This is a genomic window from Pseudaminobacter sp. Soil_N_29, from assembly GCF_057656055.1.
In genome coordinates, this window is record NZ_JBDGLC010000008.1 from 223,515 (window position 1) to 278,343 (window position 54,829).

Consider the following 54,829-nt stretch of genomic DNA (forward strand, 5'->3'; position numbering starts at 1 on the left):
TGCCGTTCATCGTGGCCTTCCTCGTCTATCTTTCCAGCCCCGCCTACATCATGCCGCTGTTCACCACCAGCACCGGGCACCTCATTCTGGGCATCTCCGGCGTGTGGATGTCGATCGGCATTTTCGTGATGCGCAAGATGATGAATTTCGAGGTCTAGGCCATGACTGATCATGTAGCCAAAGCCGTCACCGACCCGTCCTTCCTGATTGCGCTGTTGGTCGGCATCGCCGTCTTCGCCACCGTTTTCACGGTGTTGCCGGCGCTGGGGGGCAATTCGCTGAAGTCGCGCATGAAGGCGGTGGCGCTGGAGCGGGACGAACTGCGCGCCAGGCAGCGCGCTCGCCTTGCCGCGGAGGCAGACCGCCGCCGCGGCCTGCGCGAAGAACATTCCGTTGGCATGCGCAAGATCGTCGAGCGCCTCGACCTGAAACGCGCCCTGGTGGACGAGGGGACGCTGAACCAGCTGAAGATTGCCGGCTTTCGTGGCCAGAACCCGCTGACGAGGTTCCTGTTCTTCCGCCTCGTGCTGCCGTTCGTGGGCTTTGCGCTGGCGGGGTTCTATGTTCTCTTTCTCGGCGGGCTGGCCGAGCAGCCGGGCTTCGTGAAGCTGTTCGTCTGCATCCTTGCGGGCTATGCCGGTTTCTACGCGCCGGTACTCTATGTCAGCAACCGCGCAACCAAGCGCAAACAGTCCATACAATTGGCCTGGCCCGATGCGCTCGACCTGATGCTGATCTGCGTCGAGTCGGGCATGTCGATCGAAGCGGCGGTGCGCAGGGTGGCCGACGAGATCGGCTCGCAATCGGTCGAGCTTGCCGAGGAACTCATCCTGACCAACGCCGAACTGTCCTACCTGCAGGAGCGCCGGCAGGCCTATGAGAACCTGGCGAACCGCACCGGGCTCGAAGCGGTCAAGTCGGTGGCGCAGGCGCTGATCCAGGCCGAACGCTACGGCACGCCGGTGGCCAGCGCGCTGCGGGTGCTGGCCAATGAAAGCCGCGAGATGCGCATGAACGCTGCCGAGAAAAAGGCCGCGGCGCTGCCGCCCAAGCTCACCGTGCCGATGATCCTGTTCTTCCTGCCCGTCCTGTTCGCCGTCATTCTCGGGCCGGCCGGCATCCAGGTCAGCGAGCGCGGGATTTTCTGACAACGGCGCTTAAGAAAAAACCGCACGGATGGCTCCGCGCGGCTTGCACGTCGAACTGTGTTGTCGGCGCGTCCGGCGTCAGTTCACGCTGGTCGCGGCCGCCTTCTTGTCCTGGCCCTTGAGCTGGCTCCAGGCGTTCTGCTGGGCAAGCATGCCGCGCAGATAGGCGACGTTTGCCTGCGCCTGTTCGGGCGAAAGCTCGCGAGTGGCGATTTGCTCGGCCTCGTCGAAGCGGCCCTGCAGGCCCACCACCAGCGCCAGGTTCTGGCGCACGCGGCTGTCGGCACCCGGCGCGCCTGCCGCCGAGCGCATATAGGTCTCGGCGCTCCTCAGGTCGCCTTCCAGCAGGTAGGACATGCCCAGATTGGACAGGACCGAGGGCTCGTTCGGCTTTATGTCCAGCGCCTTGCGATAGAGCTGCCGCGCCTCCTGCGTCTGGCCGAGCTGGTCGAGGATCGCGCCTTCGGCGGAAGCGAGCTTCCAGTCGGGATACTCCGGGGTCTGCGCGCGCCGCACGGCGTCCAGCGCCGGCTCGAACTGGCCCGCGGCCGCAAGCGATTTGCCATAGGCGGCCAACACCTCGCGGTCCTTTGGCAGGGCAATGGCCAGCTTGCGCATGACCGCCAGCGCCTGGTCGGTCTGGCCGTTCATCTGCAGCACGCTGGCGTAGCGCAGCGCCGTCGGCTTGTCGTTGGGGTTTCGCGCATAGACCTTGCCGAGTGAAGCCGCCGCGCTGTTGAGCTCGCCGGCCGACATGGCATCCACCGGCTTGCTGGACGCGGCCGAGATCGAGCCGGTCGTGGTCTTGTCGGTAGCGCAGCCAGAGACGCCCGCCGCGAGCGCCAGCATCAAGGCTGCCATCACAGTTCGTTTCCCGGTTGCGTTCCCCATGCGTTTGGTCAACATCGACGCCAGCTCTCCAGATGCCACAGCCCTTGCCGGCTGCTTTTGTCTTGGAGAAATATTCTGTTAACCCTAACGGAAGGTTAAGGCGCCCGCTGGCGCCGCAGCATTCCAAACCACCCGAGGAAACCAGCATGCCGCTCGTCGTCACCGATCAGAAGCCGAAACAGTCCCGACCGGTTCATCTCATCGCCAAGGACGGTCTCGACGGCGCCGGGCTCGATGCCGCGGCGGTTGCCTGGGCAAAGCAGAACGGCTTTTCGGGCGAGGCCGGGCGCACGCTGGTGCTGCCGGGCGCCGACGGCTCGGTTGCCGGCGCGTTGTTCGGCCTCGGCAATGGCAGGGAGGGCAACGGAGCGCTGGCGCTCGGCGCCCTGGCTCGCAGCCTTCCCGAAGGCGACTGGCATTTCGCCGACGCACCGGCCAAGCCGGCGCTCGCCTCACTCGGCCTGATGCTGGGCGGCTACGTCTTCACCCGCTACGGCAAGAAGCCCGGCAAGGACCTGTTCTTCTCGCTGCCCGCCGGCGTCGACCGCGCCGAGGTCGAGCGTGTCGCCGATGCCGTCTTCATGGTGCGCGATCTCGTCAACACGCCCACCAGCGACATGGGCCCCGATGCGCTCGAGGCGGCGGTGCGCAAGCTCGCCGAGCAGCACAAGGCCGAGGTCGAGGTGACGGAGGGCGACGACCTGCTCAAGCGGAACTTCCCGATGATCCATGCCGTGGGCCGCGCCTCGGCGACTGCGCCGCGCCTGATCGACATGGTCTGGGGCAGGAAGGACGCGCCCAAGGTGACGCTGGTGGGCAAGGGCGTGTGCTTCGACACTGGCGGGCTCGACATCAAGCCCGCCAGCGGCATGCTGCTCATGAAGAAGGACATGGGCGGTGCGGCCAATGTGCTTGGGCTCGCCTCCATGATCATGGCAGCCAACCTGCCGGTGCGCCTGCGCGTGCTGATCCCGGCGGTGGAAAATTCCATCTCCGCCAACGCCTTCCGCCCCGGCGACGTGCTGCAGAGCCGCAAGGGACTGACAGTCGAGATCGGCAATACCGATGCCGAAGGCCGGCTGATCCTCGCCGATGCGATGGCTTTGGCCGACGAGGAGGCGCCGGAACTGCTCATCGACATGGCGACACTGACGGGTGCCGCCCGCGTGGCTCTCGGCCCCGACCTGCCGCCCTTCTACACCGGCGACGACGTGCTTGCCTCCGAGCTTGCGACCGCGGCGGTCGAGGTCGAGGACCCGATCTGGCGCATGCCGCTGTGGAAGCCCTACGACGCCAAGCTCGCCTCCAAGGTGGCCGACGTCAACAACGTCACCACCGACGGCTTTGCGGGCTCCATCACCGCGGCACTTTTCCTGCGGCGCTTCGTCGAAAGGGCAAAGAGCTGGGCGCATTTCGACATCTTTGCCTGGAACCCCGCCGAGCGTCCGCATGGCCCCGTAGGCGGCGAGGCGCAGGCGATCCGCGCGCTGGCACAGGTGATTTCGGCTCGCTTCGGCTGACGTCGCGTCTGCAGGGACTGAAACGGAACCGAAACGTTTTCGGCGTATTGTAGGGCGCATGGCAGTCCATTTGCGTCCCAGTCAGGCCCTGCGACTTTGGCAACAGGTCAACCTGTCCGAAGTTCGCGACAACGCGCCCGACCTGAGCACGCGGCAGATGGCGATCCTCCTCACCATCTATCTCGACCCGCCTCCGCACACGGTGCGGGGGCTGGCGGCCAAGCTCAAGGTCACAAAGCCGGTGATCACCCGCGCGCTCGACACGATGGGCGCGCTGAAGCTCGTGTCGCGCCACCGCGACGAGCTCGACAAGCGCAACGTGCTCATCAAGCGCACCGTGGAAGGGGCGCTCTATGTCGAGCGCTTTGGCGATGCTATCATCGCCAAAGCCACGGAGTTGCCGATTTGACCGCCCACGACGCCCGCCTGCATGCCTTCCGTCCCGATCTTGCCGACGCCCGGCTGAAGGGTGAGGTTTCCGCCGACCGTTTCGTCACCGGTCGCCCGGCGCGCATCACCGCCCCGGTGGCCGACGTGAAGAAGGCGCCGCGCGTCGATTCCGGCATCGACACGCAACTGATCCATGGCGACGACGTGCTGGTGTTCGACGAGACGCCGGGCTGGGCCTGGGTGCAGTGCGAGCGCGACGGTTATGTCGGCTATGTCGCGCAAGCGCATATCGGCCAGCGCGAGCATGCGCCGACGCATCGGGTGGTTGCGCCGCGCAGCTTCGTCTATCCGGGCGCGGACTTGCGCTTAGCCCGCGCCGGCGAGCTTTCCATGGGTTCGTTGGTAACCGTGGTGGGCAACGCCGAGACGCGCGGCACGGCCTATGCGCTGCTGCCTTCGGGCCAAGCCGTGATCGCCGGGCATCTGGCGCCATTGGAGACGGTGGCCGACGATTTCGTCACGGTGGCCGAGACGCTCATCAACACGCCCTATCTATGGGGCGGGGTGTCGGGCTTCGGCATCGACTGCTCGGGCCTGGTGCAGCTTTCCATGCTGATGGCCGGGCGGAACGTGCTGCGCGATTCCGACATGCAGGAGGCGGGGCTCGGCGAAAGGATCGTTCCGGGCCCGGAGTTTTCCGGCCTCAGGCGCGGCGATCTGGTGTTCTGGAAAGGCCACGTCGCCATCATGACCGACGCCGACAACATGATCCACGCCAACGGGCACACCATGATGGTTTCGCGCGAGGGCCTTCGCGACGCGATCGACCGCATCGGCTATCTTTATGGGGGGCCGACGACGTTCCGGCGGCCGTGAGGCGCGGGCGCGCTTCATCCCTCGCTTCTTGTCCATGGGACTTGGTAACGGCGCCTTCGCACTGTTCGTGCGACCTATTCCTCAAAGCGGCTCGTGGCGTCACGATCGCGCTCGTATCGCCTGGTGAGCGGGAACGGCGGCAACCAGGATTCGCGACGGACGGTCCAGAGTTCGTAGGTCGGCGTCAGTTGGTCGGGGGCATCGAGCGATCCCAGGTTCACTTCGATTTCGTCTGCCGTGCGCGCGAAAACGGACGAGCCGCAGCGGGGACAGAAATGCCGGCCAGCGTAGTCGCTTGTTTCGCCTTCGATCGTCACCGCATCCTGCGGGAATATCGCGGAAGCGTGAAACAAGGCCCCATGATGCTTGCGGCAGTCTAGGCAGTGACAAAGGCCGACCCGGTATGGGAGACCCGACGTCACAAATCGGACATTGCCGCAAAGGCAACCGCCGGTGAAACGGTCCATGCTGCGTATCCTCCGTAATCAGGCGGTCGGCCTCGCCACCTGCAATGCGGCAGCGAGGAACCTCACTCCTGCGATGCAGCCGTCAATACCCTGCCGCGCGGTCCACCACATATTGCAGCTTCTCGCCGCGCTCGAAGGCGTCCATCTGCTGGAGCATCGGCGGCACGAGGTGCTCGGGATCGGAGGTGGCCGCCGCATGCGGCGTGACGAACACCTTCGGGTGCGACCACATCGGGCTGGTGCGCGGCAGCGGCTCGATCTCGAACACGTCGAGGCTGGCTTCCTTCAGCGTGCCGTCGTCCAGCGCGCGCAAGATGTCGGCGTCCTTCTGCAGCTTGCCGCGCCCGGCATTGATCAGCACCGCGCCGCCAAGGGCGTTGCGGCGGCGCAGGTGGCGCAGCAGGTCATAGTTGACGATGCCTTCCGTTGCCGGTGTATACGGCAGCAGCACCACCAGAATGTCGGTGGCGTTGAGGAAGGGGATCAGGCCCTGGTCGCCGTGGAAGGTCGTCACGCCCTCCATGGGCCGGTCGGTGCGGCCCCAGCCATTGACCCGAAAGCCGAGCCCCAGCAGCGCCTTGGCCGCCGCCCGACCGAGCTGGCCAAGGCCCATGATGCCGACGGAAACGTCCTCGGCCGGCCGCTGCGGCGGCTCGTGCCAGAGCCTGTTCTGCTGCTGGGCGCGGTAGAGCGCGCCCTGGCGGTGATGGTCGAGCACGCGCCAGACGACATATTCGGTCATGTGGCGGGTGAGGTTTTCGGCCACCACGCGCACGATCGGCACATCGGGCAGGCCGGGGTCGTTGAAGAGGTGGTCGACGCCGGCGCCTATGGAGAAGATGGCGCGCAGGTTGGGCAGTTTTGCGAGGATGTTGGGCGGCTGCTTCCACACCACCGCATAGGTGATGCTCGGATCCTCTGCGCTGTCGGGCCTCAGCACCACCTCGCGGTTTGCCGACAGAAGCTCCTGCCAGCGTTGCGGGTTGAACCCGGTGACAGATAGCAAGATACGGCCCTTCTCCATGCCGCGCCTCCCTTTTTTGCTTGCTCTATTCGCTGACGACGCCCGCCGGCGCCGTTTCGATGCGGAACGCGGCCGATATCAGCGCGCGCGTGTAATCCGTCTGCGGATTCTCGAAAATCTGCCGCGAGGGGCCCGCCTCCACCACCTTGCCGTTGCGCATGACGATGACGTCGTTTGCGAGCGCGCGGACTACCTTGAGGTCGTGGCTGATGAACAGATAGGCGAGCTCGTGCCGGGCCTGCAGGTTGCGCAGCAGGTCGACCACCTGCGCCTGCACACTCATGTCGAGCGCCGAGGTGGGTTCGTCGAGCATGACGAAGCGAGGTTTCAGCACCATGGCGCGGGCAATCGCGATGCGCTGGCGCTGGCCGCCGGAGAATTCGTGCGGGTAGCGGAAGCGCGTCGACGGATCGAGCCCGACCTCGTTGAGCACTGCCACGACCTCGGCATCGCGCTCGGCTTCCGAGAGTTTCGGCGCATGGATCTTCAGCCCTTCCTCGATGATCTCGGCCACCGACATGCGGGGGCTGAGCGAGCCGAACGGGTCCTGGAACACGATCTGCAAATGGCTGCGCAGCGGCCGCATGTCCTTGAAGGACAGGGTGTTGATGTCGCGGCCTTCGAACTGGATCTGCCCGGTGGAGGAGATCATGCGCGAAAGCGCCAGCCCAAGCGTGGTCTTGCCCGAGCCCGATTCGCCCACCACGCCCACGGTCTGGCCGGCGCGCACGGTAAGATCGATGCCGTCCACGGCCTTCACATGGTCCACCGTCTTGCGGAAGAAGCCCTGCTTGATCGGAAACCAGACCTTGACGTCCTTGCCGGAGATGACGGTGCGGGCCGCGGCATCAGCGGCCGGCGGCTTGCCCTTGGGCTCGGCCGCGAGCAGGTGACGGGTGTATTCGTGCTGCGGGTTGGTGAAGATTTCCTCAGTCGGCCCGGCCTCGACGATCTTGCCTTTGGTCATGACGCAGACGCGGTCGGCGATGCGCCGCACGATGCCGAGGTCATGGGTGATGAACAGCATCGACATGCCGGTGCGCTGCTTGAGCGTGTCGAGCAGTTCCAGGATCTGCGCCTGCACGGTGACGTCGAGCGCCGTGGTGGGCTCGTCGGCGATCAGGAGTTCGGGCTGGTTGGCGAGCGCCATGGCGATCATGACGCGCTGGCGCTGGCCGCCGGAAAGCTGGTGCGGATAGGCATCGAGCCGCTTTTGCGGGTCGCGGATGCCGACCTCGGTGAGAAGCTCAAGCGTGCGCTCCTGCGCCTGTTTCAGGCTTACCGGCTGGTGCAGCCGCAGCACCTCGATGATCTGCTGCGAGATTGTGTGGAGCGGGTTGAGCGAGGTCATCGGCTCCTGGAAGATCATGGTGATCTTGCCGCCGCGCACCCGGCGCAGTTCCTTTTCGCTGAGTGCGAGCAGGTTCTGGCCATGGAACTGGATCTCGCCGGACGGATGGCTGGCGGCGGGGTAGGGCAGGAGCTTCAGCACCGACAGCGCCGACACCGACTTGCCCGAGCCCGATTCGCCGACGAGCGCCACGGTCTCGCCCTTGCCGATGTCGAAGGAGATGCGGTCGACGGAGGACTGCACCTTGCCGCCGTTGGAAAAGGCGACCGAGAGATCGCGGACGGAAAGCAGCGTGCTCAAAGGGCGGCCTCAATGTCGGTCAGGCGGAAGTCGTCGCCCTTGAAGAGGAGCGGCTCCCCCTTTGCTTTCGCGAGGGCGTAAGCGAAACAATCTCCGAGGTTCAGCCTTGCCGGATGGTTGCCCTTGCCGAATCGTTGATATGCTTCGCGCGCGAGATATGCCTGCTCCGCTGTCACTTCGAGGATCGTCACGTTCATGCGTGATAGTATCTCATTGAGTTTCCGCGAGGTGTCGGGCATGTCGCCACGGTCCGTCCTCAAGGCGACTTCGAGATAATTGACCGGGGACATGGCGGAACTCCCCTTTGCTTCCGCCAGCAAGTCGGCGAACCGGTATTCTTCAGGTTCCTTCAGCAAAATGGCGAGGATCGCCGAGGCGTCGACGATCATTTGGGCAGACCCCATTCGTCGTAAAGATCCGAATGATCGCTGGTGACGCCGGGCGGAGGGGGAGGAAGCGAATCGAGAATCTCCCTTATTCGCCGCTTGCGCTCGGCCACGTCGCGTTCCCAGTGCAGCCGGGCGAGCTCGGCTTCCAGCGCCTGCTCCACGACCGCCGTCATGCTTTGCCCGGTCTCGTCGGCAAGCTGTCGGGCGAGCCGTTGTGCCTTCTCGCTCTTGATGTTCATGCCCATGCCGGCCTCCATGGTAGAAATCCGGCGAGATTATACCATTTCCGGCCCCTCATCGGAACGTCTTCCGCGGATCGAAGGCGTCGCGGGTGGCCTCGCCGATGAAGATCAGCAGCGACAGCATGATCGAGATGACCAGGAAGCCGGAGAAGCCGAGCCAGGGGGCGTTCAGGTTGCGCTGGCCCTGCTTCAAGAGTTCGCCGAGCGAGGCCGAGCCCGGCGGCAGGCCGAAGCCGAGGAAGTCGAGCGAGGTCAGCGTGCCGATCGAGCCGTTGAGGATGAAGGGCAGGAACGTCAGCGTCGCCACCATTGCGTTGGGCAGGAGGTGGCGGATCATGATGGTGCGGTTGGGCACGCCGAGCGCGCGCGCGGCATTGACGTATTCGAAGTTGCGCGCGCGCAAGAACTCGGCGCGCACCACGCCGACGAAGGCCACCCAGGAGAACAGGAGCATGATGCCGAGCAGAATGAAGAAGCCCGGCGGCAGGATGGCCGAGATGATGAGCAGCAGGTAGAGGACGGGGATGGCCGACCAGATCTCGATGAAGCGCTGGAACAGAAGGTCTGTCCAGCCGCCGAAATAGCCCTGGATGGCGCCGGCGCTGACGCCGATGAGAGCCGACCCTGCGGTGAGGATCAGGCCGAACAGCACCGAGACGCGGAAGCCGTAGATGACGCGCGCCAGCACGTCGCGGGCCTGGTCGTCGGTGCCGAGCCAGTTCCAGTTGCCGATGGTGCAGTTCTCGTCATTCACCCCTTGCGGATAACGCTGGCAGCGCACCTCCTTGGGATACATCCAGGAGGGCTTTGCGGGGGCTGCTTCCGGAATCTCGTTGTTGACCGTGCGGTAGCTGTAGCGGATCGGCGGCCAGATCAGCCAGCCATGGGCCTTGATCTCGTCGCTGATCACCGGGTCGCGATAGTCGGTGACGGCATAGAAGCCGCCGAACTTCTCTTCCGGATAGTCGACCAGAACCGGAAACAGGATCTCGCCCTTGTAGGAGGCGATGAGCGGCCGGTCGTTGGCGATGAACTCGGAAAACAGCGATAGCACGAACAGGACCAGGAAGATCCAGAGCGACCAGTAGCCGCGCCGGTTGGCCTTGAAGCTGGCCCAGCGGCGCTGGTTGAGCGGCGACAGCCAGGGCCGCGGCGCCTGGCGGGGAGGGGCTTCGGCGACGGTTGCCATCACACGTCCCTCCGCTCGAAGTCGATGCGCGGATCGATCCAGGTGTACATGAGGTCGGAGATGAGGCTGACGAACAGACCGATCAGCGAGAAGATATAGAGATTGGCGAACACGACCGGATAGTCGCGGTCGAGGATCGACTTGTAGCCGAGCAGGCCCAGCCCATCGAGCGAGAAGATGTTCTCGATCAGCAGCGAGCCGGTGAAGAAGGCCGAGATGAAGGCGCCGGGGAAGCCGGCGATGACGATGAGCATCGCGTTGCGGAAGACGTGGCCGTAGAGCACCTGTCGCTCCGTCAGGCCCTTGGCGCGGGCGGTGACGACATATTGCTTGCGGATCTCGTCGAGGAAGGAGTTCTTCGTCAAAAGCGTGGTGGTGGCGAAGGCGGAGAGAACCAGTGCCGTCAACGGCAGGGTGATGTGCCAGAAATAGTCGAGGATGCGCGCCGGCCACGACAATTCATGCCAATTGTCGGAGGTGAGCCCGCGCAGCGGGAACCAGTCGAAGAACGAGCCGCCGGCAAACAGCACCATCAGCAGGATGGCGAACAGGAAGCCGGGAATGGCGTAGCCGATGATGACGATGGCGCTGGTCCAGGTGTCGAAGGGCGAGCCGTCCTTCACCGCCTTGCGGATGCCGAGCGGTATCGAGATCAGGTAGGACAGCAGCGTCACCCACAGCCCGATCGAGATCGACACCGGCATCTTCTCGATGATGAGGTCGAGCACGCTGATGTCGCGGAAATAGCTCTGCCCGAAGTCGAAGCGGGCATAGTTCCACAGCATCATGAAGAAGCGCTCGAGCGGCGGCTTGTCGAAGCCGAACTGCTTTTCCAGCTTGGCGATGAATTCCGGGTCCAGCCCCTGGGCGCCGCGATATTTCGACGAGGCCACGCCGCCGGCGTCGAAATTGGTCACGCCCGCCTCGCCACCGCCGCCGCCGGAAATGCGCTCCGTCGAATCGCCGCCCTGTCCGGTCAGCCTGGCGACGACCTGCTCCACCGGGCCGCCCGGCGCAAACTGGACGACGGCGAAGGAGATCGCCATGACACCGAAAAGGGTCGGGATCATCAGGAGAATACGGCGCAGGATATAGGCGCCCATCAGGCAGTTACCTCGATTGCAAATGTGATGCCGCGATCGTCAAGCTTTGCCAATTACCGCCGCCTTGTCCTTGTCGAACCACCATAGCGCTTCGACGGGAAAGCCGAAATCGGGTTTGGGTTCCTTGAAGCCGAACATATCCCAGAACGCCGCCCGGTGATTCGGAAGATACCAGTTTGGAATCCAGTCCTGCCGCGCGCGCAAGACCCGGTCCAGGGCGCGCAGCGCCGTGGTGAGGCTCTCGCGGCTGTCGGCCCGGCCGGCGGCCTCCACCAGCGCGTCCACCGCCGGATCGGCGATGCCGGGGAGGTTCCTGGAGCCCGGCAGCGTGGCCGAGCGCGAATGGAACAGCCCCTCGATCTCGTCGCGCGAGGGCGTGGCGGCAAAGGACAGCGCCATGCTGATGACGTCGAAGTCGAACTCGACCTGGCGGGCGGTGAACTGCGCCGAATCGACCAGGCGGATCGAGGCGTCGATGCCGATTGCCTTCATGTTCTCGACCCAGGGGGAATCGATGCGAACAAAGGCGTCGTCGTTGACGAGAATCTCCAGCGTCAGCGGCTCGCCCTTGTCGTTCTGGACGAACTGGCCGCTGCGCTTCCAGCCCGCCTCGGCAAGCAGCTTTGCGGCCGCGCCCAAAAGCTTGCGGTCGCGCCCTGAACCGTCGGACACCGGCTGCATGACCGCCTCGCCGAAGGCCTCGTCGGGAATCTGGCCGCGCAGCGGCTCCAGCAGAGCGAGTTCCTCGGGCGAGGGCAGGCCCTCGGCCCGGTAGGCCGAGCGCTCGAAGCAGGACTGCGAACGCTCGTAGGAATCGTAGAACAGGTTGTGCCGGGCCCATTCGAAATCGAAGCACATGCCGATGGCCCGGCGCACGCGCGCATCGCGGAAACGCTCGCGCCGCTGGTTGATGGCGGTCGCCTGCATGATCGGCCGCTTCTCGGCCGGGAACTCGCGCTTGACGACCTTGCCCTCCTTGAGGGCTGGAAAGTCGTAGCCGGTCGCCCAGACGCGGGCGGTGAACTCCTGCCGGAACAGCACGTCGCCCTTCTTGAAGGCTTCGAAGCCGGCCTGGCGGTCGCGGTAGAACTCGATGCGGATGCGGTCGAAATTGTAGAGGCCGCGGCTGACGGGCAGGTCGCGTGCCCAGTAGTCCTCGACGCGCTCATATTCGATGGTCTGGCCTGCGACCACGCGGCCGACCTTGTAAGGCCCCGAGCCCAGCGGCGCCTTCATGCCGCCGGTGGTGAAGCCGTTGGCCTCGAAATAGGCCTTCGACACTATCGGGAAACCGGCGACGTCGAGAACGGTGCGCGCCGACTGCTTGCCCGAAAAGGTCAGGCGGCAGATGTGCGCATCCACCGCGACGGCCTCGGTCATCTGTGAGAGTGGCAGGAGCAGGCTGGGGTGGCCGTCCTTTTTGAACTGGCTAAAGGAATAGGCGACGTCCTGCGCCGTCACGGGCGAGCCGTCATGGAAGCGGGCTTCGGGCCGCAGCGAAAACTCGACGGTGTTGCGGTCGTCGGAGATGCTCACGCTTTCGGCCAGCAGCCCGTAAAGCGCGTCCGGCTCGTCGAGCGCGCTGGCCATCAGCGAATCGAAGCACATCTCCATGCGCGGCGGCGCGTCGCCCTTGGCCACGAAAGTGTTTAGCGTGTTGAAGGTGAGCGGGTTCTGGTTGAACACCCAGTTGGGCGGCGAGAAGATGAAGGTCCCGCCCTTGGGCGCCTCGGCATTGACGTAGTCGAACTGCTTGAAATTGGCCGGATATTTCAGGTCGCCGAAGGCAGACAGCCCGTGCAGCCTGGTGCCTGTGGGAGCGGCCGCGAAGGCTGCGCCTGGCAGCAGGGCCGCCGCCGAGCCGAGGGCCAGGAACTCGCGGCGCGAGAGCAGGGGGCCTTGCATCAGTCGGCGCTCTTGTAGTTGGTCGCGAGCGCCTTTTCCTTCTCGGGATCGACCCACCAGGAATCGATGTCGGCGCCGGTATATTCCGGCTGCTTCTCGGGCATGCCGAACTTGTTCCAGTAGGCGATCCACTGCTTGGGCCGGTGCCACTGCGGGATCATGTAGTAGTTCCACAACAGCACGCGGTCGAGCGCGTGGGTGGCGGCAACCAGGTCTTCGCGGTCGGTCGCGAAGATGATGCGCTCGACCAGCGCGTCGACCACGGGGTTCTTGATGCCCATCAGGTTGCGCGAGCCGGGCGTGTCGGCGGCCTTGGAGCTCCAGTAGTCGCGCTGCTCGTTGCCGGGCGAGGTGGACTGGTTGAGGACGGTGGTGTCGGCGTCGAAATCGAAATTGTTGACGCGGTTGATGTACTGGCTGGTGTCGACCATGCGCAGCGAGGCGTCGATGCCGATCTTGCGCAGCGTGTTGATGAAGGACGAGGCGATCACCTCGTCGGTGGGGCCGCTGCCCAGGAACTCGATCTTGAACTGCTCGCCCTTGTCGTTAAGCATCCTGCCGTTGCTGATCTTCCAGCCGGCCTCGGCGAACAGTCCCACGGCCTGGCGAAGATACTGCCGCTCGGACTGCGGCGTATCGTAGACCGGCAGCTTGAACTCCTGCGTGAAAAGCTCTGGCGGCAGCTGGTCCCTGAAGGGCTCGAGTATTTCCAGTTCCTTGCCGCTGGGCAGCCCGCTGGATGCAAGCTCGCTTCCTACGAAGAAGCTGCTGGTGCGGGTGTACTGGCCGAAGAACAGGGTGCGGTTCATCGATTCGAAGTCGAAGGCCAGCGTCAGCGCCTCGCGCACGCGGCGGTCCTGGAACTGCGGGCGGCGCAGGTTGAGCGCGAAGCCCTGCATGAACACGTTGGCAGTGCTGGGAAACTCCTTCTTCAGAACCGCGCCCGACTTGACGGCCGGGAAGTTGTATTCGGTCATCCAGCGCCGCGAACTGTTTTCGGCCCGCACGTCCTGGTAGCCGCCCTTGGTGAAGGCCTGCCAGGCGGCGTTGTCGTCGCGGATATAGGTGTAGCGCTTGCGGTCGACATTGTTGCGGCCGACATTGACGCCGAGATTGGCCGACCAATGGTCGGGCACGCGCGCCCAGACGATTTCCGAGCCGGGCTTGAAGCTCTCTATCTTGTAGGCGCCGGAGCCAAGCGGCGGCTCCAGCGTCGGCCGGGTAACGTCGCGCTTCTTGCCGTTGTTGTCGCTGCCTTCCCACCAGTGCTTGGGAAGCACCACCAGGTCGCCCAGGATCTTGGGCAGCTCGCGATTGCCCTTCTGGTCGAAGCGGAACTCGACCTCGCGGTCGCCCACGGCCACCGCCTCGGTGACGTTGGCGTAGTAGCGGTTGTAGCGCGGGCTGTTATCCTTCAGCGTGTTGAACGACCAGATGACATCGTCCACGGTGATGGGGGTGCCGTCGTGCCATCTGGCGTGCGGGTCGAGGCGGTAGGTGGCCGAGGAGAAATCGTCCGGATACTTGAAGGCTTCCGCGATCATCGGATGGCTGACGCTGGGCTCGTCGAGCGACTGCTCCATCAGCGTCTCGTAGAGCAGGCCACCGCCGAACTCCGAAAAGCCGGCCGCCGGCGCGCCCTGGACAACGTAGGGATTGAAGCTGTCATAGGTGCCGGTGACGACCGAGTTCAGCGTGCCGCCCTTCGGCGCGTTGGGGTTGACATGGTCGTAGCGCGTGAAGGCTTCGCCATATCTGGAAGGGGCGCCGAGGCTTGAAGAAGTGCGCCATTCGTCGGCCGAGGCCGAAAGAAGGCTTGCCGCAAGAAGGGCCGGCACGAGGCCGAATCTACCGATCGTTTGCGCCAGGCCCGCCATCATCGCCAACCTCATCCTCCGTCGCCGGTTCCGTCCGGGTGCCGCGGGCAAGCCGCTCGATCAATATCGGCCAGGACATGCGGAAAGCCTAATAAAAAAGCCGGGCGGAACCCGGCTTTTTCATGATCTAGCGATGATTAATTCGTTACTGCGCCGGCGCCGGCTGGGGTGCGCCGCCTTCGGCGGGAGCTGCGGGAGCCTCCGGGGCAGCGGGAGCAGCACCCTCGGCCGGAGCGGCAGGCGCGGCACCTTCGGCCGGAGCAGCCGGGGCAGCGCCAGCCTCAGGCAGCGGCGCCGGATTGTCCGACAGCGTGCGCAGATAGGCGATCAGGTTGGCGCGCTCGTCGTCCTTCTTGATGCCGGCAAAGCCCATGGCCGTGCCCTTCACATAGCCCTTGGGCGAGGTGAGGAAGTGGTTCAGGTGGTCGTAGTCCCAGTGGACGGTGCCGCCCTGCGCGAAGTCCTTCATGCCGGCCGAATAGGAAAAGCCAGCGTGACCAGCGATCGGACGGTTGACGATGTCCCACAGATCCGGACCGACCTTGTTGGGGCCGCCCTTTTCGCCCGAGTGGCAGGCCGTGCACTTCTTGAACACGGCTTCGCCGGCCTTGGCATCGGCATGCGCCAGCAGTTCGGCGATCGGCTTGGCCTGCTCGGCAGCGCCGCCGCCGGCTGCGGTCGGCTCGGCTTCCGCGGCTTCGATGGCGTAGCCGGGCTTCTCAGGAACGGGCGAAGCGAAGATCGCTTCCGAGGCGATCGAGATGGAGAAAACTACAAAAACGGTGCCCAGAAGGCCGCCGAGAATCTTGTTAAATTCGAATGAGTCCATTCGCCCCTGGCTCCTTGACAGGCCGGAAACGGAAAACCAGGTCTCCGGCCGCCGACGTATTGTCCCCCCACCGACCTCGGCCGGCAGAATTCGGCGGAAACTAGGTCTTTTGCTTGTCGGTTGCAACACCTATAAGGGCGGCTTCAGTGAGACGTTTTGCCACTTTCCACCGTTGCCTTTAGTTGATCGTCTGAAAAATCATGTCGCAACTCATCCTCATTCCCGCGCGCCTTCGCGCCACGCGCCTGCCGGGGAAGCCGCTTGCTGACATTTGCGGCCTGCCCATGATCGTGCATGTCGCAGAGCGTGCGCGACAGAGTGGCCTTGGCCGGGTGGTGGTGGCAACCGACGCGGCGGAAATCGCCGAAGCCGTGCGCGCCCATGGCCACGAGGCAGTGATGACGCGCGCCGACCACGAATCAGGGTCGGACCGCATTTTCGAGGCGCTGACCACGCTTGATCCCGCCGGTTCGGTCGAAACCGTGATCAATGTGCAAGGCGACCTGCCGACCATCGACCCCGAGACGATCCGCGCCGCGCTGCGCCCGTTCAGCGACCCCGCCGTCGACATCGCCACGCTGGGCGTGGAGATCGAGCGCGAGGAGGAAAAGACCAATCCGAACGTGGTGAAGATCGTGGGCTCGCCGCTGTCGGACACCCGGCTGCGCGCGCTCTATTTCACCCGCGCCACCGCGCCGTGGGGCGAGGGGCCTCTCTATCACCATATCGGGCTCTACGCCTATCGCCGCGCCGCGCTGGAGCGCTTCGTGACGCTCAAGCCCTCGGCGCTCGAAAAGCGCGAGCGGCTGGAACAGTTGCGCGCGCTGGAAGCGGGCATGCGCATCGACGCCGAAATCGTGACCACCGTGCCGCTGGGCGTCGACACGCCGGAAGACCTCGAGCGCGCCCGCGAAATTCTAAGCAAGCAAGACAGGGCCTGACCATGGCTGAAAAGACCAACCGCATTTCCTTCCAGGGCGAACCGGGCGCCAATTCCGACACCGCCTGCCGCAACGTCTATCCGAATATGGAGCCGTTGCCGTGTCCGACCTTCGAGGATGCGTTCAATGCGGTGGAGTCCGGCAAGGCAGACCTGGCCATGATCCCGATCGAAAACACGATCGCCGGCCGCGTGGCCGACATCCATCATCTTCTGCCCGAATCGAAACTGCACATCGTGGGCGAATATTTCCTGCCCATCCATTTCCATCTGATGGTGCTTCCGGGCGTGCAGCGCTCGGAAATCAAGACCGTGCACAGCCACATCCACGCGCTGGGCCAGTGCCGCAAATACATTCGCAAGAACGGCTGGAAGCCGATGGTGGCCGGCGACACGGCGGGCGCCGCCAAGCTGGTGGCGGAGACGCAGAACCGGACGATGGCCGCCCTGGCGCCTCGGCTCGCCTCCGACCTCTACGGGCTCGACATACTGGAAGAGAATGTCGAGGACACCGAAAACAACGTCACCCGCTTCGTGGTGCTTTCCAAGACCAAGCAGTGGGCCGAGCGCCAGCCGGATGTGCCGATGGTCACCACCTTCGTCTTCCGCGTGCGCAACGTGCCGGCCGCGCTCTACAAGGCCATGGGCGGCTTCGCCACCAACGGCGTCAACATGACCAAGCTGGAGAGCTATCAGCTCGGCGCCTTCACCGCGACGCAGTTCTATGTCGATATCGAGGGCCATCCGGACGACCGCGTGGTGGCGCTGGCGCTGGAGGAGCTGCGCTTCTTCTCGCGCGAGGTGCGCATTCTCGGCGTCTATCCGGCCAACGAGTTCCGCGCCACGCAGGACGCCGACGCCTGAGACGCCCTAGAGGCGCTTGGAATACCAGTGGTCGGCGTAAGGGTTGTCGTTGAAGCGGGCGACCTCTTCATAGCCTTCGCGTAGGTAGAGCGACTGGGCTTCCTTAAGCGAGCGGTTGGTGTCCAGGCAGACCGTCTGAGCGCCAAGCTCGCGGGCGATTGCCTCGAGCCTGCGCAGCATGCGGCCGGCGACGCCCAGCCCGCGCGCGGCAGGCGAAACCCACATGCGCTTGATTTCCGCCGTGGTCGCATCGAGCATGCGCACCGCGCCGCAGCCGACGGGGTCGCCGTCGAGCCGGGCGATGAGGAAGCTGCCGCGCGGACGGGTGAATTCGTCGCCGGTCGCGGTGCTGCCCTTGCTTGTGTCAAAACCCTCCTCGAAGCGCGCCGCCAGTTCATCGACATAGAGCGCCACGCATTGCCGAGCCTCCGCGCCGTTTGCGTCTTCCTCTTCGATGGTGACGGATGCCGCGGCAAGCAGGCGCTCGACCTCCGCCATCGCGGCGACCAGCCGGTCCCGCGCGGTCTCCGAAAGCGGTTCGAGTACGGACTTGGCCAGCTCGTCCGAGAGGGCGTCGTAGGCGGCGTGTTCCTTAAGGCCTTTGGCGGTCAGCTTTGCGTAGCGGCTGCGGGCGTCGCCGTCGAGTTTCTCGACCGAGACGAGCCCTTGCGCCTCGAGCGAACGCAGGATGCGGCTGAGATAGCCGGAATCGAGGCCGAGCCTGGAGCGGAGCGCGCCAAGTGCCGCGCCTTCCGGCCCGATTTCGAAAAGCACCCGCGCCTCGCCGAGGGGACGCCCGCGGCTGAGATAGCTTTCTTCCAGCGCGCCGACACGCCGGGTGACGGCGCGGTTGAAGCTACGGATTTGGGCTATCTTCGAATTGTCCATTTCCTGACTTTAGTCAGGCAATTGTTGGTGCGCAAGAGCTATCTGACTTTGGTCAGCTAGTCAGCTTTCCGCCCAGGCCCTGATTAGATGATGGGCGATCGCGCCGGAAGGCGGCACGCAAAGACCGCCGGGATGAGCCTCGGCCAGCATCTCGCGAACCTCGGCGCGCGAGAACCAGCGGCAGTCTTCCAGCTCTTTTGTGTCGGGGTGGATATCCTCGTTCAGTGCCTCGCCAAAGCAGCCGATCATCAGCGTGTGCGGGAATGGCCAGGGCTGGCTGGCGTGGTAGACGACCCGGCCGAGCCGGATGCCGGCTTCCTCGAAAGTTTCGCGCCGCACCGCCGCCTCGATGGTCTCGCCGGGCTCGATGAAGCCGGCCAGCGCCGAATACATGCCCGGCGCAAAGTGCCGTCCGCGACCCATCAGGCATTTTTCCTGCGTCACCGTCAGCATGATCGCCACCGGGTCGGTGCGCGGAAAATGCTCGGCGTTGCAGTTGAGGCAGACGCGCTTGTAGCCGCCGTCGCCACTTTCGGTGTTGTGGCCGCAGCGGCCGCAGAAACGGTGGGTGGCGTGCCAGGCCAGCAGGGAGGCCGCCTGCGCCAGCGCGCCGAGGGCGGAAGCGTCGACGAGGCCCTGGGTGTAGATGGAGCGATAGTCGATCGCCTTGATCGATTCGGGCAGCTGCTCGGCCGCAATTCCGGCCGGCGCGGCGAGAATCGGGGCGGCGTCGGAGAAGCCCAACAGCACCACCTGTTCCAGCCGCGCGGCCAGCGTCTCGGCCTCGCCAATGGCGAAATAGGGATCGAACGCGCCATCGACGAGCTTCAGATGCGCGCGCCCGTCGCGCAGGATGAGCAGCCGCGCTGACGGATGGGCCAGCGCCGCGCCGATGGAATTGCCGTCGCGGCTTTCCGCCTGGCGATCGATGCGGTTGCCGGCGAAGCCGACGAACTGGCTCGGCTCGCGCTCGGGAGCGTCGAAGAGGCGAAACATGGACGGAAGGTCCGCTGAACCGTGCATGGCGCTATTGCAGCGCCGCGCGGACTTTTTCGCAGAAGCCGTGCAGGTCGGCCCGCGCATAGGGCTCGCGCATGCCATGGCCCCAGACCGGGCCCGGCCAGCCCGGGTCGCCCTCGTTGCGGGCTATGACATGAACGTGCAGCTGGCGCACGATGTTGCCGAGCGCGCCGGTATTGATCTTCTGGCAGCGGGTGGCGCGCTTGAGCGCCTGCGCCACCATGTTGCATTCGAAGGTGAGCATGGCCTGGTCCAGCGGGGTCATGTCGTGGATTTCTTCCACGCCCTGCCGCTGCGGCACCAGAAGCAGCCAGGGCCAGCGCCTGTCATTCATGATGCGCAGCTCGCATAGGCCAAGCCACATCAGAGGCTCGCTGTCGGCCTCCAGCCTGGCATCCAGTTCGAACCCAGCCTTGAGGCCCGGCACCATCGGCGTTTCCCTTGTTTTTATTGAAGCTAGAGTGATGACCCTCGGCCTGCAAGCATTTCATGCGCAGGAATGTTTGTTGCAGGCACATAATCCATCGCTCTTGCAATTGAGCGCGCAATTGCCGATATGGGGAACGGGAGGTTGGTGGTGGACGATCCACTCGCCAACCGGGTCAGGTCCGGAAGGAAGCAGCCCTAACGAGCCCCGGAACGGGTCACTGTTCCAGCCTCCCACCTCTTCGCCGATTGCCCGCCAGGTCCGCCGCAGATTGACGGCGCACGGTTCGTGCGGGGACTGCAGGAATCGGCCGATTTTCCAGCGGCCAATGGAGCACCTGAAGAGCGGATGAGCGAAGCCGGAAACGACCAGCAGACGAAGGCCGCCGGCGCCTACCGCGTGCTTGCGCGTAAATACCGCCCCACCGATTTCTCCGGCCTGATCGGCCAGGAGCCGATGGTCCGCACCCTGACCAACGCCTTCTCTTCCGGCCGCATCGCGCAGGCCTGGATGCTGACCGGCGTGCGCGGCGTGGGCAAGACCACCACCGCGCGCATCCTGGCGCGCGCGCTGAACTACAAGACCGCAGAGATCGACCAGCCTTCGGTCGACCTGACCATTCCCGGAGAGCATTGCCAGCCGATCATGGAAGGCCGCCATCCCGACGTGATCGAGATGGATGCCGCCTCGCACACCGGCATCGACGACATCCGAGACATCATCGAGCAGGTGCGCTACGCGCCGGTTTCGGCGCGCTACAAGGTCTACATCATCGACGAGGTGCACATGCTGTCCACGCAGGCCTTCAACGGCCTGCTGAAGACGCTGGAAGAGCCGCCGCCGCATGTAAAATTCATCTTCGCCACCACCGAGATCCGGAAAGTCCCAATCACGGTGCTGTCGCGCTGCCAGCGCTTCGACCTGCGCCGCATCGATGCTTCGGTGGTCAAGGCCGACCTCAAGCGAATCGCGGGCCTCGAAGGAATCGAGGCCGAGGATGCCGCGCTTTCGATGATCGCTCGCGCGGCCGAAGGCTCCATGCGCGACGCGCAATCGATCTTCGACCAGGCGATCGCCCATGGCGCCGGCAACGTGACCGCCGAGGCGGTGCGGGCCATGCTTGGCCTGGCCGATCGGGCGCGCATCGTCGACCTGTTCGAGCACGTCATGAAGGGCGATGCCGCCGCCGCGCTGCAGGACCTGCGCGCGCAATATGATGTCGGCGCAGACCCTGTGGCGGTGCTGACCGACCTTGCCGAATTCAACCATTTGGTCACCCGCATGCGCTTCGTACCCTCGGCCGCCGAGGATGCCTCGCTGAGCGAGGACGAGCGCGTGCGCGGGCTGGAATTTTCGCAGAAGCTGTCCGTGCGGGTGCTGTCGCGCTCTTGGCAAATGCTGCTCAAGGGCATTCCCGAGGTGCAGTCGTCCAACCGGCCGATCAGCGCGGCCGAGATGGTGCTGATCCGCCTGGCCCATGCCGCCGACCTGCCGACGCTGGACGAGGCGCTGAAGTCGCTTGGCGACGGCGCGCCGGCCGGTGGCAGCGGGCCGCGCCCGTCGGGCTCTCCGCTGTCTTCCGGCGGCGGTTCGGGCAACGGCGCCAATGCCGTGTCGCAGACCGTGATGCAGCCGAACAATGGCGGCGGCCAGACCATGCGGCTGGTGTCGGGCGATGCGACGCCGGCGCCGATGGCCTATGCGGCGCCAGCGGTGGAAGAACCGCCGGCGGTGGCGATCAAGTCGCTGGCCGACATCGTCAGCCTCGCCGATGCCCATCGCGACATGGCGCTGAAGGTGCTGGTCAAGCGCTGCGTGCGGCTGGTCAGGGTCGAGCCCGGTCGGCTGGACGTGAACCTGACCGACGAAGCGCCCCGGACGCTGCTGAACGACCTGACGGTGAAGCTGAAAGCCTGGACCGGGCGCCACTGGATGGTGGCGCTGTCGCGCGAGGAAGGCGGCCAGACGCTTTCCGAAGTGGAAAACGAGCGGCGCGAGAACGCGTTTCTCGACGCAAAGGCCGATCCGACAGTCGCGGCGATCTTGGCAAAATTCCCGGGCGCCAAGATCATCGACGTGCGTATTCCCGATGCGCCGGAGGCCGAGGCGGCCGATGCCGACATGCCGGCCGAGCCGCCGGTCGAAGACGACGACGACGAGAACTGACCAGAACAAGGACTATCGACCATGAAGGATCTCCTCGGCCTGATGGGCAAGGCGAAGGAAATGCAGGCCAAGTTCCAGGCCATGCAGGAAGAGGTCGCCACGCTGGAAGCCACCGGCCAGGCCGGCGGCGGCCTGGTGCAGGTGACGATCTCGGGCAAGTTCGAGATGAAGGCGCTGAAGATCGACCCGTCGCTGCTGAAGGAAGACGAGGCCGAGATTCTCGAGGACCTGATCATCGCCGCCCACAACGACGCCAAGGCGAAGGTCGAGACGGTGATGCAGGAGAAGACCAAGGCGCTGACCGCCGGCCTGCCCATTCCGCCCGGCATGAAGCTGCCGTTCTGAGGCGGTCCGAACGTTGCACCTGGCCGCCCGCTGATGCGGTTTTGCAGGCTGGCCGGCCTGGCTCAAATCCTGTGTCTGCTGACAAGGCCGCGCGAATTTTCGTGCGGCTTTGCCTGCGCCTGCGCTAAATCATAGACATGTCCAAGCGAATCGCCGGCCCTGAAATCGAACGCCTGATCCAGCTCCTCGCCAAGGTGCCGGGGCTGGGGCCGCGCTCGGCGCGGCGCGCGGCGCTGCACCTGATCAAGAAGAAGGAGCAGCTGATGGCGCCGCTGGCGGCGGCCATGGGCGAGGCGGTGGAGAAGGTGCGCGTCTGCTCCACCTGCGGCAATGTCGACACCGTCGACCCCTGCACGGTCTGCACCGACCCGCGCCGCGACCCCACCACCGTGATCGTGGTCGAGGAAGTGGCGGACCTCTGGGCGCTGGAGCGCGCGGCTGCCATGAACGCGCTCTACCATGTGCTTGGCGGCACGCTGTCGCCTCTCGACGGCATCGGGCCCGATCAGCTGAACATCAGGCAACTGGTGCAGCGTGTGTCCGAAGGCGCGATCAAGGAAGTCATCATCGCCGTCAACGCTACCGTCGAGGGACAGACCACCGCACATTACCTGACCGACCAGCTCGCCGCCTTCGACGTGAAGGTGACACGGCTTGCGCATGGCGTGCCGGTGGGCGGCGAGCTCGACTATCTCGATGAGGGAACGCTTGCCGCGGCACTGAAATCGCGGACCGCTTTCTGACGCATTTTGCCGGCAAGGGGGGACAATGAAGTCAAAAGCCGCGGTTCTCTCTCACACCCGATATTCCAGCCCGACGCGCATGCTGCTCGGCCTGCCGCTGGTCCTGTGCCTTGCTCTCGCGGCCATGCTCGCAGTGCGCCCGGCAGCCGCCGCGCAGATCGACGATCAGTTCCGCGCCTGGCTGCAGAACGACCTCTGGCCGGAGGCCAAGAAGCGCGGCATCTCGCAAAAGACCTTCGATGCCGCCTTTGCCGGCATAAAACCCAATCTGAAGCTGCCGGACCTCGTGCTGCCCGGCACCAAGCCGACGACGCCGCAAAAACAGCATCAGGCCGAGTTCGGCGCGCCGGGCAATTATTTAGGGCCGCTGGGCAACGTCACCGCCGGTGCGCGCACGCGCGCCGCGCAGAATGCCGCCACGCTGGCGGCGATCGAAAAACGCTTCGGTGTGCCGCGCGCGGTGGTGCTGGCGATCTGGGGCCGCGAATCGGGATTCGGAACGGCGAAGATCCCGCACAACGCCTTCGAAGTGCTTGGCACCAAAGCCTTCATGGCCACCCGCAAGGAGATGTTCCGCAACGAGGTGCTGTCCGCCCTTGAGATCGTCGAGCGGGGGCTGGCGGACGTGAAGGCGATGAAATCGTCCTGGGCCGGCGCGCTCGGCCAGCCGCAGTTCATGCCCTCCAAATATCTCCAGCATGCGGTCGACTTCGACGGCAACGGCCACCCCGACATCTGGAACTCGACGCCCGACACACTGGCTTCCATCGCCAATTATCTCGTCCATTACGGCTGGGCGAAGGGCCGCGACTGGGGATTCGAGGTGACCGTGCCGGCAGGCGTGTCCTGCGCGCTCGAAGGGCCGGACCGCGGCAAGAAAATTGCCGAATGGGCGGCGATGGGCATCAAGCGCGTAGGGGGCAAGCCGTTTCCTGCGAGCGAGATGGGGCAGCAGGGCTTCCTGTTGATGCCGGCCGGGCGCAACGGGCCGGCCTTCATCGTCACGCCGAACTTTTATGTGCTCAAGGAGTACAACCAGAGCGACCTCTACGCCCTGTTCATCGGCCACGGCGCCGACCGCATCGCCCATGGCGACAAGCCCTTCGCCGGCGCGTGGGGCGAAGTGGACCAGCTGTTCCGTTCCGACATTGCCGACATGCAGCGCGGGCTGGAACAAGCCGGTTACGACGTCGGCGGCGCCGACGGCCTGCCGGGCTTCAAGACACGCCGCTCGATCGGCGACTGGCAGGCGAAAAACGGCCGCGCCGCCACCTGCTTCCCTGACAAGGGGCTGGTCGAGGCGATGCGGTAGGGGCGGATTTCGCCTTGCCGCGTTGCCCCTCAAGCCGCCTGCGACAATTGCCGGTGCACGTCGGCGAGGATTTCGTAGGAACGCAGGCGAGCCGCGTGGTCGAATATCTGCGACGTGACCATCAGCTCGTCGGCGCCGGTGCGCTCGATGAAAGCTTCGAGGCCTCGGCGCACGGTTTCGGGCGAGCCGACGACGGAGCAGGATAGCGCCTGGGCCAGCATGGCGCGCGCTGCCGGATCGAGATCGGCGTCGTAGTTCTCGACCGGTGGCGGCAGCGGGCCTGCGCGGCCGGTGCGCAGATTGACGAAGGCCTGCTGCTGCGAACTGAAGAGCAGCCTGGCTTCGGCGTCGGTCTCGGCGGCGAAGACGCCCATGCCGAGCATCACATAGGGCTTGTCGAGGCGCTCCGAAGGCTGGAAGCGCGAGCGGTAGATGGCGATGGCGTTTTCCAGTTCGGCCGGCGCGAAATGAGAAGCGAAGGCATAGGGCAGGCCCAGTATCGCGGCAAGCTGCGCGCCATAGAGGCTGGAGCCCAGCACCCACACCTCGACCTCCTGGCCTTCGCCCGGCACGGCGCGCAGGCGCTGGTCGGGTTCGGCTGGGGCGAAGTAGTTGATGAGCTCGACCACGTCCTGCGGGAAACTGTCGGCGCCGGCCTCGAGATTGCGGCGGAGCGCGCGGGCGGTCAGCATGTCGGTTCCGGGAGCGCGGCCGAGGCCGAGGTCGATGCGGCCGGGGTGGAGGGCCGCCAGCGTGCCGAACTGCTCGGCGATCACAAGCGGCGCGTGGTTGGGCAGCATGATGCCGCCGGCGCCGACGCGGATGGTGCTGGTGCCGGCCGCGACATGGGCGATGACCACCGAGGTGGCGGCGCTGGCGATGCCGGGCATGTTGTGGTGCTCGGCCAGCCAGTAGCGCCTGTAGCTGAGGCGTTCGGCGTGGCGGGCAAGATCGAGCGTGTTGGCCAACGATTGGGAGGCGGTGCCGCCCTCAATGATCGGCGACAGGTCGAGAACGGAAAGCGGCGTCATTTCAGTTTCCCCGGGACAGCACGATGCCCGGATATAGGAACTGGAGGCCGGCTTGGCAAAGGCAGTCTCAGGCCGACTTCGGCGCCGCCTCTTCTTCCTCGCCGTTTTCGGCGGTCTGCTCGGCGGCGAGGAAATTGCCGACGTGGCGCAGGCTTTCGAAATGGTCGCAGAAGACCTTGATGACCACCAGGAGCGGCACCGCGATCAACGCGCCGACGAAGCCCCACAGCCATGACCAGAAAGCGACGGCGACGAAGATCGAGACCGCATTGATTTCCAGCCGCCGCCCGACGATGAGCGGGGTGACGAACTGGCCCTCGACAACGTCGCATACGATCACCACCACGGGCGCGAGCAAGGCGTAGTACAGACTGTCGAACGATACGATGGCAATCACCGCCACCAGCAGGATGTTCATCGCCGCGCCGATATAGGGCAGGAAGTTGAGCAACGCTGCCGTCGCGCCCCAGACGAAGGGGGTGGGCATGCCGACGGCCCACAGGCCGAAACCGATGACGACGCCCAGCCCGATATTGATGATCGTGATCGTCAGCAGGTAGTGCGAGATTTCCCGCTCGATGTCGTAGACAATGCGCAGCGCGCGCTTCTTTTCGCTGAGCCGGGCAAAGGACTGCACGATCTTCTGGTAGAACAGCGTGCCCGAGGCGAGCAGGAACAGCGACAGTACGAAGGTGATTGCCGGCGCCGCGCTGGCCGAGAGGATGTTGCTGGCGGCCTGGGAGATGATGCCGGGCTGGGCGATCACCACCCGCTGCACGCCCGGTTCCTGCGGGGTTTCCGCAGCCCGCTCGACCTGATGGGAGATGTTCATCATCTTTTCGAAGGGCTGGCGCAGCTTGGCAAGCCGCTGGTGAAGCTGGACGCCGATCGCCGGGGCGTCGTCGATCAGCTTGGTGACGGGGCCGCTGAGCAGATAGCCGCCGATGCCGATGATGCCGACCGTGATGAGGACCAGGATGGTCGCCGAAACCGGCTCGGGGATTCCGCGCTTGCGCAGAAATCGGACTATGGGGGTCAGGATCAGCGCCAGAAGGCAGGCAAGGATGACCGGCATGAAGAAATCGCGCCCGAAGTAGAGCGCCGAGGTTGCCATCATTGCGAAGATGCCGATCAGCAGAGAGCGTATGTGCCTGACGTCGGATGCGGTTCGTTCGGATTCCGTCGGGCCGGCCTCGGACAATTCGTGCTTCATTTCCGAATCCCCCACGGACCGCGGGCCGCCGCGGCAGGCGGCGGGCGAAAAGTCCCTGTGGGCTGCACAATGCGCCTGGCGGGACTTGGTTCCCGGTCAGCCGGCCGCCCGCGTATGCTGGCCGGCGGCGACCTCGCGGCGCACCAGCGGCGCGACCCTGGTGCCGAACAGTTCTATGGCCTTCATGACCTTGGCATGAGACAGCGTGCCGATCGCCATCTGCAGCAGGAAGCGGTCGTTCCTGAACAGCTTGTGGGTGGCGATCATCTTCTCGGCCACCTGCTCGGGATCGCCCACGAACAGCGCGCCCCGGGGCCCCCGTGCCTGATCGAAGTGGGCCCGGCTGGTGGGGCCCCAGCCGCGCTCGCGGCCAATGCGGTTCATGACCTCGGCCTGGGGGCCGTAGAAGTCGTCGGCCGCCTGTTCGGCGGTTTCGCCGACGAAGCCGTGCACGTTGAGGCTGGTGGCGAGCCCGGCGGGATCGCGGCCCGCGCGGGCGGCTGCCTGCCGGTAGAGGTCGAACAGCGGCGCGAAGCGGGCCGGTTCGCCGCCGATGATGGCGAGCGCCAGCGGCAGGCCGAGCGCGCCGGCGCGGGCGACCGAGGTCGGCGTGCCGCCCACTGCGATCCAGATCGGCAGTTGTTGCTGATAGGGGCGCGGATAGACGCCGCGGTCGTGGATCGAGGGGCGCAACTCGCCCGACCAGGTGACGCGCTCGCTCTCGCGCAGCTTCAGGAGCAGTTCGAGCTTTTCGGCGAAAAGCTCGTCATAATCTTCGAGCCGGTAGCCGAACAGCGGTAAGGATTCGATGAAGGAGCCACGCCCCGCCATGATTTCCGCGCGCCCACCGGAGATGAGGTCGAGCGTGGCGAACTGCTGAAAGACGCGCACCGGATCGTCGGAGGAGAGCACCGTGACGGCGCTGGTGAGCCTTATGCGGCTGGTGCGCTCGGCCGCGGCCGCCAGGGCAACGGCGGGGGCAGAGGCCGCGTAGTCGGGCCGGTGGTGTTCGCCAAGCCCGAACACGTCCAGCCCGACCTGATCGGCAAGCTCGATCTCCTCCATCAGGTCGCGCAGGCGCTGATAGGGCGTGACGGCGCCGGGGCCCGGCACCGGGCTGACATCCGCGAAAGTGTAGAGGCCGATTTGCATGGCTTTTCCCGAAGCGTTTATCAGTAGAGGTAGATATGCGCGGGTCCCGGCACCAGATGCCCGGAAGAGAACCGTGGCGGCCGAATTTGCCGCGACAAAGCGTTCCGCGAGGGCAACAACTGCGCGCTGCATGGCCGAAATGCAGAATTGGCGCTTGAACTCTCGGCTCTGCTGCGTATGTAAACGGCTCGTAATGATAAGAGACGTAAAGGCGAAAATTGGCAATCTATAGGGAAAAGGACTTCAACGAGCGGCGCAACGCCGCAAACGAAGCAAAGAAGGCTCTCCTCGAAAGGTTCAAGGCAAGACCGGCGGACGATGATCCGGAAGTGCTGGCCCGCAGGGCCGAGCGCCAGGCCATCCTTGAAGCCCGCGCGATACGCGAGGCCGAGAAGGCCCGCATCAGGCAGGAAAAGCTTGCCCGCGAAGCCGCCGAGAAGGCTGCACGCGAGGCTGCCGCAGCCGAGGCGCGCAGGATAGCCGAAGAGGCTGCTGCTGCCGAGGCCAAGGCAAAGGAAGCCGAGGAGAACGAGCGCATCGCTCGAGTGCTCTCGGACGAAGCCGAGCGCAAGGCAAAGCGCGACGCGCGCTATGCGGCCCGCAAGGCCCGCAGCGGGCGCATGCCGCCGCCGCCGCGGCCGTAACGCGCAAGGCCGGCTGCCGGCCAGCATTTCCGTTTCGACCAGGAACCCTAAGGCGCCACGCCGCGGGGTTCCTTGTCGTGCGCTATTTCTTGTCCTTCAGTTTGAGCGCATGGACCGGCTGGACCGACTGTGGCGCTGCCGGCGCAACGCCCCGCCTCTTGGCGTCCTTCTTGGGTTTCCGGGGTTCCTTGTTGCTGCGCAATTGACCCTTGGCCATGGCCTGCTCCTCCGAATAGCACAGTGAAGCAACGGATTGCCTTGAGGGCAAGGATAATTGCAACGCCGCGACGCGCCCGTGCGCCGGCTCCCTTCTTGACGCAGAGACGCGGCGCTCGTGGGAGGACCAGCGGCGCAGGATAGCGCCGGAAGGCGCGCCGATGGGCAGGTAGGGCGCCCCTAAGGTCTCAGCCTCGGGAGGAGGTGGCTCTATCCCTCTTCGCCGTCCATCACCATCAGCCGTAATTGCCCGGTCCGGGAATCGGCCATGCGAGGTCCGGCAGCCTCCTTGCGCGAGGGCACGGATGCCTGATCGCCGCCGCCGGCGGCGTCGTCGCCGAGTTCCAGAGTTTCGATTTTCGCGCCGCGCCGGGTGATCTTGCCGGTGGAGATGAGAATGTCGTCGATGTCCTTGGCGGTCTGGCCGAAATGACCCTGCAGCCTGCGCACCCGCTCGTCCAGCCGCGACACGTCCTCCATCAGCCGGATCACCTCGCCCTGGATCAGGTGCGCCTGCTCGCGCATGCGCGCATCCTTCAGGATTGCCTGGATGACCTGGATCGACAGCATCAGCAGCGAGGGCGAAACGATGACCACGCGCGCCTTGTGCGCCCGGTGGACCAGCGCCTCGAAATTCTCGTGGATCTCGCTGAACACGGATTCGGAGGGCACGAACATGAAGGCCGTGTCCTGGGTCTCGCCGGCGATCAGGTATTTTTCGGATATGTCGCGAATGTGGACCTCGACATCGCGGCGGAAGGCCTGGGCGGCGAGCTTTTGCGCGTCAGGGCCTTCGGCGGCGCGGATGGCGTTCCAGGCCTCCAGCGGGAACTTGGCGTCGATGACCAGCGCCGGCGAGCCATTGGGCATCTTGACCACGCAATCGGGCCGGCTGCCATTGGAAAGCGTGGCCTGGAACTGGTAGCCGCCGTGGGGCAGCCCGTCGGCGACGATCGCCTCCATGCGCGACTGGCCGAAGGCGCCGCGCGTCTGCTTGTTGGACAGGATTGCCTGCAATTGCACCACCTGGCCGGCGAGCGACTGGATGTTGTTCTGCGCCGTGTCGATGACGGCGAGGCGCTCCTGCAGCTTCGCCAGGCTCTCATGGGTGGATTTCGTCTGCTCGGTCATGGTCTGACCGAGGCGGCCGGTCATGGCGTCCAGCCGCTGGCTGAGCGACTGGGTGAGCTCGGCCTGCCGTGCGCCGAACAGTTCGGCCATGGCGCCCATGCGGCCCTGCATCTCGGCCTGCGCCCGCAGGATGGCGCCCATGCGCGCCTCGGCCTCGGCGGCTGCGAGCGCCCGCGAGCGGGAAGAGCGCCACAACGCGAGCGCCAGCATGGAAAGCAGGGCGGCCATGAAGACGCCGCCCAGGCCCAAGGCCTGGCCAAGCGTGAATGCGCTGGCGCCAAGCTGAAGGGCCGGCTGCGAAAGAAGGGCGGGCAGATCGCTCATCGGCGCAGGATACGCGATTCGCAAGCCGAGAAAAGATCAAAACAAGAACATTTGTAGGACTGGCAGTTGACGCTTTTTGTGCGAGGTCTTAGGTGAGGCGCATGACGATAAAGCCGCTGATCATCCTTCCCGATCCTGTCCTGCGCCAGGTTTCCAAGCCCGTAGAGCGCGTGGACGAAGAGCTGCGCAAGCTGGCCGACGACATGCTGGAAACCATGTACGAGGCCCCCGGCATCGGCCTAGCGGCGATCCAGATCGGCATTCCGCTGCGCATGCTGGTGATCGACCTGGCCAAGGAAGGCGAGCCGCCGGCGCCGATGGTCGTCGTCAACCCCGAGATCCTGCACGGCTCGGACGAGCGCTCGCTCTACGAGGAAGGCTGCCTGTCGATCCCGGACTATTATGCCGAGGTCGAGCGGCCGGCCACGGTGCGGGCGAGTTTCCTTAATCGCGAGGGCAAGCAGCAGGAGATCGTGGCCGAGGGGCTCTTGGCCACCTGCCTTCAGCACGAGATCGACCACCTGAACGGCGTGCTGTTCATCGACCACATCTCCAAGCTGAAGCGAGACATGGTGATGCGCAAGTTCAAGAAGCTGGCCAAGGACCGCCCGCCGAGCCGCATGGTGGGGTAACACCCCGGATCGTTGAAAATCGCGTCTTCGCCCGCTATGATATCGCTGATATCAGGCGGAGGCGGTTATGGGCGACATGCTGATCCGTGGAATTCCAGAACCGCTGAAACGCGAAATCGCTCGCGCGGCCAAGCAGGACGGGAAGAGCTTGTCCGCCAAGGCGATCGAACTGCTTCACAAGGGCATGGTTGCAAAGGAAGACGTCAAACCTGCCGCTGAACAATCAGCATGGGATGCGTTGCGGGCGGTGTTTGTCGCCGAAGGTGCGATCGATGATGAATATTCCAAGATCATGGAAGAACTCGAATCTGAACGGAAGCGGGACTTCGGCCGGCCAATCGAGGATTTCGAATGATCGTGCTGGATACGAATGTCGTTTCGGAAGCTAGCAAACCTTCACCTTCTCCGGCCGTACTCAACTGGTTTCAAAACCAAAGCCTGCTGGAACTTTATCTTTGCGGACCTGTGGTGATGGAACAAACTTATGGTGCCGAAAAATACCGGATCCGGACTGGATCTGACCGCTATATTCGCGTTCTAGACCAGCTTGTCCTCGACCAGTTCCGCAATCGACTCCTTGAGTTTGATGGCGTCGCGCCTTCCCTTGCAGGCAAGCTGAGGGCTATGAGGGAGAGGAACGGTCGGCCGGTCAGTCTCCCTGACGCCATGATCGCCGCCATCTGCCTTGCTCACGACGCCACCTTGGCCACGCGAAATACACGCGACTTCGACGGGCTTGACCTGAAGCTCGTAAACCCGTTTGAAGCGGGTGAATGACCGGCGCGGCTATCCGCGCCTACGAACAACAGCCGGATCGGGAGTAGAATGCCGCTTCGCGTCATCTTCATGGGTACGCCGGATTTTTCCGTGCCGACGCTGGCCGCCATCGCTGCGGCCGGGCATGAGGTGGTCTGCGTCTACACCCAGCCGCCGCGCCCGGCAGGCCGGCGCGGACTGGAGCTGACGCCGTCGCCGGTGCAGCGCGAGGCCGAAAGGCTGGGCGTCGAGGTGCGCACGCCGCTGTCGCTGAAGGGCGAGGCCGAGCAGGAGGCGTTTCGCGCACTTGGCGCCGATGTCGCCGTGGTGGTGGCCTATGGGCTGCTGCTGCCGAAGGCCATCCTTGAGGGCACGCGGCTCGGCTGCTACAATGGCCACGCCTCGCTGCTGCCGCGCTGGCGGGGGGCCGCCCCCATCCAGCGCGCCATCATGGCCGGAGATGGCGAGACCGGCATGATGGTGATGAAGATGGATGCCGGGCTCGACACCGGCCCGGTGGCGCTCGCGGCAAAGGTTGAGATCGGCCCGGATATGACGGCCGGCGAGTTGCACGACCGGCTGATGGAGCAGGGCGCTGGCCTGATGGTCGAGGCGCTGGCGAAGCTGGAGCAGGGGGACCTGCCGCTGACTGCTCAGCCCGAGGACGGTGTGGTCTATGCCAAGAAGATCGACAAGGCCGAAACGCGCATAGATTGGGCGCGGCCGGGATCGGAAGTGCACAACCACATACGCGGTCTCTCGCCTTTTCCGGGTGCCTGGTGCGAGGTGACGATCGGCGGCAAGACCGAGCGGCTGAAGGTGCTGCGAACCACGCTTGGCGATGGGAGTGGCGCGCCGGGCGAGCTACTGGACGAATCTCTCACTGTTGCCTGCGGCGAAGGTGCCGTGCGGCTGCTGGAAGTGCAGCGCGCCGGCGGTAAAATCATCTCGGCGGAAGAATTTTTGCGCGGGGCCAAGCTCGGCAAGGGAGGAAAGCTCTCATGAGCACGGTAACCGTAAGGCAGGCGACGCCTGAGGACCGGAAGGCGATTTTCGGCGTCGAGGAGCGCGCCTTCGGGCGCAAGCATGAGGCGGATCTTGTCGAGCGCATCGTGGCCGACGGCGAGCAGCTTCTGGAACTGGTTGCCGAGAAGGACGGCCACATCGTCGGTCATGTGCTGTTCTCGCGTCTGCTGGTCGATCCCGACGGCACTCCCTTCGATGCGGTTTCGCTGGCTCCGCTGGGTGTGGACCCCGACTATCAGGGGCAAGGCGTGGGCAGCGCGCTGGTGAGGCGCGGGCACGAGATCTTGCAGGAGCGCGGCGAGAAGCTCTCCATCGTGGTGGGCGATCCGGCCTATTACGGCCGCTTCGGCTATGCCCGCGCGGGCGCCGAAAAATTCACGAGCGACTATCAGGGCGATGCCATGCAGGCACTTTACTGGGGCGAGGCCCCGACCAGCGGCCAGCTGGCCCATCCCCGCGCCTTTGCCGGTTGGTGAGCAGTGCCGCGCTATCGCCTCGACATCGAATATGACGGAACCGCCTATGCCGGCTGGCAGCGCCAGGACGGGCCTGCCACGGTGCAGGGCGCCATCGAACAGGCCATCAAGGGCTTTTCCGGCCAGGAGGTGACGCTGCGCGGCGCCGGCCGCACCGATGCCGGCGTGCATGCAACCGGGCAGGTCGGCCATGTCGACCTCGACAAGAACTGGCGCGACGACACGGTTCGCGATGCGGTGAACGCGCATTTGCAGATGGCCGGCGAGGCGGTGGCCATATTGGCTGCGCGCATGGTGCCGGACGATTTCGACGCGCGCTTTTCCGCCACCGGCCGGCAATATCTCTACCGCATCCTCAACCGCCGCGCGCCGGCCGCATTGGAGGCACACCGCGTCTGGCTGGTGCAGAAGCCGCTGGACGCCGAGGCCATGCAGGCGGCGGCGCAGGTGCTGGTGGGGCGGCACGACTTCACCACCTTCCGCTCGCAGCAGTGCCAGGCGGCCAGCCCCATACGCACGCTCGACCGCTTTGACGTGGTGCGCAATGGCGACCTCATCGAAATCCATGCCGCAGCGCGCTCATTCCTGCACAACCAGGTGCGCTCCATGGTGGGCACCATCAAGCGGGTGGGCGAGGGAGCCTGGACGGCGCAGGACGTGAAGGACGCGCTTGAGGCGAAGGACAGGGCAGCCTGCGGCACGGTGGCGCCGCCGCAAGGGCTTTACCTGACTGGGGTCGACTATCCGGAAGCGTAGATTCCGAAAACGGACTGCAGCACTACCAGAACGGTGATCGAGGCCGCCAGCATGCCGGCAAAGACCGCGCTGCCGAAGGCGGTGCCCTTGGCGATGACGACATTGGTGAGACGCCAGGTGAGCACCATGGACAGGCTGAACAGCGCCAGCGACACCGCCGTGAAGAACCCCGAATTGGCCGGCAGGACGAGCCGCAGCAGGGCGGCAGGCAGCAGCAGCCAGGACAGGATTGCCGTGCCCCAGTTCAGCGCCACGACATATTGCACGAAGCGGTCGCGGATACCGGCCAGCGGCGCGGCGAAGGCGAGCGCCACCAGCGGCAGTATCCAGGTGCCGAGGTCCACCACCGCAAGCCGCAGCAGATAGGAGAAGGGCCCCACCGGCGCGGCCGGATCGGCGCCGAGTTCCTTGGCGGTGCCCACCCAGCCCACGATCAGCGGCGGCAGCGCGATCACGATGGCGAAAAAGGAATTCCAGAAGCCATCGGCCGAGATGTCGAGCAGGCCCAGGCCGTCCCGGCGGCCCGTCATCAGTCGCCAGGCGCCGACCAGATATCGCTCTATGTCGTCGGCGGGCGGCATTGTCAGCCTCGTTCGAACCAGTCCCGGATGAATCGAGCGTAGATATCGGTCAGAGTCTCGAGATCGGCAACCGCCACGCGCTCGTCCACCATGTGCATCGTCTTGCCGACCAGGCCGAATTCGACCACCGGGCAGTGGTCCTTGATGAAGCGTGCGTCCGACGTGCCGCCGGAGGTCGACAGCGCCGGCTTGCGCCCGACGACGGCTTCGACCGAGCCGCTCAGCGTCTCGATCAGCTGCTCGTCGCGAGTGAGAAACACGTGGCTCGGCCCGTCGCGCCAGGCGAGCTCGAACTCGATGGGCTCCTTGCGGCCCTTGCGGTATTTCTTGCGGCCGCTGGCCACGTCGAGCCGGTTGTGGATCTCGGCCTGGATGGTCTCCGCCGTCCAAGTATCGTTGAAACGGATGTTGAAGGTGGCTGTCGCCTTGGCCGGGATGACATTGGTGGCCGGGTTGCCCACGTCGACAGTGGTGATCTCCAGATTTGTCGGCTGGAAATCCTGCGTGCCCTCGTCGAAGTCGGGCACGAGGAGCGCGTCGAGCAGGGTCATCAGCCCACGCACCGGATTGTCGGCGAGGTGCGGGTAGGCTGCGTGGCCCTGGCGGCCGTTGACCGTAACGGTGCCGGACAGCGAGCCGCGCCGGCCGATCTTGATCATGTCGCCGAGAACGTCGGGGTTGGTCGGCTCGCCGACGATCGAGGCGTCCCACGTCTCGCCCTTGGCGGCCGCCCAGTCGAGCAGCTTGGTGGTGCCGTTGATGGCGGGGCCTTCCTCGTCGCCGGTGATCAGCAGCGAAACGGAACCCTTCGGCTTGCCATGCGCCTCGATATGGCGGGCAAGGGCTGCCACGAAGCAGGCGATGCCGCCCTTCATGTCCACGGCGCCGCGGCCATACATCTCGCCATTGTCGATGGTCGCCGAAAAGGGCGGGTGCTTCCACGCCGCCTCGTCGCCAACCGGCACCACGTCGGTGTGGCCGGCAAACATCAGGTGGGGGCCGTTGCCGGAAAGCCGGGCATAGAGGTTTTCAATGTCGGGCGTGCCTTCCTCGGAGAACACCGGCCGCTCGACCGTGAAGCCGAGCGGCTTCAGCATGGCTTCGAGCGCGGTGAGCGCGCCGCCCTCGGCGGGCGTCACGGAGGGGCAGCGGATAAGGGCGGCGAGGTTTTCGGCGGGATCTTTTGGCAGCATCATGGCGATGAGGGATAGTCGAAAGCGGCGCGGCTGTCACGCCCGAGATGGCGACCGCGGAGCCTTGCCTGGCTTGTGGTTTTCGTGCCGTATAGCGCTGCGCCGAAAGAGATTTTTTCCATGGTCGGTACAAATACCCGGATCGTCATTGCGGGCGCCGGCAGCATAGGTTGCTATGCCGGCGGCTGCCTGGCGCTTGCGGGCCGCAGGGTGCGGTTTCTTTGCCGGCCGAGGATCGAAGCGATGTTGCGAACCGGCGGCCTGCGCGTCACCGATCTCGACAGCCGCGACGCGCGGCTCGACGCAGCCGAGCTTTCCGCAACCGCCGACCCGGGCGAGGCGCTGGCCGACGCCGGCGTGATACTGGTCACCGTCAAGAGCGGGGCGACGGATGAGATGGCCAGGCTCATTGCCGTCCACGCGCCGTCCGACGCGGTGGTGGTCAGCCTGCAGAATGGCGTCGACAATGTCGGCAGGCTTCAATCCCTGCTTGGCGGCAGACAAGTGCTGGCCGGCATGGTGCCGTTCAATGTGGTGCAGGCGGGCGAGCCGGACGGCCTGCATGTGCATCGCGCCACTGAGGGAACGGTGCTGATCGAGGATCGTGTGCCCGGGCTTGCCGAACTGCTCGATGTCGAGGGATTTGCGGTCGAAACGCATGCCGACATGCCGGGAGTTCTTTGGGGGGAGCTCCTGCTCAATCTCAACAATGCGCTGGTGGCGCTGTCGGGCCTGCCTCTGGCCGCGCAGCTTGCCGATCGTCGCTGGCGGGTGATTCTGGCGCGCCAGATCGAAGAAGCGCTGGCGGTGCTGAAGGCGGCCTCGATCGTGCCGGGCAGGATCGGCGGGCTGCGCCCCGCCCTGTTGCCCACGGTCCTGCGCCTGCCCGATTGGCTCTTCAGGCTCGTGGCGAGGCGGATGCTAATGGTCGACCCGCAAGCGCGTTCCTCGATGTGGGAGGATCTCGAACGTGGCCGACCGACCGAGATCGAGGAGTTCCAGGGCAAGATCCTGCGCGTGGCGCAGGATACGGGAGCGGCCGCGCCGCTGACCGCTCGCTTGGAGTGGCTGGTGCGGGAAGCCGAGGCCATCGGAGCGGGTTCGCCGCAGCTTTCGCCCGAGGCGGTGCTGGACGAGGAAGCCGCGTGCCGCATATGAAGGGCAAGCGACCGGCACGGTTACCGCGCCGGCCGGCACCAATAGATGGGCCGTTCAAGGCCGGGAACGAAAAGATGCCGTTAGCCCTGTCTTCGCTCACCACAATCGGTTTCGACGCCGACGACACGCTGTGGCAGAACGAGCAGTTCTTCCGCCAGACGGAGAGGCACTTTGCCTCGCTGCTGGCCGAGCACGCCGAGGGCCACGATATCGAGGCGCGGCTTCTGGAGGCCGAGAGGCGCAACCTTGCCCTCTACGGCTTCGGCATCAAGGGCTTCACCCTTTCGATGATCGAGACGGCGCTGGAGATCAGCGGCGGCAAGGTGCCGCCAAAGGTGATTCGCGAAATTCTCGACGCCGGCCGCGATATGCTGAGCCACCCGGTGGAGACGCTGCCGCATGTGCGCGAGACGCTGGAGGAACTAGCGGGCGCCTACAGGCTGGTGCTGATCACCAAGGGCGACCTTTTCGACCAGGAGCGCAAGCTGGCGCAATCGGGGCTGGGCGAACTGTTCGACGCGGTCGAGATCGTCAGCGACAAGAACCCGGCCACCTATCATCGCGTCTTCAACCGCCATGGCGACGGGCCGGGCCGCAGCATGATGGTGGGCAATTCGCTGAAGTCGGACGTGGTGCCGGCAATCGAGGCGGGGAGCTGGGGCGTATATGTCCCGCACGACCTGACCTGGGTGCTGGAACATGCCGAGGAGCCGACGGCAGCGCCGCGATTCTGTCGGCTGCAGCATCTTGGCGAACTGGGCGAGCTGATCGAAAGGCTTGGGCGGGGCTGAGGAGTGCCCGCCGCGCATCGTCCACGGGGGGGGGGATCCATGCCCGCTCGTGTAAGAAGCGCTGCTAGGTAACCGAATTGGTGTAGCGGCCGTAGCGGTTGCGGCCTGTGCTGCCCGGCATGATGCAAAGCACCAGGAAGGCGACGATCGACACCACCGGGATGAACAGCGCGACGGCCATGATGCCGGGCTTGTCCATGTCGTGCAGGCGTTTGACCGCTGCGGCGATATGCGTCCACAGAAACACCACGAAGGTCATGCCGAACACCGCCGACCAGGCCTGCGCGGCCGCGCTGTCAGCTGGAACACGGGTGAACTGATAGAGCGGGAACGACACCACCATCAGCATGAACAGGAACGCCAGCAGGAAGGCCGCCCGCCCGATGCGGCCGGTGAAGCGGAAGAACAGCCAGATGAATTGGTCTTTGTCAGGCAAGTGGGTCCGGTCCGTATTGGTTTGCGCCCCTGGCCATCGCGAGCGCGCTGCTTGCGCGCCCGCGATGGCGGAAAGTGCTTTCGTTTTGCCGAAAGATCAATCTCTCAGCAGCTCGTTGATCGAAGTCTTGGAGCGGGTCTGCGCATCGACGCGCTTGACGATGACGGCGCAGTAGAGGCTGGGGCCCGGCTCGCCGTTGGGCAGCGGCTTGCCCGGCAGCGTGCCCGCCACGACCACGGAATTGGCCGGCACCTCGCCATAGAAGATCTCGCCGGTGGCGCGGTCGACGATCTTGGTCGACTTGCCGATGAACACGCCCATGCCCAGCACCGCGCCCTCACGCACGATGCAGCCCTCGACCACCTCGGAGCGGGCGCCGATGAAGCAATTGTCCTCGATGATGGTCGGGCCGGCCTGCAGCGGCTCCAGCACGCCGCCGATGCCGACGCCGCCCGACAAGTGCACGTTCTTGCCGATCTGGGCACAGGAGCCCACGGTGGCCCAGGTGTCGACCATGGTGCCCTCGCCGACATAGGCGCCGAGATTGACGAAGGACGGCATCAGGATGGCGCCTGGCGCGATATAGGCAGAACGGCGCACCACGCAGGACGGCACGGCGCGGAAACCGGCCTTGTCGAAGTCGACCGCGCCCCAGCCGGCGAACTTCGAGGGCACCTTGTCCCACCAGGCGGAATCGCCCGGACCGCCCTTGACGATCTCCATCGGATTGAGGCGGAAGGACAGCAGCACCGCCTTTTTCAGCCACTGGTTGACCTTCCAGGCGCCGTCGTCCTGGCGCTCGGCGACGCGGACGGCGCCGCGGTCGAGCAGGTCGAGCGCGGCCTCGATCGCCTCGCGCGTCTCGCCACGCGTCGCGGTGGTGATCGACTCGCGTTCGTCGAACGCCTTTTCGATGGTGGCTTCGAGGCTTGCGAGATCGGCTTTCGACATGAAAATGCTCCGTTACACGTGCTGTTAAGGCACGGGCCATAGGCTGTAATTAAGACGCGCGGACCCTATGTCAGGCCTGAAGAGGGGTCAATCACGAGAGCGCCGGAGACGGCGCTGACATCAGAAAATTTGGACAGGAAGAACACATGAATCCGATGGAAAAGGCGGGCTGGACGCCGTTGCCGCATTCGACCGAGGACCTGGCCAGGGCCAAGGCCGTGCCGGACACGCCGCAGACGCGCGCCGCCACCTATCGGCTGGCTTGGGACGACGAGGACTTCATGACGCGGCGCGAACTGCGCGCGGTGCGGCTGCAACTGGAACTCTTGAAGCCCGAGATGATCCTTGCCGAACGCGGCATACGCTCCACGGTGATCCTGTTCGGCGGGGCGCGAATCCCCGAGCCCGGCGGTGAGGCCTGGGCGGCCAAGGACGAGACGCAGAAGCGGAACCTGGAAAAGAACAGCAAATATTACGACGAAGCGCGCAAGTTCGCGCAGCTCTGCTCGCGCTATTCGGCCACGTCGTATTTTCGCGAATATGTCGTGGTGACCGGCGGCGGCCCGGGCGTGATGGAGGCCGGAAACCGTGGCGCGGCCGATGTCGGCGCGCCGTCCATCGGGCTCAACATCGTGCTGCCGCACGAGCAGGCGCCAAACCCCTACATCACGCCGGAGCTTTGCTTCAACTTCCACTATTTCGCGCTGCGCAAGATGCATTTCGTCATGCGCGCCAAGGCCGTGGCGGTGTTTCCGGGCGGCTTCGGCACCATGGACGAGCTGTTCGAGACGCTGACGCTGATCCAGACGGGGCGCATGGAGCGCGTGCCGGTGATCCTGTTCGGCCAGGAGTTCTGGGAACGGGCGCTCGACCTCGACTTTCTGGCCGAGCAGGGCACCATCACGCCCGGCGACCAAGACATCATCGACTTCGCCGAAACCGCCGACGAGGCGTGGGACATCATCCGCCGCTTCTACAAGCTCTGAGTTTTCCGCGCGGGGATGCCGCATCCCACCCCGCTGGAAAGCATCGCGGCGTTCGGCTAGACCTTCTACCCATGGCAAGGTTGAGCAAACGGAATGGCTGGTTTGCCGCGCTTCGGCGTGACCGCCTGCTGTTTGCCATTGCCGCCTCGCTGGTGCTGCTGGCGCATGTGTTCCAGCCGCTGGCCGAGGCCAGGGCCGCAAGCAGGGCCGACGGCTGGGTCATCTGCACCATGTTCGGCATGCAGAAGGCGGAGCCCGACGGCAAGCTGCCGCCGATCGGCGCCGCCGACGACTGCCCAAGCTGCATCATGGGTACCTGCGCCGGCATGGCCGCCCCGCTCAGGGTGGAAGCCCCATTCGACCCGGCCTTTGCCGCACCTGTCGCCTATCGCGACGGGCGGCTCATTTCCATCGAGACCAAAATACCGCCGGAGCGGCTGAACGAACCGCCGCCGGCCATACGCGCACCGCCTTCCGTTCTCGCCTGAAACGAGCCTGCTTCCGCGCCTGCGGAAGAAAGAATCTGTTTTTGGACGCAAGAGGAAAAGACCATGCGCCGAGTTATTCTGCCGCTGACCGCAGCCTGCGCGCTGACGGCCATTTCGAACGTGACCGCCCATGCCCACGCCTCGCTGGAAAAGAGCGAGGCCGCTCCCGGTTCCTACAAGGCCGTGCTGAAGATCCCGCACGGCTGCGACGGCCAGGCCACCCACACGGTGCGCCTCGAAATCCCCGAGGGCTATGTCGGCGTGAAGCCGATGCCGAAGGCCGGCTGGACGCTGGCGGTGGAGAAGGGCGACTACGCCAAGGCCTACAAGCTGCACGGCTCCGAGGTGAAATCGGGCGTGAGGGCGGTGACCTGGAGCGGCGGCAACCTGCCGGACGATTTCTATGACGAGTTCGTCGTCAGCGGCACGCTGGCCGGGGTGGAGGAAGGACGGAAGCTGTTCTTCAAGGCCAGGCAGGTTTGCGACGATGGCGAAGTGTCGTGGCACGAGGAGCCGGCGAAGGGGCAGGACCCGCATTCGCTGGAGCACCCGGCGCCGGCGCTGACCATCCTGGCCGCCAACGGCGGCGGGCATGACCATGCCGCCCATGGCGGGCAGCATGACGTGGTGAAGGCCGGAGAGCTGGAGATCAGCCAAGGCTGGGCCCGCGCCATGCTGCCGGGGCAGAAGGCCGGCGGCGGCTACCTGACCATCGCCAACCACGGCAAGGCGGCCGACAAGCTGGTGGCGGCGTCCTCGCCGGCGGCAGGCAAGGTCGAGATCCACACCATGTCGATGAAGGGCGAGGTGATGGAGATGCGGCCGGTCGAGGGCGGGCTGGGGATCCCGGCCGGCGAGACCGTGGAGCTGAAGCCGGGCGGCCTGCATGTGATGTTCCTGAACGTGAAGGAACCCTTCAGGGAAGGCGCCTCGGTGCCGGTCACGCTGGAATTCGAGCACGCCGGCAAGGTGGAACTATCGTTGCCGGTCAAGACCGCGGCGGGCGGCGGGGACCATTCCCACCACTGACGATGCGACGCGCGGGCATGGGCGCGGCTCCTTGATGGGGCAAAGCGCCCGTGCCCCTTCCTTCTTCCATGCCCGTTCGGCTAGTCAGGCCGAAACCGTTTTGGCAGCGTACGGCGCGTGCAGGCCTTCCATGAAGGTGCGGTTGCGGCCGGCCTTCTTGGCGGCATAGAGATATTCGTCGGCGCGGCGCACCGCCGCCCACAGGTCTCCGTCCTTGCCGAATTCGACGATGCCGAAGCTGCAGGTGACCGACCTGCCGGCCGGCAGGCCGTCAAACCGGGCACGCTGGATGTCGAGGCGCAGCCTTTCGGCGAACTCGTAGGCGGCCGCCAGCGGCGTAGCCCTCAGCACCACGACGAATTCCTCCCCGCCGATGCGGGCAACCGCGTCATCGCTGCGCGCGGCGCTGCGGATGATCCGGGCGAAGCCGGCCAGCACCGCGTCGCCCGTGGCATGGCCATAGGAGTCGTTGACCGCCTTGAAGTTGTCGATGTCGCCAACGACGATGCAGGAAACTTCCTCGACGCCGGCGGCGGCCGGTTCGCGGCAGCGCCATTCCAGTCCGCGGCGGTTGAGCAGGCCAGTCAGCGGATCATTGTCGCGCTCGCCGCGCAGCGCGGTGATGACGTCCACGCTGGTGACGGCAAGCAGGCCGAGCGCCGTGGCGGCACCCAACAGCGACAGCGTGATCTGCACCCAGGTCCAGAAGGTCGAGGCGCCGAAGGCATCAAGGCGCCCGCCCGAAAAGGCGCTGATCGTCAGCATCGTGCGCGGGAAGAAATGCAGCCCTACCGCGACGACGAGCCAGAACATTGCCCGGTCGGTGGCTTGGCCGAAGCGGAGGAACCTGGCCTGCCAGGCGACGATCAGCATGATCGTGCCGAGACCGAAATTGAGGATATAGGCGCGGGCGACGAGGCTGCGGTCGACGTAGAAGAAATAGACGACCCCGACGAAAATCAGCGCCGCGAGCAGCACCGGCAGCGCCCGCGCCATGTTGCGTCCGGAGCGCCGCAGAAAGCCTTCGCCGAGCAACAGGACGCCGAGGCAGTAGAGGAAGGTCGCGAAAATGGTGTTGAGGCCGATGTCGTGCGGCCAGAAGGTGACCTGCCCGAGCGCCGCAAGCCCGACGCAAAGATAGGAGGAAGCGAAGAATAGAAGGTGGCTTCGCGTGCGCTCCAGCAACCATGCGCCGATAAAGCTCAGCGAAAACAGCAGCATAAGTACCGGAGCCACGAACTTCACGATCGAAAACCGCTTTTCAGATGGACGTGGCCCGGGGCCAACCGGGCCTGGAGTGCGAATGTGGGAAACTCATATACGCTTGTGCAAGCGCGGTTTGGCAATCAACTCACAATAGCCCCCGAGGCGGCTGACATGACGGTGCGCCGGCTCAGGACTGCGCCGGCGCAATGGTGCGCAGGAAGCCGGCGAGATCGTCGGTCACGAAGTCGACCGCATCGTCATAGGCCGGGTCGCGCTCCCAGATTTCTGAGAAGGTCGGCTCGAAATTGTTTGGCACCACCAGCACGGTCTGCATGCCCAGCGCCTTGGGCACGATGAGGTTGCGCGCAAGGTCTTCGAACATGGCGGCGTTGGGGCCGGCGATGCGATGCAGCGCCAGGAACTTGTCGTAGGTCTGCTGCGCCGGCTTCGGCATCAACTCGGCGGCGACGATATCGAAGATGTCATCGAAATGGTCGAGGATGCCAAGCTGGCGCGCCGCACGCTCGGCGTGGCCGCGATCGCCATTGGTGAAGATGAACTTGCGGCCCGGAAGCGCCTTGATGGCCTCGCCCAGCGCCGGGTCTGGCGCCAGCCAGGAATAGTCGATGTCGTGGACCTTGTTGAGGAAGTCGTCGGGATCGATGTTGTGGCGGGCCATCAGCCCGGCCAGCGTCGTGCCATATTGCTGGTAAAGCTCCTTCTGCAACTTGCGCGCGTCTTCGCGCGGCAGCTGCAGCAGCTCGGAAACATAGGCCGTCATCCGAACGTCGATCTGCGAAAACAGATTGGTGTGGTGCGGATAGAGCGTGTTGTCGAGGTCGAACACCCAGTCGGTAACGCGGGCGAAGCGGGTGGGATCAGGCAATTCAGTCATGCCGCCCTTATGGCACGGTTCGCGATGCTTGTATCCACAGGGTTGTAAAAAATTCCGGCGGATCGCGTGCCTGAGTTGGTTCAAAATTTACCCAACAATGAAAGGTGACATTCACCGTTGTCTGGCATGCAGGCTGTCGGAAGAGGGGGTTCCATGAAAAGCATTTTTTTAAGAGCGACGCTCGTCGCGGGACTTGCCGTGGCAGGCTCGCTGCTGGTTGCGGTGACGGTCGTGCCCCTTCTGGGTGGCCGCGTCGACGGCAATGCGTGGCTGATGCTGATCCTGTGCCCGCTGCTGACCGCCCTCCCGACCAGTGCCTACACTTTCTGGCAGGGCGACCGGCTGAAGCAGGCGCATCGCGAACTGGCCCGCACCCATGCGCAGCTTGCCGCCGCCCACCGCCGCCTGGCGGAGAAGGCATCGCGCGACGACATGACCGGCATGCTGAACCGCGAGAACTTCTTCGCCATGCTGGATAGCTCGCGGCGCAAGACGGATCGCGGCGCGCTGCTCATCATCGATGCGGACCATTTCAAGAAGATCAACGACAGTTTCGGCCACCTGACCGGAGACGCGGCACTGCTGGAGATCGCCGCTGCCATTTCGCGCGGCGTGCGCAGCGGCGACGTGCTCGGCCGCATCGGCGGCGAGGAGTTCGGTGCCTTCCTGGTGGGCGCCACCGAGGCGGAAGCCAGCGTCGTTGCCGAGCGCATCCGGCGCGAGGTGGAAAAGGTGTGCTTCCAGCCGGCCGGTGCGCCGATCCCGCTCACGGTCAGCATCGGCGGCACAGTATGTGCGCTCGGCGCCACGGTGTCGGAGCTGATGCGCGCCGCCGACCGGCGCCTCTACGAGGCCAAGAACCGCGGCCGCAACCTGGCCATCGTTACCGAGTTGCTGAGCGCCGCCTAATATATCCATATGCATATGTCTTGACGGGTGTGGCCGCTGTTTGCGGCCGCGCCCTTTCTTTTTTGCGGTGCACAATAGCTGTCCGTGCGTGCTTCGTAGCCGTTTGCCCATCTCAGGTAATTGCAAACGCATAGATTTCCTCCTAATGATTCCCTCGGAGGCCGCAGACGGATCGTCTGCTGAAAAAGGGAGAGGAAACTCATGACGTCGAACAACGTACTCGGCCAGCTGGCCGATATGCTCCTGTCTGGGGGCGTTGAGGTTGTGGATCTGGCCGCGGTTCTGGGGCCGGACACGCCGCTTCTGAAGCTGCCGCCGGAACTGGCGGTCGACACGCCGAAGATCGAGATCCACGAGATCTCCGCCTACGACAAGAACGGCCCGTTCTGGGCGTGGAACTGGCTGAAGGTTGGCGAGCATTCGGGCACGCATTTCGATGCGCCCAAGCACTGGATCACCGGCAAGGACTATGCCGACGGCGCGACCGACACCATTCCGGTCAAGAATTTCGTGGCGCCGGTCAATGTCATCGACTGCTCGAAGGAAGCGGCCGAGGATCACGACTTCCTGCTCACCGTCGATCACATCAAGGCCTGGGAAGACAGGCACGGCGCCATCAAGGCGGGCGAGTGGGTGGTGATGCGCACCGACTGGTACAAGCGCAACGGCTCGGAAGCCGCCTTCCTCAATGCCGACGAGACCGGCCCGCACACGCCCGGACCGACGGCGGAAGCCATCGAATACATCATCGAGGCGGGCGCCATCGGCTGGGGCACGGAAGCGATCGGCACCGATGCCGGCCAGGCCGGCGGCATGAACCCGCCATTCCCGGCCCACAACCTGATGCACAAGGCCAACCGCTACGGCCTGGCCAGCCTGTGCAACCTCGACCGCCTGCCGCCGAAGGGTGCTATCCTGATTGCCGCGCCGCTCAAGATCAAGAGCGGCACCGGCAGCCCGACGCGCGTGCTGGCCCTGGTGCCGGCGGCCTGACGGCGCGCGACGGCAAGCGGCCTCTCATCTCGGCACCCGCATATGGATGCCATGATGAACTCGAGCGGGCTCATACCCCCACCCCTTACCCCTCCCCACAAGGGGGAGGGGGACGATCTCTTCGGTGCCGGCCAAAACGGCGCAGGTTTGTGTTGAGGCGGTTGTACCACAAAGTTTCCCTCCCCCTTGTGGGGAGGGGCAGGGTGGGGGTGCTCAAATGAAAGACTCTGGGCAGCGCGGTGGCCTCTAGCCACCCGTCCGCAGGGAGAATGTGATGGACCAGACCGGCTCGGAAAAGCGGCAGCGCATCTCGACCTTGGGCGAGATCGGGCTGCAGCAGTTCGCGCCCTATCTGATGAACCGCATCATGGGGCGCTACAACGCCACCTTGCGCGAGGACCTGCGCAAGCAGGGGCTGACCGTGCCGCAGGTGCGCGCGCTGGCGGTGCTGTCTGTGGCCGATGGCGTCACCATCAACGACCTGTCGGTCTACAGCGTCATCGAGCAATCGACCATGAGCCGCACGCTCGACGCGCTGGAGGCGCAGGGGCTGGTGCGGCGCGAGGCCTGCGACGACGACAGCCGGGTGCGCAAGATCTTCCTGACCGACGAGGGCAGGGCCGAGTTCAACCGTGCCTGGCCGGCCATGCACGATGCGTTCGAAGCGATGTTCGTGGATATCGACGACGGCGAATACGCCGCCTTCGTTACGACCCTGCAGAAGATGCTGCGCAACATCCGCCAGCACGACATCTGAACCGGAATTACCCATGCGTCCGCCACGCGGCGCATCCATGTGAAGGAGGCTTCCAATGGCTGAACGGTCCTTTGTGAAGGAAGTCGAGAAGCTGCGCCTGGGCGCCGGCGAGGAATTTTCCGGCGAAGGCATTCTGGCCATCACCAAGGCGTTGCTGCAATGCGGCGTCGGCTATGTCGGCGGCTATCAGGGCGCGCCGATCAGCCACCTGATGGACGTTCTGGCCGATGCGCAGGACATTCTGGGCGAGCTCGGCGTGCATTTCGAGGCGAGCGCCTCGGAGGCTACCGCGACCGCCATGCTGGCGGCTTCGGTGCACTATCCGATCCGCGGCGCGGCCACCTTCAAGTCCACCGTCGGCACCAATGTCGCCTCCGACGCGCTGGCGAACCTGGCTTCCGGCGGTGTCACCGGCGGCGCGCTGATCATCGTCGGCGAGGACTATGGCGAAGGCTCCTCCATCATGCAGGAGCGCAGCCATGCATTCGCGATGAAGAGCCAGGTGTGGCTGCTCGACCCGCGCCCGAACCTGCCTTCCATCGTCAAGGCGGTGGAGGACGGCTTCGAGCTGTCGGAGGCCTCGAACACGCCGGTCATGCTGCAGGTACGCATTCGCTGCTGCCACGTGCATGGCAGCTTCACCGCCAAGGACAACAAGCGCCCGGCCATGACGGTGGCCGATGCGCTCGAAAACCCGCGCCGCGACACCGCCCGCATCGTGCTGCCGCCCGCCTCCTTCATCCATGAGAAGGAGAAGATCGCCAAGCGCTGGCCGGCGGCGGTGGATTTCATCCGCTCGCGCAAGATCAACGAGTTCTTCGGCCCTGAGGCGGCCAAGGTCGGCATCGTCTGCCAGGGCGGCATGTACAATTCGGTCATGCGCGCGCTGGAACGCATCGGTCTTGCCGACATCTATGGCGAGACGGAAGTGCCGATCTATGTGCTCAACGCCGTCTATCCGCTGATCGACGACGAGTTTCTGGGCTTCTGCGAGGGCAAGGATGCCGTGCTCGTGGTGGAGGAAGGCCAGCCGAACTACATCGAGCAGGCTTTTGGCAACATGCTGCACAAGGCCGGGCGCGACACGCATGTGGTCGGCAAGGAATATCTGCCGGTTGCCGGCGAATATACCGGCCAGGTGATGCTGGACGGCATCAGCGCCTTCCTGCGCGAGAGCGCCCCGCAGATGCTGCCGGTGCAGTTCCGCGCGCCCAACAAGCAGGACGACAGCAACGAGGTCTCAAACCTCGCGGCAATCGTGCCGGGTCGTCCGCCCGGCTTCTGCACGGGCTGCCCGGAGCGCCCGATCTTTGCGGCCACCAAGCTGGTGGAGCAGGAGATGGGGCCGCATCACATCGCCTCCGACATCGGCTGCCATCTGTTCTCGATCATGCCGCCCTTCGAGCTGGGTGCGACGACGATGGGCTATGGCCTGGGGCCGGCTTCCGCCTCGGCCTTCAACTCGCCGGACGCAAAGCGCCGCTCGATCTCCTTCGTCGGCGACGGCGGCTTCTGGCACAACGGCCTGACCTCCTCGATCGGCAACGCGGTGTTCAACAAGAACGACGGCGTCATCGTGATCGTCGACAATTTCTACTCCGCCGCCACCGGCGGCCAGGATATTTTGTCCTCGCGGGCGACCAACCGCACGAAGTCCACAAAGCATCCCATCACCGAGGCGGTGAAGGGCATGGGCGTGAAATGGGTCCGCCACCTCGAGCGCACCTATGACGTCGGCAAGATGCGCGACACGCTGCGCGAGGCGCTGACGACCGAGGAGAGCGGCCCGAAAGTCATCGTCGCCTCGTCCGAATGCATGCTCAACCGCCAGCGCCGCGAAAAGCCGCTGGTGGCCAATGCCATCAAGGGCGGCGAGCGCGTGGTGAAGCCGAAATTCGGCGTGGACGAGGACATCTGCACCGGCGACCACGCCTGCATGCGGCTTTCGGGTTGTCCCTCGCTGTCGGTGAAGTCGCTGGACGATCCGCTGCGCGACGACCCCGTGGCGCATATCGACCAGACCTGCGTGGGCTGCGGCAATTGCGGCGAGGTGGCGGATGCGGCTGTGCTGTGTCCCTCCTTCTACCGCGCCGACGTGGTGCACAATCCCGGCAAGTGGGACCAGTTCCTGGAAAAGATGCGCCGCAAACTCATCGGTTTCATGCAGAGGCGCCGCGAAAGCCGCCGCCTGACTTTCGCGGATGCGTGACATGACGGTTTTGGCTCCGAAGACCCCGAAACTCGCCGCCGATGGCGGCATCATCAAGCTGGCCGCGCTCGCCGTGGGCGGGCAGGGCGGCGGCGTGCTGACCGACTGGATCACCGACGTTGCCGAGCGCAACGGCTATCTGGCGCAGTCGACCTCGGTTGCTGGCGTGGCCCAGCGCACGGGCGCTACGATCTATTACGTCGAGATGTGCCGCGACACCGGCCGCCGGCCGATCTTCGCGCTGTCGCCGGCGCAGGGCGACGTCGATATCCTTATCGCCGCCGAGCTGATGGAAGCCGGCCGCGCCGTCATGCGCGGTTTCGTGACACCCGACCGCACGACGCTGATCGCCTCCTCGCACCGCATTGCCGCGGTGTCGGAGAAGATCGAGCCGGGCGACGGCCGCGCCTCGTCCGAAAAGGTGCGCGCGGCGGCCGAGCAGGCCTCGAAGCGCCTGGTCGCCTTCGACATGGAAAAGGTTGCCGTCGAGGCGGGCTCGGTGATCTCGTCGAGCCTGTTCGGTGCCCTGGCGGGCTCCGGGGCGCTGCCTTTCCCGCGCGAAAGCTATGAGGAGACCATCCGCGCATCCGGTCGCGGCGTGAAGGCCAGCCTTGCAGCTTTTGCCGGCGCCTATGAGCGCACGCGGCGCCTTGTGGAAGAGGGCATCGAGCCCGACGCCGCTCCGGCCCAGGCGGTGAAGATTTCTTCGCACGGCGTGAGCGGTCCGGATAGACTGATTATGGGCTGGCAGGCGCTGCGAGCGCGTGTCGATGCCTATCCCGAAGCGCTGCGCGACATGGCCGGGCGTGGCCTGCAGAAGGTGGTCGACTACCAAGACCTCGCCTATGGCGCGGAATATCTCGACCGCGTCGACCAGGCGCTGAAGCTGGACGATGCAAGCCATGACTATGCGTTGTCGATCGCGGCCGCAAAGCATGTCGCCAACGCCATGTGCTACGACGACATGATCCGCGTGGCTGACCTGAAGACGCGCTCGACCCGCGACCAGCGCGTGCGCAAGGAAGTCGGCGTCAAGGACGGCAACATCCTGCAGGTGACCGAATATTTCCACCCGCGCATCGAGGAATTCTGCGGCACGATGCCGGCGGCGCTGGGCAGCTATGTCGAGAGCCGGCCGAAGCTGGCCGGCTGGCTCGACCGCCGCATCAACCATGGAAGGCGCGTCCGCACCGACAGTTTTGCCGGCTTTGCGGCGCTCTGGTTCATTGGGGGATTGCGGCGGTGGCGACGCAAGCTCTTGCGCCATAAGGTCGAGGCCGAGCATCTGGAGCGCTGGTATCAGTTGGCGCTCGGCCGTGTGGCGAGCGACTATGCGCTGGCGGTGGAGATCCTCAACTGCCGCCGCCTGATCAAGGGCTACAGCGACACCCACGTGCGGGCGCAGTCGAAATTCGACCGCGTGCTTTCCGGCCTGCCGCTGCTCGAGGGACGCCCGGACGCCGCCGACTGGCTCCGTCGCCTGCGAGAGGCGGCGCTGAAGGACGAGAAGGGCACCATGCTCGACGGCGCGCTGAAGACAATCGCGACGCTGTAGGAGAGCGTCGCGGCCGTTATCTCGATTTCTGCCTGAAAAAGGCCGAGATGAATACCAGCAGCCAGCCGAGGATCAGCAGCGTGCCGCCGATCGGCGCCGCGTAGGGGAACAGCCGGTCGCCCAGGAAATCACGGGCCAGAAGATCGCCGACGAACAGGATCACGCCGGCGAGCAGCACGTAACCGGAAAGGCGCAGCAGGCTGGTTGCCGCCACAAGACCAATGGCCAGCAGTGCGGGCGCATGCGCCAGCAGGAAGGAGGAAGCGGTCTGCATATGCGCGCCGCCCGCATGCGCCGCCATGGCCGCCACCGTCACGCCGGCCGCGCCGGCCAATCCGCCTGCGCCGAGAAGAAATCGGTCGCTGTGCATGGCTTGCCTCCCTAGGTTCCTCGAATGTCGCGTGAACTATAGAACCTTTCGCGTCCAGATTGAATCGCGTGCGCCAGCGACAATTCGCCGGGATCCGGGGCGTCGATCTGGAAAAAGGGCCCGCGCCAGGAATTCGCGGCGTCGGGGCGGGCGACGAAGCTGTGGACGGCTTTCCTGTGGACCCAGTTTTCGCCGTCATCTTCGGCGATTGGCATGGTGGCGCGATCGGACCTATGGTCGCCGCCCTATCGTCGACAGTGGAAACGACATGGCCGCAGACATTCAACGCATTGCCGCGCTCATCGCGGCCGACATCAATTCCAGGCCCGAACAGGCCGCAGCCGCAATCGGGCTTCTGGACGAAGGCGCCACCGTGCCGTTCATTGCCCGCTACCGCAAGGAAGTGACCGGCGGTCTCGACGATACGCAGCTGCGCACGCTGGCCGAGCGGCTGATCTATGTGCGCGAGATGGATGCGCGCCGGGCCACCATCCTCGAATCGATCCGCAGTCAGGGCAAGCTGACCGACGAGCTGGAGGTGGCGATCGCCGCCGTTACTACCAAGGCCGAGCTCGAAGACCTTTATCTGCCCTACAAACCCAAGCGCCGCACCCGCGCCGAGATTGCGCGCGAGCGGGGCCTTGGGCCGCTGGCCGAGACGATTCTTGCCGACCGGGCCGCAGTGCCGGCGGAACTGGCGCAAGGCTACATCACCGATGACGTGCCGGACGTGAAGACCGCGCTCGATGGCGCGCGCGACATCATTTCCGAACAGTTCGCCGAAAACGCCGACCTCGTCGGCCGCCTGCGCAACTACATGAAGGAACGCGCCTTCCTGCGCTCGAAAGTGGTGGACGGCAAGCAGGAGGCTGGCGCGAAATTCTCGGACTACTTCGACCATGTCGAACGCTGGGCCAACGTGCCGAGCCACCGCGCGCTTGCCATGCTGCGCGGCCGCAACGAGGAAGTGCTGTCGCTCGAGATCGAAGTGGATGCCGACGACACCTCGCCGGTGAAGCCGGTGGAGCGCATGATCGCCGAGGCCTACGCCATCGGCCGGCAGGGCCCTGGCGACCAGTGGCTGGCCGAGGTCGCCGGCTGGACCTGGCGCGTAAAACTCTCGCTGTCGCTCTCGCTCGACCTGATGCGCGAACTGCGTGAAAAATCCGAGGAAGAGGCGATCCGCGTCTTCGCGCGCAACCTGAAGGATTTGCTGCTGGCCGCTCCTGCCGGCTCGCGCGCTACGATGGGCCTCGATCCGGGCATCCGCACCGGCGTGAAGGTCGCCGTGGTCGACCAGACCGGCAAGCTGCTCGACACGACCACCGTCTATCCGTTCCCGCCGAGGAACGATGTGCGCGGCACGCAGGCCGAACTGGCGAGCCTCATCCGCAAGCACAAGGTCGAGCTGGTCGCAATCGGCAACGGCACCGGCAGCCGCGAAACCGAAAAGCTCGTGGCCGACATGCTGGCCGCGATGCCCGCACCCAAGCCGTTGAAGGTCATCGTCAGCGAGGCGGGCGCCTCGGTTTATTCGGCGTCGGAGACGGCGGCGGCCGAGTTCCCCGGCCTCGACGTGTCGCTGCGCGGCGCGGTGTCGATCGGGCGGCGCTTGCAGGACCCGCTGGCCGAGCTGGTCAAGATCGAGCCGAAGTCCATCGGCGTCGGCCAATACCAGCACGATGTCGACCAGTACCGCCTGGCCCGCTCGCTCGACGCGGTTGTGGAAGATGCGGTGAACGCGGTGGGCGTGGACCTCAACACGGCGTCAGCCGCACTTCTGGCGCGCGTGTCCGGCCTCGGCGCGTCGCTGGCCGAAGCCGTGGTGGCGCATCGCAATGCGAACGGCCCGTTCGCCAGCCGCAAGGACCTGCTCAACGTGCCGCGTCTCGGCCAGCGCACCTTCGAGCAGTGCGCCGGCTTCCTGCGCATTCCGAACGGCGCCGAGCCGCTGGACGCTTCGGCAGTGCACCCCGAAGCCTATGGCGTGGCCAAGAAGATCGTCGCCGCCTGCGGCCGCGACCTGCGCGCGCTGATGGGCGACAGCGCCACGCTGAAGGGGCTAGACCCGCGGGTTTTTGTTGACGAGCGCTTCGGCTTGCCGACCGTGCGCGACATCATCGCCGAGCTCGAAAAGCCCGGCCGCGACCCGCGCCCGGAATTCAAGACCGCGACCTTTGCCGACGGCATCGACGACATCAAGGACCTGAAGCCCGGCATGATGCTGGAAGGAACGGTGACCAACGTCGCCGCCTTCGGCGCCTTTGTCGATATCGGCGTGCATCAGGACGGGCTGGTGCACCTGTCGCAGCTTGCCGACCGCTTCGTGAAGGACGCGCATGAGGTGGTGAAGGCCGGCGACGTGGTGAAGGTGCGCGTGGTCGAGGTCGACATCAAGCGCAAGCGCATCGGCCTGTCGATGCGCAAGCACGACGATGGCGCGGGCGCGCGCTCGGGCCCCGCCTCGCGCGACGACCGCCCGCAGCGCGGCGGTGGCGGCGGCAAGTCGTTCAACAAGTCGGCCCCGCAGCAGAAGGGCGGCGGCGCGCCCCAGGGTGCCTTTGGTGCCGCGCTCTTGGAGGCGATGAAGCGCAAATAGTCGGCTTTACGGCCAGGGACAAAAAATCGACGCCGGTGGGAGTGATCCCGCCGGCGTTTTTGTTGGTGGAAGATTTGTCCTGCGTCCTGTCGGCGATTGCGTTACTCATTCGTCATTCAACAGGACGGAGGATACGGATGCTCTACGCAATCCTTTGCTACAATTCCGAAGACGTGGTCGGCTCCTGGACCAAGCAGGAGGACGACGAAGTGATGGCGCGGCTGGGCGCCGTGCAGGAAAAGATCGCCAGGTCCGGCAAGCTCGGCCCAGTCGTGCGGCTTCTGCCCACCACCGCCGCCACCACGCTGCGCAAGGGCCGCGAGGGGCCGCTGGTGATCGACGGCCCCTTTGCCGAAACCAAGGAGCAGTTTTTGGGTTTCTACGTCGTCGATTGCGAAACGCTCGACGAGGCCCTGGACATCGCCAAGGAATTGCAGGCCGCCAATCGCGGCCCCGGCGTCTATGAAGTCCGGCCGATCGGCATCTTCCAACCCGGAGCATTGACCGCATGACCGCCGACCCCTCCTGGATAGACGACGCGCTGACGGCCGCCCGGCCGCAGGTGGTCGGCGCGCTTCTCCGCTATTTCCGCGATCTCGACGCGGCGGAGGAAGCGTTCCAGGAGGCGTGCCTGCGGGCGCTGAAGAACTGGCCGGTGAACGGCCCGCCGCGCAATCCGGCGGCGTGGCTGATCTTCGTCGGCCGCAACAGCGGCATCGATGCGGTGCGGCGTCGGGCCAAGCAGGCGCCGATGCCGCCGGAGGAGACGGTGTCCGACCTCGACGATGTCGAGACGCCGATGGTCGAGCGGCTGGACGGCGCCGACTACCGCGACGACATCTTGCGGCTGATGTTCATCTGCTGCCACCCCGATCTGCCGGCCACGCAGCAGGTGGCGCTGGCGCTGCGCATCGTGTCTGGCTTGAGCGTTAGGCAGATCGCCCGTGCCTTCCTCGTTAGCGAGGCGGCGATGGAACAGCGCATCACCCGGGCCAAGGGGCGCATCGCGCGCGCCGATGTACCCTATGAGGCGCCGGGCGCGGTGGAGCGGTCCGAACGCCTCGCGGCGGTCGCGGCAATGATCTACCTGATCTTCAACGAGGGTTACTCGGCGGGCGTGGAGGAGGCGGAGCGCCGCGCGCCGCTCTGCGACGAGGCGATCCGTCTCGCGCGCCTGCTGCTCAGGCTTTTTCCCACCGAGCCGGAGATCATGGGCCTCACCGCGCTGCTTCTGCTGCAGCATTCGCGCACCGCCGCGCGGTTCGATGCCGAAGGCTCCATCATCCTGCTGGAAGACCAGGACCGCAGCCTGTGGAACCGGGCGATGATCGCAGAGGGGCTGGCGCTGATCGACAAGGCGATGCGCCATCGCCAGCCGGGGCCGTATCTGTTGCAGGCGGCGATTGCGGCGCTCCATGCGCGCGCGGCGAAGGCGGAAGATACCGACTGGACCGAGATCGAGCTGCTCTATGCCATGCTGGAGCGGCAGGAGCCGTCACCGGTGGTGACGCTGAACCGCGCGGTCGCGGTTGCCAAGGTGCGAGGACCCGAGGCGGCGCTGACCCTTGTCGAGCCGCTGGAAGAACGCCTGTCGGGCTATTTCTATTTCTTTGGGCTCAAGGGCTATCTGCTGATGCAGCTTGGCCGTTCGGCCGATGCCCGCTGCGCCTTCGACCGCGCCATCGCGCTGGCCAACACGCCAGCGGAAGCGGCGCATATCCGCATGCACCTGGACCGGCTGATGAAGGAAGGCGTCGAACGGGCCGAATGACGTCCCCCTCGTTCGGCTGCTCCCCTCCAAGGGCAGGGCTATCGTCGGCGTGCTTGTACCCCCACCCCTTACCCCTCCCCACAAGGGGGAGGGGACGATTTCGCCGCCACAGCCACCAAGAACGGTGAAGATTGGCGCTGGACGGTTGCAGCAAGGTTTCCCTCCCCCTTGTGGGGAGGGGCAGGGGTGGGGGGCATTTCGAATGCAATTGCCCCCTGAGGGGCGAGACGGAGAGGGGCGCTGCCGCGCCCGTCATCCTTTTCAGCTCATGAAGAAGTTCTGCGTGCCGTGGGCCTCGATGGCTTCGGCCAGACGGCTCAGCGCGTGGACATAGGCCGCGGTGCGCATGGTCACGTTCTTCTCGCGGGAGATGTCCCAGATCGCCTGGC

Annotated in this window: 57 protein-coding genes and 1 other RNA gene (2 of these 58 only partly in view); 32 read left to right on the top strand and 26 right to left on the bottom strand. The window is 65.5% G+C overall.

Going from position 1 to position 54,829, the window contains the following annotated elements; genetic code table 11:
• Together AC3A4H_RS18740 and AC3A4H_RS18745 are read left to right on the top strand one after the other, a co-directional pair.
• Positions 1–158, top strand: the end of a protein-coding gene (locus AC3A4H_RS18740; protein ID WP_487768043.1) for a type II secretion system F family protein. Its footprint begins 856 nt before the window's first position; only the last 158 of its 1,014 coding nucleotides appear in the window; its start codon lies off the left edge, out of view; the stop codon is at positions 156–158.
• Positions 159–161: 3 nt separating this feature from the next.
• Entirely contained in the window at positions 162–1,148 is a 987-nt protein-coding gene (locus AC3A4H_RS18745; RefSeq protein WP_487768044.1) for a type II secretion system F family protein, read from the top strand.
• A gap of 78 nt (positions 1,149–1,226) precedes the next feature.
• Here AC3A4H_RS18745 and AC3A4H_RS18750 read toward each other — a convergent pair whose 3' ends face one another.
• The gene (locus AC3A4H_RS18750) at positions 1,227–2,054 is read right to left on the bottom strand and encodes a tetratricopeptide repeat protein (RefSeq protein ID WP_487768045.1); all 828 of its coding nucleotides are present in this window, start codon (positions 2,052–2,054) and stop codon (positions 1,227–1,229) included.
• A 131-nt stretch (positions 2,055–2,185) separates the two neighbouring features.
• On the opposite strand from AC3A4H_RS18750, the gene AC3A4H_RS18755 reads away from it, so the two are divergent.
• The 3 genes from AC3A4H_RS18755 to AC3A4H_RS18765 are packed head-to-tail and all read left to right on the top strand — an operon-like array spanning position 2,186 to position 4,825.
• Positions 2,186–3,559, top strand: coding sequence for a leucyl aminopeptidase family protein (locus AC3A4H_RS18755; protein ID WP_487768046.1), 1,374 nt, complete (start codon positions 2,186–2,188; stop codon positions 3,557–3,559).
• 58 nt (positions 3,560–3,617) lie between these two features.
• Positions 3,618–3,968, top strand: a complete 351-nt coding sequence (locus AC3A4H_RS18760; RefSeq protein WP_487768047.1) for a MarR family winged helix-turn-helix transcriptional regulator — start codon at positions 3,618–3,620, stop codon at positions 3,966–3,968.
• Positions 3,965–4,825, top strand: coding sequence for a C40 family peptidase (locus tag AC3A4H_RS18765; protein ID WP_487768048.1), 861 nt, complete (start codon positions 3,965–3,967; stop codon positions 4,823–4,825). The genes AC3A4H_RS18760 and AC3A4H_RS18765 overlap by 4 nt, the downstream gene beginning before the upstream one ends.
• Positions 4,826–4,899: 74 nt before the next feature.
• Here the strand turns inward: AC3A4H_RS18765 and AC3A4H_RS18770 are convergent, their stop codons facing one another.
• The 10 genes from AC3A4H_RS18770 to AC3A4H_RS18815 all read right to left on the bottom strand — a co-directional run bounded on the left by AC3A4H_RS18770 (position 4,900) and on the right by AC3A4H_RS18815 (position 15,501).
• Positions 4,900–5,292 carry a GFA family protein gene (locus tag AC3A4H_RS18770; RefSeq protein ID WP_487768049.1) on the bottom strand — a complete coding sequence of 131 codons (393 nt, stop codon included), beginning with the start codon at positions 5,290–5,292 and terminating at the stop codon, positions 4,900–4,902.
• Positions 5,293–5,374: 82 nt separating this feature from the next.
• Entirely contained in the window at positions 5,375–6,316 is a 942-nt protein-coding gene (locus tag AC3A4H_RS18775; RefSeq protein ID WP_487768050.1) for a 2-hydroxyacid dehydrogenase, read from the bottom strand.
• A gap of 25 nt (positions 6,317–6,341) precedes the next feature.
• Complete coding sequence (locus AC3A4H_RS18780) at positions 6,342–7,967, bottom strand: ABC transporter ATP-binding protein (RefSeq protein ID WP_487768051.1); 1,626 nt, start codon at positions 7,965–7,967, stop codon at positions 6,342–6,344.
• Positions 7,964–8,356, bottom strand: a complete 393-nt coding sequence (locus tag AC3A4H_RS18785) for a type II toxin-antitoxin system VapC family toxin (RefSeq protein ID WP_487768052.1) — start codon at positions 8,354–8,356, stop codon at positions 7,964–7,966. The genes AC3A4H_RS18780 and AC3A4H_RS18785 overlap by 4 nt, the downstream gene beginning before the upstream one ends.
• Positions 8,353–8,601 (bottom strand): type II toxin-antitoxin system VapB family antitoxin, encoded by a 249-nt coding sequence (locus AC3A4H_RS18790; RefSeq protein ID WP_487768053.1) that lies wholly within the window; start codon positions 8,599–8,601, stop codon positions 8,353–8,355. The genes AC3A4H_RS18785 and AC3A4H_RS18790 overlap by 4 nt, the downstream gene beginning before the upstream one ends.
• Positions 8,602–8,650: 49 nt before the next feature.
• Positions 8,651–9,787 carry an ABC transporter permease gene (locus AC3A4H_RS18795; protein WP_487768054.1) on the bottom strand — a complete coding sequence of 379 codons (1,137 nt, stop codon included), beginning with the start codon at positions 9,785–9,787 and terminating at the stop codon, positions 8,651–8,653.
• Complete coding sequence (locus AC3A4H_RS18800; RefSeq protein ID WP_487768055.1) at positions 9,787–10,890, bottom strand: microcin C ABC transporter permease YejB; 1,104 nt, start codon at positions 10,888–10,890, stop codon at positions 9,787–9,789. The genes AC3A4H_RS18795 and AC3A4H_RS18800 overlap by 1 nt, the downstream gene beginning before the upstream one ends.
• Before the next feature lie 39 nt (positions 10,891–10,929).
• Positions 10,930–12,795 (bottom strand): extracellular solute-binding protein, encoded by a 1,866-nt coding sequence (locus AC3A4H_RS18805; RefSeq protein ID WP_487768056.1) that lies wholly within the window; start codon positions 12,793–12,795, stop codon positions 10,930–10,932.
• Positions 12,795–14,687, bottom strand: a complete 1,893-nt coding sequence (locus AC3A4H_RS18810; protein ID WP_487768057.1) for an extracellular solute-binding protein — start codon at positions 14,685–14,687, stop codon at positions 12,795–12,797. Before AC3A4H_RS18810 ends, AC3A4H_RS18805 begins: the two co-directional genes overlap by 1 nt.
• Before the next feature lie 130 nt (positions 14,688–14,817).
• A complete protein-coding gene (locus tag AC3A4H_RS18815) occupies positions 14,818–15,501 on the bottom strand; it encodes a c-type cytochrome (RefSeq protein WP_487768058.1) in 684 nt (227 codons plus the stop codon).
• Positions 15,502–15,701: 200 nt separating this feature from the next.
• Here AC3A4H_RS18815 and AC3A4H_RS18820 point away from each other — a divergent pair, with 200 nt between their 5' ends.
• Both AC3A4H_RS18820 and AC3A4H_RS18825 read left to right on the top strand, forming a co-directional pair.
• A complete protein-coding gene (locus AC3A4H_RS18820) occupies positions 15,702–16,442 on the top strand; it encodes a 3-deoxy-manno-octulosonate cytidylyltransferase (RefSeq protein WP_487768059.1) in 741 nt (246 codons plus the stop codon).
• A gap of 2 nt (positions 16,443–16,444) precedes the next feature.
• Entirely contained in the window at positions 16,445–17,305 is an 861-nt protein-coding gene (locus AC3A4H_RS18825) for a prephenate dehydratase (protein WP_487768060.1), read from the top strand.
• Positions 17,306–17,311: 6 nt separating this feature from the next.
• Here AC3A4H_RS18825 and AC3A4H_RS18830 read toward each other — a convergent pair whose 3' ends face one another.
• Genes AC3A4H_RS18830 through AC3A4H_RS18840 form a run of 3 tightly spaced genes read right to left on the bottom strand, consistent with a single transcriptional unit; the run spans position 17,312 to position 19,643 of the window.
• Complete coding sequence (locus AC3A4H_RS18830) at positions 17,312–18,193, bottom strand: bifunctional helix-turn-helix transcriptional regulator/GNAT family N-acetyltransferase (protein ID WP_487768061.1); 882 nt, start codon at positions 18,191–18,193, stop codon at positions 17,312–17,314.
• Positions 18,194–18,253: 60 nt separating this feature from the next.
• Entirely contained in the window at positions 18,254–19,189 is a 936-nt protein-coding gene (nudC, locus tag AC3A4H_RS18835; RefSeq protein WP_487768062.1) for an NAD(+) diphosphatase, read from the bottom strand.
• 31 nt (positions 19,190–19,220) lie between these two features.
• Positions 19,221–19,643: an HIT family protein gene (locus tag AC3A4H_RS18840; RefSeq protein WP_348779151.1), complete on the bottom strand. Its 423-nt coding sequence runs from the start codon at positions 19,641–19,643 to the stop codon at positions 19,221–19,223.
• Positions 19,644–19,779: 136 nt separating this feature from the next.
• On the opposite strand from AC3A4H_RS18840, the gene ffs reads away from it, so the two are divergent.
• The 5 genes from ffs (at position 19,780) to AC3A4H_RS18865 (ending at position 24,206) form a co-directional block, all read left to right on the top strand.
• An RNA gene (gene ffs, locus AC3A4H_RS18845) (signal recognition particle sRNA small type) lies at positions 19,780–19,877 on the top strand.
• Positions 19,878–19,988: 111 nt separating this feature from the next.
• Entirely contained in the window at positions 19,989–21,806 is a 1,818-nt protein-coding gene (locus AC3A4H_RS18850) for a DNA polymerase III subunit gamma/tau (RefSeq protein ID WP_487768063.1), read from the top strand.
• Positions 21,807–21,827: 21 nt separating this feature from the next.
• Positions 21,828–22,151, top strand: a complete 324-nt coding sequence (locus tag AC3A4H_RS18855; protein ID WP_348779153.1) for a YbaB/EbfC family nucleoid-associated protein — start codon at positions 21,828–21,830, stop codon at positions 22,149–22,151.
• A gap of 137 nt (positions 22,152–22,288) precedes the next feature.
• Positions 22,289–22,894 carry a recombination mediator RecR gene (gene recR / locus AC3A4H_RS18860; RefSeq protein WP_487768064.1) on the top strand — a complete coding sequence of 202 codons (606 nt, stop codon included), beginning with the start codon at positions 22,289–22,291 and terminating at the stop codon, positions 22,892–22,894.
• Positions 22,895–22,973: 79 nt separating this feature from the next.
• Entirely contained in the window at positions 22,974–24,206 is a 1,233-nt protein-coding gene (locus tag AC3A4H_RS18865) for a lytic murein transglycosylase (protein WP_487768115.1), read from the top strand.
• Between the two features lie 29 nt (positions 24,207–24,235).
• On the opposite strand, the gene AC3A4H_RS18870 is transcribed toward AC3A4H_RS18865, so the two are convergent.
• From AC3A4H_RS18870 to AC3A4H_RS18880, 3 genes are all read right to left on the bottom strand, one after another.
• The gene (locus tag AC3A4H_RS18870) at positions 24,236–25,237 is read right to left on the bottom strand and encodes an LLM class flavin-dependent oxidoreductase (protein WP_487768065.1); all 1,002 of its coding nucleotides are present in this window, start codon (positions 25,235–25,237) and stop codon (positions 24,236–24,238) included.
• A 67-nt stretch (positions 25,238–25,304) separates the two neighbouring features.
• Positions 25,305–26,450 carry an AI-2E family transporter gene (locus tag AC3A4H_RS18875; RefSeq protein ID WP_487768066.1) on the bottom strand — a complete coding sequence of 382 codons (1,146 nt, stop codon included), beginning with the start codon at positions 26,448–26,450 and terminating at the stop codon, positions 25,305–25,307.
• Between the two features lie 96 nt (positions 26,451–26,546).
• Positions 26,547–27,602 carry an LLM class flavin-dependent oxidoreductase gene (locus AC3A4H_RS18880; RefSeq protein ID WP_487768067.1) on the bottom strand — a complete coding sequence of 352 codons (1,056 nt, stop codon included), beginning with the start codon at positions 27,600–27,602 and terminating at the stop codon, positions 26,547–26,549.
• A 218-nt stretch (positions 27,603–27,820) separates the two neighbouring features.
• Between AC3A4H_RS18880 and AC3A4H_RS18885 the strand changes: the two genes are divergently transcribed.
• Complete coding sequence (locus tag AC3A4H_RS18885) at positions 27,821–28,246, top strand: DUF6481 family protein (protein ID WP_348779158.1); 426 nt, start codon at positions 27,821–27,823, stop codon at positions 28,244–28,246.
• Between the two features lie 426 nt (positions 28,247–28,672).
• Here AC3A4H_RS18885 and AC3A4H_RS18890 read toward each other — a convergent pair whose 3' ends face one another.
• A complete protein-coding gene (locus AC3A4H_RS18890) occupies positions 28,673–29,917 on the bottom strand; it encodes a DNA recombination protein RmuC (protein ID WP_487768068.1) in 1,245 nt (414 codons plus the stop codon).
• Between the two features lie 101 nt (positions 29,918–30,018).
• On the opposite strand from AC3A4H_RS18890, the gene def reads away from it, so the two are divergent.
• From def to truA, 6 genes are all read left to right on the top strand, one after another.
• Entirely contained in the window at positions 30,019–30,549 is a 531-nt protein-coding gene (gene def, locus AC3A4H_RS18895) for a peptide deformylase (RefSeq protein WP_487768069.1), read from the top strand.
• A 67-nt stretch (positions 30,550–30,616) separates the two neighbouring features.
• Positions 30,617–30,904, top strand: a complete 288-nt coding sequence (locus AC3A4H_RS18900) for a plasmid stabilization protein (protein WP_487768070.1) — start codon at positions 30,617–30,619, stop codon at positions 30,902–30,904.
• Entirely contained in the window at positions 30,901–31,326 is a 426-nt protein-coding gene (locus AC3A4H_RS18905) for a PIN domain-containing protein (protein WP_487768071.1), read from the top strand. The genes AC3A4H_RS18900 and AC3A4H_RS18905 overlap by 4 nt, the downstream gene beginning before the upstream one ends.
• 48 nt (positions 31,327–31,374) lie before the next feature.
• A complete protein-coding gene (gene fmt, locus AC3A4H_RS18910; RefSeq protein ID WP_487768072.1) occupies positions 31,375–32,310 on the top strand; it encodes a methionyl-tRNA formyltransferase in 936 nt (311 codons plus the stop codon).
• The gene (locus tag AC3A4H_RS18915; RefSeq protein WP_487768073.1) at positions 32,307–32,807 is read left to right on the top strand and encodes a GNAT family N-acetyltransferase; all 501 of its coding nucleotides are present in this window, start codon (positions 32,307–32,309) and stop codon (positions 32,805–32,807) included. Before fmt ends, AC3A4H_RS18915 begins: the two co-directional genes overlap by 4 nt.
• A gap of 3 nt (positions 32,808–32,810) precedes the next feature.
• Positions 32,811–33,563 carry a tRNA pseudouridine(38-40) synthase TruA gene (gene truA, locus AC3A4H_RS18920; RefSeq protein WP_348779165.1) on the top strand — a complete coding sequence of 251 codons (753 nt, stop codon included), beginning with the start codon at positions 32,811–32,813 and terminating at the stop codon, positions 33,561–33,563.
• Here truA and AC3A4H_RS18925 read toward each other — a convergent pair.
• Positions 33,548–34,144 carry a transporter gene (locus tag AC3A4H_RS18925; RefSeq protein ID WP_487768074.1) on the bottom strand — a complete coding sequence of 199 codons (597 nt, stop codon included), beginning with the start codon at positions 34,142–34,144 and terminating at the stop codon, positions 33,548–33,550. The two genes, truA and AC3A4H_RS18925, sit on opposite strands and share 16 nt — an antisense overlap.
• 2 nt (positions 34,145–34,146) lie before the next feature.
• Positions 34,147–35,340: a succinyl-diaminopimelate desuccinylase gene (gene dapE, locus AC3A4H_RS18930; protein ID WP_487768075.1), complete on the bottom strand. Its 1,194-nt coding sequence runs from the start codon at positions 35,338–35,340 to the stop codon at positions 34,147–34,149.
• A gap of 117 nt (positions 35,341–35,457) precedes the next feature.
• Between dapE and AC3A4H_RS18935 the strand changes: the two genes are divergently transcribed.
• Both AC3A4H_RS18935 and AC3A4H_RS18940 read left to right on the top strand, forming a co-directional pair.
• Complete coding sequence (locus tag AC3A4H_RS18935) at positions 35,458–36,495, top strand: 2-dehydropantoate 2-reductase (RefSeq protein ID WP_487768076.1); 1,038 nt, start codon at positions 35,458–35,460, stop codon at positions 36,493–36,495.
• A gap of 74 nt (positions 36,496–36,569) precedes the next feature.
• Complete coding sequence (locus AC3A4H_RS18940) at positions 36,570–37,286, top strand: HAD family hydrolase (protein WP_487768077.1); 717 nt, start codon at positions 36,570–36,572, stop codon at positions 37,284–37,286.
• Positions 37,287–37,350: 64 nt separating this feature from the next.
• Here the strand turns inward: AC3A4H_RS18940 and AC3A4H_RS18945 are convergent, their stop codons facing one another.
• Positions 37,351–37,722 (bottom strand): DUF805 domain-containing protein, encoded by a 372-nt coding sequence (locus AC3A4H_RS18945; protein WP_487768078.1) that lies wholly within the window; start codon positions 37,720–37,722, stop codon positions 37,351–37,353.
• 96 nt (positions 37,723–37,818) lie between these two features.
• Positions 37,819–38,673 carry a 2,3,4,5-tetrahydropyridine-2,6-dicarboxylate N-succinyltransferase gene (gene dapD, locus AC3A4H_RS18950; protein ID WP_487768079.1) on the bottom strand — a complete coding sequence of 285 codons (855 nt, stop codon included), beginning with the start codon at positions 38,671–38,673 and terminating at the stop codon, positions 37,819–37,821.
• Between the two features lie 146 nt (positions 38,674–38,819).
• Here dapD and AC3A4H_RS18955 point away from each other — a divergent pair, with 146 nt between their 5' ends.
• The 3 genes from AC3A4H_RS18955 to AC3A4H_RS18965 all read left to right on the top strand — a co-directional run bounded on the left by AC3A4H_RS18955 (position 38,820) and on the right by AC3A4H_RS18965 (position 41,176).
• Positions 38,820–39,659, top strand: coding sequence for an LOG family protein (locus AC3A4H_RS18955; protein WP_348779172.1), 840 nt, complete (start codon positions 38,820–38,822; stop codon positions 39,657–39,659).
• Between the two features lie 71 nt (positions 39,660–39,730).
• Positions 39,731–40,147 carry a hypothetical protein gene (locus AC3A4H_RS18960; RefSeq protein ID WP_487768080.1) on the top strand — a complete coding sequence of 139 codons (417 nt, stop codon included), beginning with the start codon at positions 39,731–39,733 and terminating at the stop codon, positions 40,145–40,147.
• Positions 40,148–40,210: 63 nt separating this feature from the next.
• Positions 40,211–41,176 (top strand): DUF1775 domain-containing protein, encoded by a 966-nt coding sequence (locus AC3A4H_RS18965; RefSeq protein WP_487768081.1) that lies wholly within the window; start codon positions 40,211–40,213, stop codon positions 41,174–41,176.
• Positions 41,177–41,260: 84 nt separating this feature from the next.
• Here AC3A4H_RS18965 and AC3A4H_RS18970 read toward each other — a convergent pair whose 3' ends face one another.
• Both AC3A4H_RS18970 and AC3A4H_RS18975 read right to left on the bottom strand, forming a co-directional pair.
• Positions 41,261–42,421, bottom strand: a complete 1,161-nt coding sequence (locus tag AC3A4H_RS18970; RefSeq protein ID WP_487768082.1) for a GGDEF domain-containing protein — start codon at positions 42,419–42,421, stop codon at positions 41,261–41,263.
• 148 nt (positions 42,422–42,569) lie between these two features.
• Complete coding sequence (locus tag AC3A4H_RS18975; protein WP_348779176.1) at positions 42,570–43,277, bottom strand: pyrimidine 5'-nucleotidase; 708 nt, start codon at positions 43,275–43,277, stop codon at positions 42,570–42,572.
• Between the two features lie 153 nt (positions 43,278–43,430).
• Between AC3A4H_RS18975 and AC3A4H_RS18980 the strand changes: the two genes are divergently transcribed.
• The 5 genes from AC3A4H_RS18980 to AC3A4H_RS19000 all read left to right on the top strand — a co-directional run bounded on the left by AC3A4H_RS18980 (position 43,431) and on the right by AC3A4H_RS19000 (position 49,700).
• Complete coding sequence (locus tag AC3A4H_RS18980) at positions 43,431–44,186, top strand: GGDEF domain-containing protein (protein WP_487768083.1); 756 nt, start codon at positions 43,431–43,433, stop codon at positions 44,184–44,186.
• Between the two features lie 201 nt (positions 44,187–44,387).
• Positions 44,388–45,179, top strand: coding sequence for a cyclase family protein (locus AC3A4H_RS18985; protein ID WP_487768084.1), 792 nt, complete (start codon positions 44,388–44,390; stop codon positions 45,177–45,179).
• Positions 45,180–45,453: 274 nt separating this feature from the next.
• The gene (locus AC3A4H_RS18990; RefSeq protein WP_487768085.1) at positions 45,454–45,936 is read left to right on the top strand and encodes a MarR family winged helix-turn-helix transcriptional regulator; all 483 of its coding nucleotides are present in this window, start codon (positions 45,454–45,456) and stop codon (positions 45,934–45,936) included.
• Positions 45,937–45,991: 55 nt separating this feature from the next.
• Entirely contained in the window at positions 45,992–48,145 is a 2,154-nt protein-coding gene (locus AC3A4H_RS18995; RefSeq protein WP_487768086.1) for a thiamine pyrophosphate-dependent enzyme, read from the top strand.
• A 1-nt stretch (position 48,146) separates the two neighbouring features.
• Entirely contained in the window at positions 48,147–49,700 is a 1,554-nt protein-coding gene (locus AC3A4H_RS19000) for an indolepyruvate oxidoreductase subunit beta family protein (protein WP_487768087.1), read from the top strand.
• A 16-nt stretch (positions 49,701–49,716) separates the two neighbouring features.
• Here the strand turns inward: AC3A4H_RS19000 and AC3A4H_RS19005 are convergent, their stop codons facing one another.
• Positions 49,717–50,070: a DUF423 domain-containing protein gene (locus AC3A4H_RS19005; protein ID WP_487768088.1), complete on the bottom strand. Its 354-nt coding sequence runs from the start codon at positions 50,068–50,070 to the stop codon at positions 49,717–49,719.
• Between the two features lie 268 nt (positions 50,071–50,338).
• On the opposite strand from AC3A4H_RS19005, the gene AC3A4H_RS19010 reads away from it, so the two are divergent.
• The 3 genes from AC3A4H_RS19010 to AC3A4H_RS19020 all read left to right on the top strand — a co-directional run bounded on the left by AC3A4H_RS19010 (position 50,339) and on the right by AC3A4H_RS19020 (position 54,440).
• On the top strand, positions 50,339–52,669 hold the full coding sequence (locus tag AC3A4H_RS19010) for a Tex family protein (RefSeq protein WP_487768089.1): 2,331 nt from the start codon (positions 50,339–50,341) through the stop codon (positions 52,667–52,669).
• Positions 52,670–52,806: 137 nt separating this feature from the next.
• Positions 52,807–53,181 (top strand): YciI family protein, encoded by a 375-nt coding sequence (locus AC3A4H_RS19015; protein ID WP_348779184.1) that lies wholly within the window; start codon positions 52,807–52,809, stop codon positions 53,179–53,181.
• Entirely contained in the window at positions 53,178–54,440 is a 1,263-nt protein-coding gene (locus tag AC3A4H_RS19020; protein ID WP_487768090.1) for an RNA polymerase sigma factor, read from the top strand. The genes AC3A4H_RS19015 and AC3A4H_RS19020 overlap by 4 nt, the downstream gene beginning before the upstream one ends.
• Positions 54,441–54,701: 261 nt before the next feature.
• Here the strand turns inward: AC3A4H_RS19020 and AC3A4H_RS19025 are convergent, their stop codons facing one another.
• Positions 54,702–54,829, bottom strand: partial view of a Glu/Leu/Phe/Val family dehydrogenase gene (locus AC3A4H_RS19025; protein WP_487768116.1) — the 3' portion only. It continues 1,138 nt past the right edge of the window; 128 of the gene's 1,266 nt are visible here — the last part of the coding sequence; its start codon lies beyond the right edge, outside the window — the gene reads right to left on this strand; the stop codon is at positions 54,702–54,704.

Coding starts and splice junctions, on each gene's coding strand:
- AC3A4H_RS18745 (WP_487768044.1), top strand. CDS start 162: ATGACTGATCATGTAGCCAAAGCCGTCACCGACCCGTCCTTCCTGATT.
- AC3A4H_RS18750 (WP_487768045.1), bottom strand. CDS start 2,054: ATGTTGACCAAACGCATGGGGAACGCAACCGGGAAACGAACTGTGATG.
- AC3A4H_RS18755 (WP_487768046.1), top strand. CDS start 2,186: ATGCCGCTCGTCGTCACCGATCAGAAGCCGAAACAGTCCCGACCGGTT.
- AC3A4H_RS18760 (WP_487768047.1), top strand. CDS start 3,618: ATGGCAGTCCATTTGCGTCCCAGTCAGGCCCTGCGACTTTGGCAACAG.
- AC3A4H_RS18770 (WP_487768049.1), bottom strand. CDS start 5,292: ATGGACCGTTTCACCGGCGGTTGCCTTTGCGGCAATGTCCGATTTGTG.
- AC3A4H_RS18775 (WP_487768050.1), bottom strand. CDS start 6,316: ATGGAGAAGGGCCGTATCTTGCTATCTGTCACCGGGTTCAACCCGCAA.
- AC3A4H_RS18785 (WP_487768052.1), bottom strand. CDS start 8,356: ATGATCGTCGACGCCTCGGCGATCCTCGCCATTTTGCTGAAGGAACCT.
- AC3A4H_RS18790 (WP_487768053.1), bottom strand. CDS start 8,601: ATGGGCATGAACATCAAGAGCGAGAAGGCACAACGGCTCGCCCGACAG.
- AC3A4H_RS18795 (WP_487768054.1), bottom strand. CDS start 9,787: ATGGCAACCGTCGCCGAAGCCCCTCCCCGCCAGGCGCCGCGGCCCTGG.
- AC3A4H_RS18800 (WP_487768055.1), bottom strand. CDS start 10,890: ATGGGCGCCTATATCCTGCGCCGTATTCTCCTGATGATCCCGACCCTT.
- AC3A4H_RS18805 (WP_487768056.1), bottom strand. CDS start 12,795: ATGCAAGGCCCCCTGCTCTCGCGCCGCGAGTTCCTGGCCCTCGGCTCG.
- AC3A4H_RS18810 (WP_487768057.1), bottom strand. CDS start 14,687: ATGAGGTTGGCGATGATGGCGGGCCTGGCGCAAACGATCGGTAGATTC.
- AC3A4H_RS18815 (WP_487768058.1), bottom strand. CDS start 15,501: ATGGACTCATTCGAATTTAACAAGATTCTCGGCGGCCTTCTGGGCACC.
- AC3A4H_RS18820 (WP_487768059.1), top strand. CDS start 15,702: ATGTCGCAACTCATCCTCATTCCCGCGCGCCTTCGCGCCACGCGCCTG.
- AC3A4H_RS18825 (WP_487768060.1), top strand. CDS start 16,445: ATGGCTGAAAAGACCAACCGCATTTCCTTCCAGGGCGAACCGGGCGCC.
- AC3A4H_RS18830 (WP_487768061.1), bottom strand. CDS start 18,193: ATGGACAATTCGAAGATAGCCCAAATCCGTAGCTTCAACCGCGCCGTC.
- nudC (WP_487768062.1), bottom strand. CDS start 19,189: ATGTTTCGCCTCTTCGACGCTCCCGAGCGCGAGCCGAGCCAGTTCGTC.
- AC3A4H_RS18840 (WP_348779151.1), bottom strand. CDS start 19,643: ATGGTGCCGGGCCTCAAGGCTGGGTTCGAACTGGATGCCAGGCTGGAG.
- AC3A4H_RS18850 (WP_487768063.1), top strand. CDS start 19,989: ATGAGCGAAGCCGGAAACGACCAGCAGACGAAGGCCGCCGGCGCCTAC.
- AC3A4H_RS18855 (WP_348779153.1), top strand. CDS start 21,828: ATGAAGGATCTCCTCGGCCTGATGGGCAAGGCGAAGGAAATGCAGGCC.
- recR (WP_487768064.1), top strand. CDS start 22,289: ATGTCCAAGCGAATCGCCGGCCCTGAAATCGAACGCCTGATCCAGCTC.
- AC3A4H_RS18865 (WP_487768115.1), top strand. CDS start 22,974: ATGCTGCTCGGCCTGCCGCTGGTCCTGTGCCTTGCTCTCGCGGCCATG.
- AC3A4H_RS18870 (WP_487768065.1), bottom strand. CDS start 25,237: ATGACGCCGCTTTCCGTTCTCGACCTGTCGCCGATCATTGAGGGCGGC.
- AC3A4H_RS18875 (WP_487768066.1), bottom strand. CDS start 26,450: ATGAAGCACGAATTGTCCGAGGCCGGCCCGACGGAATCCGAACGAACC.
- AC3A4H_RS18880 (WP_487768067.1), bottom strand. CDS start 27,602: ATGCAAATCGGCCTCTACACTTTCGCGGATGTCAGCCCGGTGCCGGGC.
- AC3A4H_RS18890 (WP_487768068.1), bottom strand. CDS start 29,917: ATGAGCGATCTGCCCGCCCTTCTTTCGCAGCCGGCCCTTCAGCTTGGC.
- def (WP_487768069.1), top strand. CDS start 30,019: ATGACGATAAAGCCGCTGATCATCCTTCCCGATCCTGTCCTGCGCCAG.
- AC3A4H_RS18900 (WP_487768070.1), top strand. CDS start 30,617: ATGGGCGACATGCTGATCCGTGGAATTCCAGAACCGCTGAAACGCGAA.
- AC3A4H_RS18905 (WP_487768071.1), top strand. CDS start 30,901: ATGATCGTGCTGGATACGAATGTCGTTTCGGAAGCTAGCAAACCTTCA.
- fmt (WP_487768072.1), top strand. CDS start 31,375: ATGCCGCTTCGCGTCATCTTCATGGGTACGCCGGATTTTTCCGTGCCG.
- AC3A4H_RS18915 (WP_487768073.1), top strand. CDS start 32,307: ATGAGCACGGTAACCGTAAGGCAGGCGACGCCTGAGGACCGGAAGGCG.
- AC3A4H_RS18925 (WP_487768074.1), bottom strand. CDS start 34,144: ATGCCGCCCGCCGACGACATAGAGCGATATCTGGTCGGCGCCTGGCGA.
- dapE (WP_487768075.1), bottom strand. CDS start 35,340: ATGATGCTGCCAAAAGATCCCGCCGAAAACCTCGCCGCCCTTATCCGC.
- AC3A4H_RS18935 (WP_487768076.1), top strand. CDS start 35,458: ATGGTCGGTACAAATACCCGGATCGTCATTGCGGGCGCCGGCAGCATA.
- AC3A4H_RS18940 (WP_487768077.1), top strand. CDS start 36,570: ATGCCGTTAGCCCTGTCTTCGCTCACCACAATCGGTTTCGACGCCGAC.
- dapD (WP_487768079.1), bottom strand. CDS start 38,673: ATGTCGAAAGCCGATCTCGCAAGCCTCGAAGCCACCATCGAAAAGGCG.
- AC3A4H_RS18955 (WP_348779172.1), top strand. CDS start 38,820: ATGAATCCGATGGAAAAGGCGGGCTGGACGCCGTTGCCGCATTCGACC.
- AC3A4H_RS18960 (WP_487768080.1), top strand. CDS start 39,731: ATGGCAAGGTTGAGCAAACGGAATGGCTGGTTTGCCGCGCTTCGGCGT.
- AC3A4H_RS18965 (WP_487768081.1), top strand. CDS start 40,211: ATGCGCCGAGTTATTCTGCCGCTGACCGCAGCCTGCGCGCTGACGGCC.
- AC3A4H_RS18975 (WP_348779176.1), bottom strand. CDS start 43,277: ATGACTGAATTGCCTGATCCCACCCGCTTCGCCCGCGTTACCGACTGG.
- AC3A4H_RS18980 (WP_487768083.1), top strand. CDS start 43,431: ATGAAAAGCATTTTTTTAAGAGCGACGCTCGTCGCGGGACTTGCCGTG.
- AC3A4H_RS18985 (WP_487768084.1), top strand. CDS start 44,388: ATGACGTCGAACAACGTACTCGGCCAGCTGGCCGATATGCTCCTGTCT.
- AC3A4H_RS18990 (WP_487768085.1), top strand. CDS start 45,454: ATGGACCAGACCGGCTCGGAAAAGCGGCAGCGCATCTCGACCTTGGGC.
- AC3A4H_RS18995 (WP_487768086.1), top strand. CDS start 45,992: ATGGCTGAACGGTCCTTTGTGAAGGAAGTCGAGAAGCTGCGCCTGGGC.
- AC3A4H_RS19000 (WP_487768087.1), top strand. CDS start 48,147: ATGACGGTTTTGGCTCCGAAGACCCCGAAACTCGCCGCCGATGGCGGC.
- AC3A4H_RS19005 (WP_487768088.1), bottom strand. CDS start 50,070: ATGCACAGCGACCGATTTCTTCTCGGCGCAGGCGGATTGGCCGGCGCG.
- AC3A4H_RS19010 (WP_487768089.1), top strand. CDS start 50,339: ATGGCCGCAGACATTCAACGCATTGCCGCGCTCATCGCGGCCGACATC.
- AC3A4H_RS19015 (WP_348779184.1), top strand. CDS start 52,807: ATGCTCTACGCAATCCTTTGCTACAATTCCGAAGACGTGGTCGGCTCC.
- AC3A4H_RS19020 (WP_487768090.1), top strand. CDS start 53,178: ATGACCGCCGACCCCTCCTGGATAGACGACGCGCTGACGGCCGCCCGG.